General features: G+C 73.4%; 51 protein-coding genes and 1 pseudogene (1 of these 52 running past the window's edge). 27 read left to right on the top strand and 25 right to left on the bottom strand.

Annotated features, from left to right (window positions below; translation table 11 throughout):
• From ACIQ87_RS25210 to ACIQ87_RS25190, 5 genes are all read left to right on the top strand, one after another.
• A protein-coding gene (locus tag ACIQ87_RS25210; RefSeq protein WP_402410354.1) for an ABC transporter ATP-binding protein crosses the window boundary here: on the top strand, positions 1–67 show its final stretch. The gene continues 1,460 nt to the left of window position 1, outside the view; the window shows 67 of its 1,527 coding nt (coding positions 1,461–1,527); its start codon lies off the left edge, out of view; it ends in the stop codon at positions 65–67.
• Positions 68–70: 3 nt separating this feature from the next.
• Entirely contained in the window at positions 71–1,231 is a 1,161-nt protein-coding gene (locus tag ACIQ87_RS25205) for an ABC transporter permease (RefSeq protein ID WP_402410309.1), read from the top strand.
• The gene (locus ACIQ87_RS25200; RefSeq protein ID WP_402410308.1) at positions 1,228–2,493 is read left to right on the top strand and encodes an ABC transporter permease; all 1,266 of its coding nucleotides are present in this window, start codon (positions 1,228–1,230) and stop codon (positions 2,491–2,493) included. The genes ACIQ87_RS25205 and ACIQ87_RS25200 overlap by 4 nt, the downstream gene beginning before the upstream one ends.
• Positions 2,490–2,900, top strand: a complete 411-nt coding sequence (locus tag ACIQ87_RS25195; RefSeq protein WP_402410307.1) for a cytidine deaminase — start codon at positions 2,490–2,492, stop codon at positions 2,898–2,900. Before ACIQ87_RS25200 ends, ACIQ87_RS25195 begins: the two co-directional genes overlap by 4 nt.
• Before the next feature lie 96 nt (positions 2,901–2,996).
• Positions 2,997–4,274 carry a thymidine phosphorylase gene (locus tag ACIQ87_RS25190; RefSeq protein ID WP_402410305.1) on the top strand — a complete coding sequence of 426 codons (1,278 nt, stop codon included), beginning with the start codon at positions 2,997–2,999 and terminating at the stop codon, positions 4,272–4,274.
• 30 nt (positions 4,275–4,304) lie between these two features.
• On the opposite strand, the gene ACIQ87_RS25185 is transcribed toward ACIQ87_RS25190, so the two are convergent.
• On the bottom strand, positions 4,305–4,859 hold the full coding sequence (locus tag ACIQ87_RS25185) for a Uma2 family endonuclease (protein WP_402410303.1): 555 nt from the start codon (positions 4,857–4,859) through the stop codon (positions 4,305–4,307).
• A gap of 26 nt (positions 4,860–4,885) precedes the next feature.
• A complete protein-coding gene (locus ACIQ87_RS25180) occupies positions 4,886–6,172 on the bottom strand; it encodes an MFS transporter (RefSeq protein ID WP_402410301.1) in 1,287 nt (428 codons plus the stop codon).
• A 92-nt stretch (positions 6,173–6,264) separates the two neighbouring features.
• Here ACIQ87_RS25180 and ACIQ87_RS25175 point away from each other — a divergent pair, with 92 nt between their 5' ends.
• The 3 genes from ACIQ87_RS25175 (at position 6,265) to ACIQ87_RS25165 (ending at position 9,124) form a co-directional block, all read left to right on the top strand.
• A complete protein-coding gene (locus ACIQ87_RS25175; RefSeq protein WP_402410299.1) occupies positions 6,265–7,233 on the top strand; it encodes a LysR family transcriptional regulator in 969 nt (322 codons plus the stop codon).
• 131 nt (positions 7,234–7,364) lie between these two features.
• Positions 7,365–8,522, top strand: coding sequence for an adenosine deaminase (locus ACIQ87_RS25170; protein WP_402410297.1), 1,158 nt, complete (start codon positions 7,365–7,367; stop codon positions 8,520–8,522).
• A 230-nt stretch (positions 8,523–8,752) separates the two neighbouring features.
• Positions 8,753–9,124 (top strand): ATP-binding protein, encoded by a 372-nt coding sequence (locus ACIQ87_RS25165; protein WP_402410295.1) that lies wholly within the window; start codon positions 8,753–8,755, stop codon positions 9,122–9,124.
• A 64-nt stretch (positions 9,125–9,188) separates the two neighbouring features.
• Here the strand turns inward: ACIQ87_RS25165 and ACIQ87_RS25160 are convergent, their stop codons facing one another.
• On the bottom strand, positions 9,189–9,374 hold the full coding sequence (locus tag ACIQ87_RS25160; protein ID WP_402410293.1) for a PspC domain-containing protein: 186 nt from the start codon (positions 9,372–9,374) through the stop codon (positions 9,189–9,191).
• A gap of 353 nt (positions 9,375–9,727) precedes the next feature.
• On the opposite strand from ACIQ87_RS25160, the gene ACIQ87_RS25155 reads away from it, so the two are divergent.
• Positions 9,728–11,104, top strand: coding sequence for a hypothetical protein (locus ACIQ87_RS25155; RefSeq protein WP_402410291.1), 1,377 nt, complete (start codon positions 9,728–9,730; stop codon positions 11,102–11,104).
• Between the two features lie 84 nt (positions 11,105–11,188).
• Here ACIQ87_RS25155 and ACIQ87_RS25150 read toward each other — a convergent pair whose 3' ends face one another.
• Entirely contained in the window at positions 11,189–11,785 is a 597-nt protein-coding gene (locus ACIQ87_RS25150; protein ID WP_402410289.1) for a hypothetical protein, read from the bottom strand.
• A 148-nt stretch (positions 11,786–11,933) separates the two neighbouring features.
• On the opposite strand from ACIQ87_RS25150, the gene ACIQ87_RS25145 reads away from it, so the two are divergent.
• Positions 11,934–12,614, top strand: coding sequence for a PhzF family phenazine biosynthesis protein (locus tag ACIQ87_RS25145; protein WP_402410287.1), 681 nt, complete (start codon positions 11,934–11,936; stop codon positions 12,612–12,614).
• Here ACIQ87_RS25145 and ACIQ87_RS25140 read toward each other — a convergent pair.
• From ACIQ87_RS25140 to ACIQ87_RS25125, 4 genes are all read right to left on the bottom strand, one after another.
• Positions 12,584–13,207 carry a VanZ family protein gene (locus ACIQ87_RS25140; RefSeq protein WP_402410285.1) on the bottom strand — a complete coding sequence of 208 codons (624 nt, stop codon included), beginning with the start codon at positions 13,205–13,207 and terminating at the stop codon, positions 12,584–12,586. The genes ACIQ87_RS25145 and ACIQ87_RS25140 overlap by 31 nt on opposite strands.
• 109 nt (positions 13,208–13,316) lie before the next feature.
• Positions 13,317–13,649 (bottom strand): hypothetical protein, encoded by a 333-nt coding sequence (locus ACIQ87_RS25135; RefSeq protein WP_402410283.1) that lies wholly within the window; start codon positions 13,647–13,649, stop codon positions 13,317–13,319.
• The gene (locus ACIQ87_RS25130; RefSeq protein ID WP_402410281.1) at positions 13,646–15,190 is read right to left on the bottom strand and encodes an ATP-binding protein; all 1,545 of its coding nucleotides are present in this window, start codon (positions 15,188–15,190) and stop codon (positions 13,646–13,648) included. The genes ACIQ87_RS25135 and ACIQ87_RS25130 overlap by 4 nt, the downstream gene beginning before the upstream one ends.
• Positions 15,191–15,253: 63 nt before the next feature.
• A complete protein-coding gene (locus ACIQ87_RS25125; RefSeq protein ID WP_030257458.1) occupies positions 15,254–15,931 on the bottom strand; it encodes a response regulator transcription factor in 678 nt (225 codons plus the stop codon).
• A gap of 381 nt (positions 15,932–16,312) precedes the next feature.
• Between ACIQ87_RS25125 and ACIQ87_RS25120 the strand changes: the two genes are divergently transcribed.
• A complete protein-coding gene (locus ACIQ87_RS25120) occupies positions 16,313–17,185 on the top strand; it encodes a SigE family RNA polymerase sigma factor (RefSeq protein ID WP_402410353.1) in 873 nt (290 codons plus the stop codon).
• Between the two features lie 167 nt (positions 17,186–17,352).
• On the opposite strand, the gene ACIQ87_RS25115 is transcribed toward ACIQ87_RS25120, so the two are convergent.
• The 4 genes from ACIQ87_RS25115 to deoC all read right to left on the bottom strand — a co-directional run bounded on the left by ACIQ87_RS25115 (position 17,353) and on the right by deoC (position 21,558).
• Positions 17,353–17,991 carry an ATP-binding protein gene (locus ACIQ87_RS25115; RefSeq protein ID WP_402410279.1) on the bottom strand — a complete coding sequence of 213 codons (639 nt, stop codon included), beginning with the start codon at positions 17,989–17,991 and terminating at the stop codon, positions 17,353–17,355.
• A gap of 198 nt (positions 17,992–18,189) precedes the next feature.
• On the bottom strand, positions 18,190–19,092 hold the full coding sequence (locus ACIQ87_RS25110; protein ID WP_402410277.1) for an aldehyde dehydrogenase family protein: 903 nt from the start codon (positions 19,090–19,092) through the stop codon (positions 18,190–18,192).
• Positions 19,085–20,566, bottom strand: a complete 1,482-nt coding sequence (locus ACIQ87_RS25105) for an aldehyde dehydrogenase family protein (protein ID WP_402410275.1) — start codon at positions 20,564–20,566, stop codon at positions 19,085–19,087. Before ACIQ87_RS25105 ends, ACIQ87_RS25110 begins: the two co-directional genes overlap by 8 nt.
• 5 nt (positions 20,567–20,571) lie before the next feature.
• Positions 20,572–21,558, bottom strand: a complete 987-nt coding sequence (gene deoC, locus ACIQ87_RS25100) for a deoxyribose-phosphate aldolase (RefSeq protein ID WP_392867078.1) — start codon at positions 21,556–21,558, stop codon at positions 20,572–20,574.
• 106 nt (positions 21,559–21,664) lie between these two features.
• Here deoC and ACIQ87_RS25095 point away from each other — a divergent pair, with 106 nt between their 5' ends.
• Positions 21,665–22,345: a PH domain-containing protein gene (locus tag ACIQ87_RS25095; RefSeq protein WP_402410273.1), complete on the top strand. Its 681-nt coding sequence runs from the start codon at positions 21,665–21,667 to the stop codon at positions 22,343–22,345.
• A 64-nt stretch (positions 22,346–22,409) separates the two neighbouring features.
• On the opposite strand, the gene ACIQ87_RS25090 is transcribed toward ACIQ87_RS25095, so the two are convergent.
• From ACIQ87_RS25090 to ACIQ87_RS25080, 3 genes are all read right to left on the bottom strand, one after another.
• Positions 22,410–24,134, bottom strand: a complete 1,725-nt coding sequence (locus ACIQ87_RS25090; protein WP_402410272.1) for a phospho-sugar mutase — start codon at positions 24,132–24,134, stop codon at positions 22,410–22,412.
• A gap of 146 nt (positions 24,135–24,280) precedes the next feature.
• Positions 24,281–25,102, bottom strand: a complete 822-nt coding sequence (locus tag ACIQ87_RS25085; RefSeq protein ID WP_402410270.1) for a purine-nucleoside phosphorylase — start codon at positions 25,100–25,102, stop codon at positions 24,281–24,283.
• 166 nt (positions 25,103–25,268) lie between these two features.
• Entirely contained in the window at positions 25,269–25,706 is a 438-nt protein-coding gene (locus ACIQ87_RS25080) for a gamma-glutamylcyclotransferase (RefSeq protein ID WP_224284955.1), read from the bottom strand.
• A 99-nt stretch (positions 25,707–25,805) separates the two neighbouring features.
• Here ACIQ87_RS25080 and ACIQ87_RS25075 point away from each other — a divergent pair, with 99 nt between their 5' ends.
• Entirely contained in the window at positions 25,806–27,260 is a 1,455-nt protein-coding gene (locus ACIQ87_RS25075; RefSeq protein WP_402410268.1) for an NAD(P)H-quinone dehydrogenase, read from the top strand.
• 237 nt (positions 27,261–27,497) lie between these two features.
• Positions 27,498–28,454 (top strand): DeoR/GlpR family DNA-binding transcription regulator, encoded by a 957-nt coding sequence (locus ACIQ87_RS25070; RefSeq protein ID WP_392868737.1) that lies wholly within the window; start codon positions 27,498–27,500, stop codon positions 28,452–28,454.
• Positions 28,455–28,551: 97 nt separating this feature from the next.
• Here the strand turns inward: ACIQ87_RS25070 and ACIQ87_RS25065 are convergent, their stop codons facing one another.
• From ACIQ87_RS25065 to ACIQ87_RS25040, 6 genes are all read right to left on the bottom strand, one after another.
• A complete protein-coding gene (locus ACIQ87_RS25065) occupies positions 28,552–30,327 on the bottom strand; it encodes an acetyl/propionyl/methylcrotonyl-CoA carboxylase subunit alpha (RefSeq protein WP_402410266.1) in 1,776 nt (591 codons plus the stop codon).
• A gap of 235 nt (positions 30,328–30,562) precedes the next feature.
• Complete coding sequence (locus tag ACIQ87_RS25060; RefSeq protein WP_402410264.1) at positions 30,563–31,297, bottom strand: hypothetical protein; 735 nt, start codon at positions 31,295–31,297, stop codon at positions 30,563–30,565.
• Between the two features lie 116 nt (positions 31,298–31,413).
• Complete coding sequence (locus tag ACIQ87_RS25055; RefSeq protein ID WP_402410262.1) at positions 31,414–32,025, bottom strand: nucleoside triphosphate pyrophosphatase; 612 nt, start codon at positions 32,023–32,025, stop codon at positions 31,414–31,416.
• Between the two features lie 73 nt (positions 32,026–32,098).
• A complete protein-coding gene (gene mmpB, locus ACIQ87_RS25050; protein ID WP_402410260.1) occupies positions 32,099–32,239 on the bottom strand; it encodes a morphogenic membrane protein MmpB in 141 nt (46 codons plus the stop codon).
• Positions 32,240–32,365: 126 nt separating this feature from the next.
• On the bottom strand, positions 32,366–32,587 hold the full coding sequence (locus tag ACIQ87_RS25045; protein WP_402410258.1) for an acyl-CoA carboxylase epsilon subunit: 222 nt from the start codon (positions 32,585–32,587) through the stop codon (positions 32,366–32,368).
• A gap of 29 nt (positions 32,588–32,616) precedes the next feature.
• On the bottom strand, positions 32,617–34,206 hold the full coding sequence (locus tag ACIQ87_RS25040) for an acyl-CoA carboxylase subunit beta (protein WP_402410256.1): 1,590 nt from the start codon (positions 34,204–34,206) through the stop codon (positions 32,617–32,619).
• A 231-nt stretch (positions 34,207–34,437) separates the two neighbouring features.
• Between ACIQ87_RS25040 and ACIQ87_RS25035 the strand changes: the two genes are divergently transcribed.
• The 3 genes and pseudogenes from ACIQ87_RS25035 to ACIQ87_RS25025 all read left to right on the top strand — a co-directional run.
• Positions 34,438–35,331, top strand: a complete 894-nt coding sequence (locus ACIQ87_RS25035; protein ID WP_402410254.1) for a biotin--[acetyl-CoA-carboxylase] ligase — start codon at positions 34,438–34,440, stop codon at positions 35,329–35,331.
• 173 nt (positions 35,332–35,504) lie between these two features.
• Entirely contained in the window at positions 35,505–36,629 is a 1,125-nt protein-coding gene (locus ACIQ87_RS25030; protein WP_402410253.1) for an adenylate/guanylate cyclase domain-containing protein, read from the top strand.
• A gap of 383 nt (positions 36,630–37,012) precedes the next feature.
• Positions 37,013–38,170 (top strand): annotated as a pseudogene (locus tag ACIQ87_RS25025) (diguanylate cyclase domain-containing protein); the annotation flags it as partial.
• Between the two features lie 1,051 nt (positions 38,171–39,221).
• Here the strand turns inward: ACIQ87_RS25025 and ACIQ87_RS25020 are convergent.
• On the bottom strand, positions 39,222–39,842 hold the full coding sequence (locus ACIQ87_RS25020; RefSeq protein ID WP_402410251.1) for a TetR/AcrR family transcriptional regulator: 621 nt from the start codon (positions 39,840–39,842) through the stop codon (positions 39,222–39,224).
• A gap of 124 nt (positions 39,843–39,966) precedes the next feature.
• Between ACIQ87_RS25020 and ACIQ87_RS25015 the strand changes: the two genes are divergently transcribed.
• Entirely contained in the window at positions 39,967–41,133 is a 1,167-nt protein-coding gene (locus ACIQ87_RS25015; RefSeq protein WP_402410351.1) for a macrolide family glycosyltransferase, read from the top strand.
• Between the two features lie 109 nt (positions 41,134–41,242).
• A complete protein-coding gene (hutH, locus tag ACIQ87_RS25010) occupies positions 41,243–42,820 on the top strand; it encodes a histidine ammonia-lyase (RefSeq protein ID WP_402410249.1) in 1,578 nt (525 codons plus the stop codon).
• Between the two features lie 31 nt (positions 42,821–42,851).
• Here the strand turns inward: hutH and ACIQ87_RS25005 are convergent, their stop codons facing one another.
• Complete coding sequence (locus ACIQ87_RS25005; protein WP_402410248.1) at positions 42,852–43,286, bottom strand: hypothetical protein; 435 nt, start codon at positions 43,284–43,286, stop codon at positions 42,852–42,854.
• A gap of 251 nt (positions 43,287–43,537) precedes the next feature.
• Between ACIQ87_RS25005 and ACIQ87_RS25000 the strand changes: the two genes are divergently transcribed.
• From ACIQ87_RS25000 to hutI, 6 genes are all read left to right on the top strand, one after another.
• Complete coding sequence (locus ACIQ87_RS25000; RefSeq protein WP_402410246.1) at positions 43,538–44,407, top strand: MurR/RpiR family transcriptional regulator; 870 nt, start codon at positions 43,538–43,540, stop codon at positions 44,405–44,407.
• Between the two features lie 62 nt (positions 44,408–44,469).
• On the top strand, positions 44,470–44,784 hold the full coding sequence (locus tag ACIQ87_RS24995) for a hypothetical protein (RefSeq protein ID WP_402410244.1): 315 nt from the start codon (positions 44,470–44,472) through the stop codon (positions 44,782–44,784).
• A 186-nt stretch (positions 44,785–44,970) separates the two neighbouring features.
• Complete coding sequence (hutU, locus tag ACIQ87_RS24990) at positions 44,971–46,644, top strand: urocanate hydratase (RefSeq protein WP_402410349.1); 1,674 nt, start codon at positions 44,971–44,973, stop codon at positions 46,642–46,644.
• 17 nt (positions 46,645–46,661) lie between these two features.
• Positions 46,662–47,843 carry an allantoate amidohydrolase gene (locus tag ACIQ87_RS24985; RefSeq protein ID WP_402410347.1) on the top strand — a complete coding sequence of 394 codons (1,182 nt, stop codon included), beginning with the start codon at positions 46,662–46,664 and terminating at the stop codon, positions 47,841–47,843.
• Entirely contained in the window at positions 47,840–49,192 is a 1,353-nt protein-coding gene (locus tag ACIQ87_RS24980; RefSeq protein WP_402410345.1) for a formimidoylglutamate deiminase, read from the top strand. The genes ACIQ87_RS24985 and ACIQ87_RS24980 overlap by 4 nt, the downstream gene beginning before the upstream one ends.
• A 37-nt stretch (positions 49,193–49,229) precedes the next feature.
• Positions 49,230–50,414: an imidazolonepropionase gene (hutI, locus tag ACIQ87_RS24975; protein WP_402410242.1), complete on the top strand. Its 1,185-nt coding sequence runs from the start codon at positions 49,230–49,232 to the stop codon at positions 50,412–50,414.
• A gap of 47 nt (positions 50,415–50,461) precedes the next feature.
• Here the strand turns inward: hutI and ACIQ87_RS24970 are convergent, their stop codons facing one another.
• Both ACIQ87_RS24970 and ACIQ87_RS24965 read right to left on the bottom strand, forming a co-directional pair.
• Positions 50,462–52,489 carry a prolyl oligopeptidase family serine peptidase gene (locus ACIQ87_RS24970; RefSeq protein ID WP_402410240.1) on the bottom strand — a complete coding sequence of 676 codons (2,028 nt, stop codon included), beginning with the start codon at positions 52,487–52,489 and terminating at the stop codon, positions 50,462–50,464.
• Positions 52,490–52,636: 147 nt separating this feature from the next.
• On the bottom strand, positions 52,637–54,160 hold the full coding sequence (locus tag ACIQ87_RS24965; RefSeq protein ID WP_402410239.1) for a peptide MFS transporter: 1,524 nt from the start codon (positions 54,158–54,160) through the stop codon (positions 52,637–52,639).
• A 329-nt stretch (positions 54,161–54,489) separates the two neighbouring features.
• Here ACIQ87_RS24965 and ACIQ87_RS24960 point away from each other — a divergent pair, with 329 nt between their 5' ends.
• On the top strand, positions 54,490–55,164 hold the full coding sequence (locus tag ACIQ87_RS24960; protein ID WP_392867016.1) for a response regulator transcription factor: 675 nt from the start codon (positions 54,490–54,492) through the stop codon (positions 55,162–55,164).
• 70 nt (positions 55,165–55,234) lie between these two features.
• Positions 55,235–56,479, top strand: a complete 1,245-nt coding sequence (locus tag ACIQ87_RS24955) for an ATP-binding protein (protein ID WP_402410236.1) — start codon at positions 55,235–55,237, stop codon at positions 56,477–56,479.
• Positions 56,480–56,520 lie beyond the last annotated feature (41 nt).

The following is a 56,520-nucleotide window of genomic DNA, read 5'->3' as shown; positions in this document are numbered from 1 at the left end:
GGGCACCGAGGCCGAGTCCGGGCACCAGCCCACCGACACCGCCGACGACCCGCAGGCGGGGGAGTAACCCATGACCAGTCCCAACCCCGCCGCGGCCAAGCCCGGCCTGGCGCAGCGGTTCAGCGGTGAGCGGATCGTGCTCGCGCTGGCGGCGCCGGTGCTCGCCGTCCTGCTGTCCGTCGTGATCTGTTCCGTCCTGTTGGCGACCTCGGGCAAGAACCCGTTCGACGCCTGGGACGTGATGGTCACGTACGCCACCAAGGCGGACGGCCAGGTGAACATCCTCAACCGCTCCACCACGTACTACCTGGCCGCCGCGGCCGCCGCGTTCGGGTTCCGGATGAACCTGTTCAACATCGGCGTCGAGGGCCAGTACAAGGTCGCGGCGCTGTTCGCGGCCTTCGTCGGCGCCCAGCTCGACCTGCCGGCCTTCCTGCAGATCCCGCTGCTGCTGATCACCGCCATGCTGGTCGGTGGCCTGTACGCGAGCATCGCCGGTCTGCTGAAGGTCTACCGCGGCGTCAGCGAGGTCATCTCGACCATCATGCTGAACTCGATCGCGGTCGCGATCATCGGTCTGCTGCTCGTCCCCGGCATCTTCGCGCCGAAGGTCAGCGGCACCAGCAACTCGATCCAGACCGAGCCGATCTCCCAGTCCAGCCACTTCTTCGCGTTCGAGACGAACGGTGGCACCCTCTGGGGCTTCATCTTCATCGCCGCCCTGGTCGGCGTGGTCTTCCAGGTCGTGCTGACCCGCACCCGCTTCGGCTTCGACCTGCGCGCCACCGGCCGCTCGGAGTCCGCCGCGACCGCCTCCGGCGTCAACGTCAAGAAGATGGTCATCATCTCGATGGCGGTCTCCGGTGCGATCGCCGGTCTGATCGGCCTGCCCGAGCTGATGCAGAACTCGTACTACTTCGGCCAGAGCTTCCAGCCCGGCCTGGGCTTCCTGGGCATCTCGATCGCCCTGCTCGGCCGCAACAGCCCGATCGGCATGGCCTTCGCGGCGCTGCTGTTCGCCTTCCTGGACGCCGCCGGCTCCCAGCTGCCGCTCAAGGGCGGCTTCCCCTTCGAGATCGTCGACGTCATGAAGGGCACCATCGTCATCTGCGTCGTCGTCGCGTACGAGCTGGTGCGCCGCTACGGCCTGAAGCGCCAGCAGCAGAAGGTCGGCGCCCAGCTCGCCGCCCAGGCTGCCGCGGCCACCGAGAAGAAGGAGGTGTCCGCATGAGCACGGCAACGGCTGCCCGTCCGAAGGCGTCGGGCGCACCCGCGAAGAAGCGCAAGCTGTCCTGGCCGGTGGTGCTCCTGCTGATCGCGGGCGCCCTGGTGCTGTTCTCCGCCGTGGGCATGGCCACCGGCAACCACTCGCTGACCTCCTCCGGGCAGGTCACCGCCGCGCTCAGCGCCGCCGTGCCGATCGGCATGGCCGGTCTGGGCGGTCTCTGGTCCGAGCGGGCCGGTGTGGTCAACATCGGCCTCGAGGGCATGATGGTCGCCGGCACCTTCTGCGGCGCATGGGCGGGCTACCTCGTCAACCCGTGGGTCGGCCTGCTGGCCGGCATGCTGGGCGGGGCGCTCGGCGGCCTGCTGCACGCGGTCGTCACCGTCACCTTCGGCGTCGACCACATCGTCTCCGGCGTCGGCATCAACCTGCTGATCCCCGGCATCTGCGCGTACGTCAACCGGATCTACTACAAGGACTACATCTCGGTCGGTGCCGGCCAGAACCAGTCCCCGCCGGCGGACCCGCTGCCGTACATCACCATCCCGGGCCTGTCCTCCGGGCTGAAGAGCATCGAGAGCCACCACTGGTTCTTCGTCTCGGACGTCGCGGGCGTGCTCGGCGGCCTGGTCACCAACATCTCGGTGGTCGTGCTGCTGGCCGGCGCGCTGATCGTGGTCAGCTACTTCGCGCTCTGGCGCACGGTGTTCGGCCTGCGGTTGCGCTCCTGCGGCGAGAACCCGACCGCCGCCGAGTCGCTGGGCGTCAACGTCTACAAGTACAAGTACCTCGCGGTCGTCGCCTCCGGCGCCTTCGCCGGCCTGGGCGGGGCGTACCTCTCGCTGGTCGCGGCGCACTTCTACAAGGACGGCCAGACCCTCGGCCGCGGCTTCATCGGCCTCGCGGCGATGATCTTCGGCAACTGGATGCCGGGCGGCCTCGCCATGGGCGCCGGCCTGTTCGGCTTCACCGACAGCCTCCAGCTGCGCGACCCGGAGTCGGTGCACGTGCTGATCCTGACCGTGGGCATCGCGATGATCCTGCTCGCGCTGTGGCAGCTGTACCGCCGCAAGTACACCGCGACGGCGATCTCCTTCGTGGTGGCCGGCGGCCTGATCGCCTGGTACTCGCTCACCGACGAGGTGCAGCGCCCGCTGATCGTCGCCACGCCGTACGTGATCACCCTGGTGGTGCTCTCGCTGGCCTCGCAGCGACTGCGGATGCCGAAGGCGGACGGCCAGATCTACCGCAAGGGCCAGGGCAAGTGACCGCCTCCGCTGCCGCGGCGCCGTCCGCGATCGACTGGGAACTGCTGCGCTCGGCGGCGCGCGAGGCCATGGGCCACGCGTACGCGCCGTACAGCAGGTTCCCGGTCGGCGCGGCCGCGCTGGTGGACGACGGCCGGGTGGTCACCGGCTGCAACGTGGAGAACGCCTCGTACGGGCTCGCGCTGTGCGCCGAGTGCGGGCTGGTGTCCGCGCTGCACTCCTCCGGCGGCGGCCGGCTGGTCGCCTTCACCTGCGTGGACGGCGCCGGCGAGCTGCTGATGCCGTGCGGGCGCTGCCGCCAGCTGTTGTACGAGCACGGTGGTCCCGGGCTGCTGATCGAACTGCCCTCGGGCATCAAGCCGATGAGCGAGGTCCTGCCCGACGCGTTCGGGCCGGAGCGGCTCTAGCCTCCCTTTCTGTTACGCGCGTAGAGTGTCGCGAGTGGGCCGGAACCCGGTCATCTCGCGACACTCTTCGCTTTTGAAACCCCTCTTGGAGCACGCATGGACGCCATCTCCGTCATCAGGACCAAGCGCGATCGCGGAGAGCTGAGCGACGCTCAGATCGACTGGGTCATCGACGCCTACACCCGCGGTGAGGTCGCCGACGAGCAGATGTCCGCGCTGGCCATGGCGATCCTGCTGAACGGGATGCAGCCGCGCGAGATCAGCCGCTGGACCGACGCCATGATCCGCTCCGGCGTCCGGATGGACTTCTCCTCGCTGCCGCTGCCCACCAGCGACAAGCACTCCACCGGCGGCGTCGGCGACAAGATCACCCTGCCGCTCGCCCCGCTGGTCGCCGCCTGCGGCGCCGCCGTCCCGCAGCTCTCCGGCCGCGGCCTCGGCCACACCGGCGGCACCCTGGACAAGCTGGAGTCCATCCCCGGCTGGCGCGCCCTGCTCTCCAACGACGAGATGATGGACGTGCTGCGCGACGCCGGCGCGGTGATCTGCGCGGCGGGCGACGGCCTCGCGCCGGCCGACAAGAAGCTGTACGCGCTGCGCGACGTCACCGGCACCGTCGAGGCCATCCCGCTGATCGCCTCCTCGATCATGTCGAAGAAGATCGCCGAGGGCACCGGCGCGCTGGTCCTGGACGTCAAGGTCGGCTCCGGCGCGTTCATGAAGAACCTGGACGACGCCCGCGAACTCGCCCGCACCATGGTCGGCCTGGGCACCACCGCCGGGGTCAACACCGTCGCCCTGCTCACCGACATGTCCACCCCGCTCGGCCTCACCGCGGGCAACGCGCTGGAGGTCCGGGAGTCCCTGGAGGTGCTCGCCGGCGGCGGCCCGGCCGACGTCGTCGAGCTGACCCTCGCGCTCGCCCGCGAGATGCTCGCCGCGGCCGGCGTGCGGGGCAAGGACCCGGCGGACGCCCTGCGGGACGGCTCCGCGATGGACCACTGGCGCCGCATGATCGCCGCCCAGGGCGGCGACGTCGACGCCCCGCTCCCGGTCGCCCGCGAGCAGCACGTCATCCCGGCGCCCGCCTCCGGCGTGCTCACCACGCTGGACGCCTACGCCGTCGGCGTCTGCGCCTGGCGCCTGGGCGCCGGCCGGGCCCGCAAGGAGGACCCGGTCCAGGCCGGCGCCGGCGTCGAGATGCACGCCAAGCCCGGCGACACCGTGGTGGCCGGCCAGCCCCTGCTGACCCTGCACACCGACACCCCGGAGCGCTTCGACTACGCCGTCGAGGCCCTGGCCGGCGCCGTCGTGGTCGCCCCGGCGGGCACGGCGTTCACGCCGAACCCGATCGTCCTCGACCGCATCGCCTGAGGGTCCTGAGGTCTGCTCACGTGCGCCGGATCAGGCGTACGTGAGCAGACCGCTGGTGTCGATCGTCCAGGGACCGACGGCGATCCGGTCGCCGAAGGCGAACTTCTCCCGGGCCTCGTAACCGGGTTCCGAGTGCACGATGCCCGTGCCCGTACGGGGATCGACGAGCAGGTAGAACGGAATCCCCATGGCCGCGTAGTCGCGGACCTTGTCGTGGTAGTCGTTCTCCGGGTTGGACTTGGAGACGATTTCCACGACCAGCAGAACCTCGTGGGGGAGGACGGCCCGCTGCTCGCCCTCCAAGGTCGCCTCGGGGAACACCATCAGGTCCGGGTTGCGCAGTTGGCCGAGACCCGGATCCTGGAGGTCCGCACCGTGGTAGGCGATGTGGCCGGGGTGAGTGACGGGCAGCTGGGCGTTGAGCTGTCGGGAGAGGCGCAGTACGGCGAGTTCGTGGCGCTTCACCGGCGACATCATCATGACGATCTGGCCGTCGGCGATCTCGATCTTCCCTATCCCCGGCACCTTCGGCAGCTGATCCGCGATCTCGAGCAGCCGGGCGTACACAGCAGGATCGATGCTCATGTTCCGGAGTGTATCCGCGGCGGCTGTCAAGCGTTCGCGACCGTCCGACGGGCCGTGTGGGCCCGGCGGGTGGCGTGGAGGGTGACGGCGGTGGCGAGGGCCATGGCGACGAGGCCGACGGTGGCGGCGCCGGGCCAGCCGGTGGCGTGGTAGGCGTCGGCGCCGAGGGTGCCGCCGAGGCTGTTGCCGAGGTAGTAGGCGATCAGGTAGAGGGCGGAGGCCTGGGCGCGGCCCTCGGTGGCGGTGCGGCCGACCGCGGAGGAGGCGGTGGCGTGGCCGGCGAAGAAGCCGGCGGTGATCAGGACCAGGCCGAGCAGCGCGCAGAGCAGGGACCCGGCGAGGGAGAGCAGCAGGCCGGCGGCGGTGACGCCGATGGAGACGTAGAGGGCGCCGCGTCGGCCGAGCCGGCCGGAGAGCCGTCCGGCCGCGGCGGAGGTGCCGGTGCCGACCAGGTAGACCACGAAGATCGAGGCGGCGATCGACTCCGGCAGGTGGAACGGCGCGGCGATCAGCCGGTAGCCGACGGTGTTGTAGACCGCGCCGAACACCGCCATGAACAGCATCCCGAGCGCGTACAGCCGCACCAGCAGCGGGTTGCGCAGGTGCCGTCCGACGGTCCGGGCGAGTGCGCGGGCGTCCACCGGGGCCGGGGTGAAGTGCCGGGCGGCGGGGATCAGCAGCCGGAAGGCGAGGGTGGCGAGCAGGGCGAGGACGGCGGAGGCGGCGAGGCCCCAGCGCCAGCCGAGCCCGGCGGCGGTCCAGCCGGAGAGCAGCCGGCCGCCCATCCCGCCGATGCTGTTGCCGGCCACGTACAGGCCCATCGCGGAGGGCAGCGCGCTGGGGTGGACCTCCTCGGCGAGGTAGGCCATGGCGGTGGCCGGGAGTCCGGCGAGGACGACGCCCTGGAGGACCCGCAGGGTGACGAGGGTGGTGAGGTCCGGCGCGAAGGGCAGCGCGAGGGCGAGCGCGGAGGCGGCGAGGGTGGAGGCCGTCATCACCGCGGTGCGGCCGTGGCGGTCGGAGAGCGCGCTGGCCGGGAGCAGCCCGAGGGCGAGGCCGAGGGTGGCCGCGGAGGCGGTCCAGCTGGCCTGGCCGGGGGTGAGGTCGAGATCGGCCGAGAGGACCGGCAGCAGGCCCTGGGTGGAGTAGAGCAGGACGAAGGTCGCGACCCCGGCGGCGAACAGGGCGAGGTTGGCGCGGCGGAAGGCGCGCTGGCCGGGGCGGTGGCGGTCGTCCGCGGTGGCGGTGGGGGAGGGGGCGGTGGCGGGGGCGTCCGGGGAGGTCACGGACGCCCTGGTATCGGAGGGCTGCATGACATCGACCGTAGGCCTGCCGTCGTTGATGCGTCCAATGCATGAACCGTGGATGATCGATGCACTGACGCATGAGTCGAGGTGGTGGCGGGATGTCCGGTCCGGAAGCGGTGGACGGTGGCGAGCAGCGGTACCGGGTGGCCGAGTTGGGGCCTCAGGAGCCGGCCGCGCTGCTGGCGCCCCGGCTGGCGCAGTTCGCGGCGGTGGCCCGGTTGGAGCACGTGACCCAGGCGGCCGCGCTGCTCGGGGTGCCGCAGCCGACGCTGTCGCGCGCGGTGGCCCGGCTGGAGGAGGAGCTGGGGGTCGGCCTGCTGGCCCGTCAGGGCCGTACCGTCCGGCTGACCAGGGCGGGCCGGCTGCTGCTGGCCTCGGTGGAGCGGGCGCTGGCCGAGGTCGAGCGGGGTGCGGCGGCGGCCCGGGCGGAGGCGGATCCGGAGGTGGGCCTGGTGGCCTTCGGCTTCCTGCACACGATGGGGCCGGACGCGGTGCCGGCGCTGCTGCGCGGCTTCCGCGCGGCGCACCCGAGGGTGCGGTTCCAGCTGGTGCAGGACTACGGCGCGGCGATGCTGGAGCGGCTGCGGGCCGGGGAGTTGGACCTCTGCCTGGTGGCGCCGCTGCCGGACGACCCGGCGTTCGCGGCCCGCCCGCTGGACGAGCAGCTGCTGCACCTGGTCGTCCCGGCGGACCACCGGCTGGCCGGGCGGCGGCGGATCCGGCTGGCGGAGGTGGCCGAGGAGCCGTTCGTCGGGCTGGAGCCGGGGTACGGGCTGCGCGTGCTCACGGACGGCTTCTGCGCGCAGGCCGGGTTCGTCCCCCGGCTGGCGTTCGAGGGGGAGGAGGCGGAGACGCTGCGCGGGCTGGTGGCGGCCGGGCTGGGGGTGGCGCTGCTGCCGCCGGCCCTGGTGCCGCGGCCGGGGGTGGTGGAGCTGGAGGTGACGGCGCCGCGCCCCCGGCGGGCGGTCGGGCTGGCCTGGGCGGCGGGGCGGCCGCTGACCCCGCCGGCCCGGGCGTTCCGGGACTTCGTGCTGTCCCGGCGCGGGCGGTTGTTGCAGCACGACTGACGCCGTCCCCGGCGGTGGTGTGGCGCTTTGGTGGATCGTATGGACCGGTCGGTGGAATTCCGGATGGAGTTTGGACCATCCGGTGGTATTCGCGGTGGTCGGTCTACGCGCGTAGGGGCTATATTTCCGCAATGGAACAGCAGATCCCCGTCACCACCGCGGGCACCGGCCCGCGCATCCCCACCGCCGACCAGATCCGCCGCGCGCCGAAGGTCCTCCTGCACGACCACCTGGACGGCGGGCTGCGCCCGGAGACCGTGGTCGAACTGGCCACCGCCTGCGGCTACCAGGGCCTGCCCACCACCGACCCCAAGGAGCTCGGCGAGTGGTTCCGTGAGGCCGCCGACTCCGGCTCGCTGGTCCGCTACCTGGAGACCTTCGCGCACACCTGCGCCGTGATGCAGACCCGTGAGGCGCTGGTCAAGGTCGCCGCGGACTGCGCCGAGGACCTGGCCGCCGACGGCGTCGTGTACGCCGAGGTCCGCTACGCCCCCGAGCAGCACCTGGAGGCCGGGCTGAGCCTGGACGAGGTCGTCGAGGCCGTCCAGGAGGGCTTCCGCCTCGGCGAGGCCAACGCCCGCGAGGTCGGCCACCGGATCCGCGTCGGCACCCTGCTGACCGCGATGCGGCACGCCGCGCGCTCCACCGAGATCGCCGAACTGGCCAACCGTCACCGGGACGGGGGCGTGGTCGGCTTCGACATCGCCGGTGCCGAGGCCGGTTACCCGCCCACCCGCCACCAGGCCGCCTTCGACTACCTCAAGGGCGAGAACAACCACTTCACCATCCACGCGGGCGAGGCCTTCGGCCTGCCGTCGATCTGGGAGGCCCTGCAGTGCTGCGGCGCCGACCGGCTCGGCCACGGCGTGCGGATCGTCGACGACATCACGGTGGGCGAGGACGGCACGGTCGAGCTCGGCCGGCTGGCCGCGTACGTGCGCGACAAGCGCATCCCGCTGGAGATGTGCCCGACCTCCAACATCCAGACCGGTGCCGCCACTTCGTACGCCGAGCACCCGATCGGGCTGCTCAGCCGGCTGAAGTTCCGGGTCACCGTGAACACCGACAACCGGCTGATGAGCGGTACCAGCATGAGCCGGGAGTTCGGCCACGTGGTGGACGCCTTCGGCTACACCCTGGGTGACCTGGAGTGGTTCACGGTGAACGCGATGAAGTCCGCCTTCCTGCCCTTCGACGAGCGGCTGGCGATGATCAACGACGTGATCAAGCCGGGCTACGCCGAGCTGAAGGCGGAGTGGCTGTTCAGTGCGGGCACCGGCGGCAACTGAGCCGTCGGGGCGACGGGCCCGGCCCGGACGGTCGGATGAACGGCCCACTCCCTCAAGGGAGTTGGCGTTCATCTGACTACTCACTCGGGTGAGTGAACGCCCTTTGGTTCCCACGCGACCTGCTCACTACGGTGTGCCCGTCATTGCCGACACGTCGCGGCGGCGGTCCGCCCGTCCGCCGGTTCCGAGCGTGCAGTCGGCCACCGACGAGGACCCAAAGGGGACCAACCATGAAGCAGGCTCTCAAGGCCGCCGGCACCGCGGCGCTCGGCATCGCCATCGCGGCGGTCGGCGCCGGTACCGCCTCCGCGGCCGACGGCCAGGCGGCCGGCGGCCTCGGGCTGCCCACCGGGGTGTTGACGAACCCGGCCGTGAGCAGCGCGGTCGCCGACACCGCCGCCAAGCTGCCGGCCACCGGCAAGGTGACCGAGACGCTCGGCACCCTCGCTCCGAGCGTCGGCCAGGCCGTCCCGGCCGGCGACACCCCGCTGGCCGGCGTCACCCAGCAGCGCGGCGCCCTCCCGACCGTCCCGGGGCTGGACAAGACCCCGCTCGGCGGGCTGGCCGGCACCCTCCCGGCTCTCCCCGGCCTGACCGGCTGAGGCACCGCACGGCGACGGGCCGCCCGCCCCGGAGATCCCGGGGCGGGCGGCCCGTCGCCGTGCGTCACGGCTCCTGGGGGAGCAGCACCCAGAGGGCCAGGTAGAGCAGGAACTGGGGGCCGGGCAGCAGGCAGGAGAGCAGGAAGATCAGCCGGACGGTCCACGGGGTCAGGCCGAAGCGTTCGGCGATCCCGGCGCAGACGCCGGCGATGACACGGTTGCGGCGGGGACGGGCGAGGCGGGCGCTCATGGTTTTCTCCCTACGGCGGTGGCGGCCCGGTCCGGCCGGTCCGGTGGGCTGTTTCCATACTCCGCCGCCGACGGCTCCCGATCCTCCGCCCGGCAGGTGATTCTCCACCCCGAAGGGTCACCGGGGAGGCGTAGCCGGAAGTCGGGGTCGTCCTCAGGGTCACCCCGAGGGGCGGGCCGAATATCCGGCCGGGCCCGTCCGGACCCCCGGACGGGGCTCGGTAGGATGCTGCCGATCGCGGTCGGCCGGGGGGCGGACGAAAAGCCCGACTTTGTTGTGGAAAAACCTCTCCTGCAAGCGATTTCACGTCCTGTTGGGTTCTGTCCGAATTCTCTCGTGAGGTTGGATTTCGCATGCGGCATCGCAGATTCCTGGCCGCGGCCGCCGCCGTCTCGCTGGCCTCCGGCCTGGCCGTCGTCGAGGCCCCGACCGTCTTCGCCGCCTCGGAGGCCGTCGCGCTCGTGCGGGGCACCCAGATCCAGCCCTCGCCGGTCACGGTCGTGCTCGGCGGCGCGCCCGCCACCGTCAAGGCGGGTGGCGGGCCGGTGGAGTTCACCGCGAGGCTCAGGAACACCGCCGACCACCAGGTGGACGTGCTGTCCTCCGCCTTCGTCGTCGGCGACACCGGTGCCGGCACCAGGCAGAGCCACTTCAGGCTGGAGTACCGGTCGCCCGGCGGTGCGCCGTGGCAGGACGCCACGGTGAACGCCGCGAGCGTCGGCGCCTTCTGGGAGATCGACCGGTCGGCCACACTGCACCTGGCGGCGGGCGCCGAGGCGGTCTACCGGCTGCGGCTCACCGTCGCCGCCGAGGCCCCGGCCGGCCGGGTGAGCCTGGGCTTCAACGCCGATGTCGAGGACCCCACCCTGCCGCGGGAGCAGCGGAGCAGCTTCGCCCAGAGCGAGCGGACGAACACGGTGATCGCTCCGTCGGTCACGCCGACCACGCCGGCGCCCACGCCCGCCGCCGCGGCCGACGTCAGGCTCGTCGGGGTGCCCACCACCTTCACGGCGGGCGGCGAGGCGAAGCCGTTCAAACTGGTCTTCACCAACACCAGCGGCAAGGACCTCCGGGTCATGCCCACGGTCGTGTTCCAGGGGGTGACCGAACTCCCCTTCGAGACGGTCCGGTTCGAGTACCAGGGGCCGGACGGGGCCTGGCTGCCCGGCGGTCCCGGGGGCAACTCGGAGCACCCGACCTGGCTCTCCATGAACCTCCGGCCCGGCGACGTGGGCTCGGACGAGTTCGCCCTGCCGAAGGGCGGGGCTCACACGATCAACGTCCGGCTGTCCTTCACCGGGGACGCGTCGGCCCGCCTCGAGTCGCTGGTGGCCATGGCGGGCAGCCTGCCCGGTGCCGGCGAGAGCGCGACCGTGGTGTCCAGCCAGAAGGCCGACTTCATGATCGTGACCGCGGCTCCCAGCGCCACCCGGACGCCGGGGCCCACCTCCGCGGCCCCGGTCGCCCCGGTGTCGACCGAGTCCGAGACCGCCGGCGCCCCGGTCGTCCCGGTCGCCCAGGCCACCGCCGCGGCGCCGAGCCCGGCGGCGGTCGGCTCACCGGTGGTCGCCGCAGCGGCCCCGGCCGCTGACCCCCGGCTGGCCTCCACCGGCGGCGGCTCGTCGACGGAGCCGATGGCGATCACCGGTGCGACCGCGATCGCCCTCGGCCTCGGCATCCTGGTGGTGGCGTGGCGCCGCAACCGCGTGCGGAGCGGCACCGGGAACTGACCCGAAGACGGAAGGCCCGTCCGTCACCGCTCGGCAGCGGGTGACGGACGGGCCTTCCGGCGTCCGCGCGGAGGGCGCGGCGCGTCAGCCGGCCGGGTTCCGCGGCGGCTGCGGCTGTGCGTACGGGTTGTCCGCCACCGGCTGCGGCGGGACGCCCGGCTGGTACGGCGAGGCGCCCTGCGGCGCGGGCGGGGCGGCCTGCGGTGCGACCGGCGGGACGGGCGCACCCGGCTGCTGGGCGTACGGGGCCTGCTGGGCGGCCGGGTTGAACGGGGCCTGCGGGGCGTTGGGGTTGAACGGGGCCTGCGGGGCGTTGGGGTTGAACGGCGCGCCCGGGTTGAACGCCCCCTGCGGCGCGTTGGGGTCGAACGGGGCCGCCGCCTGGGCGGGCTGCTGCTTGGCGTTGCTGCGCTCGACGATCGCCTTCACCGAGGCGACGATCATGCCGATCGGCAGGATGAACACCTTGAAGAAGATGGTGTACGTGCCGCCCTCGAAGACGAACAGCAGGTAGTAGGCGTACCCCAGGAGCCCGAGGCCGACGACCACGTTGAGGACGCGCAGGCCGGCCTTCAGCCCGCCGGAGACGGCCCCGAGGACCACCATGATGACGCCGCTGAGCGCCAGCAGCACGACGTACCAGGAGAAGAGTGGCTGGCCGCTGAAGTCGAGATTGTTCAAGGGGGTTTCCTGGGGAGGGGAAGACGGAAAACGGTGGGCACCGTTCGGGGACGAGAGCGCACAGTACTGGAGGCGGCGGACATTCGCCTCCGCCTTTGCGTCACGGTGTCATTGCGCTGTGCCGGAACGGGAGTGGACGAGGTGGGAAATGACGGAGTTTGAGGTGCTGCGGGTCTTTTGCGGGCCCGACGGGAGTCACGGGAACGCGCTCGGAGTGGTGCGCGACGGCGCCGCCGTGCCGGAGCGCGCGGACCGGCAGCGGATCGCACACGAACTCGGCTTCAGCGAGACGGTGTTCGTCGACGACCCGGAACGCGGGGAGATCGACATCTACGCCCCGTCGGTGCGCCTGCCGTTCGCCGGCCACCCGTGCGTGGGCGCCGCCTGGCTGCTCGGGGTGGACCGGCTGGTCACGGCGGCCGGCGAGGTGACGGTGCGGCGCGAGGGCGGGCTGACCCGGATCGGGGCCCGCCCGGAGTGGGCCCCGCCGCGCACGCTGCGGCAGTACGGCTCGGCGGCCGAGGTGGAGGCCCTGGAGGTGCCGCCGCCGGGGGAGTGGGTCTACGCCTGGGCCTGGCAGGACGAGACGGCCGGCACCGTGCGGGCCCGGGCCTTCCCCGGGCGCGGGGACGGGATCGACGAGGACGAGGCGACGGGTGCGGCCGCCCTGCTGCTGGCCGCGCGCCTCGGCCGGGCGCTGACCGTCACCCAGGGGCGGGGCTCGCAACTGCTGGCCGGACCGCGTCCGGGCGGGCTGGTCGAGGTCGGCGGCCGGGTGGTCCGCGCCCCGCGCCCGGCTCAGCCGACCGGCGGGGTCGGCTCCGCGTAGGCGCGCCGGCGGGCGGCGGGCGCGACGGCCGCGAGCGGGGCCACGGCCACGGCCGACGCGGCGGCCACCGGCGGAACGGAGAGCACCGTCAGCCGGGGCGCCCGCGGCCGCCGGTCCCGCAGCAGGTGCCGCAGCCCGGGGACGAGCGCGAGGTGGACGACGGCCACGCCGACCACGGCGAGCAGGATGTGGTCCACGTTGAGGACGTGCCCGGGCGCCCAGGAGGAGAGGAACTCCAGCGCGGTCGCCAGCAGCGCGGAGACGCCGGTGGTGCGCAGGAAGGACGGCAGCCAGGGGGCCCGGAGCCGGCCGCCGGCCAGCGGCAGCAGGACCCCGAGCGGGGCCAGCAGCAGGAGCTCGCCGACCACCTGCCAGCCGCTGGAGGAGCGGAGCGAGGCGAGTGGCGTCAGGTTGGCGTCGTACACCCAGGCCACCGGCAGCGGTCTCAGCACCAGCCAGAGGACCAGCGCCAGATGGCCGGTGAGGCCCGCCAGTCCGGCCCGTCGGAGGGGACGGTGGACGGCCGCCGCCGGGCTCTTCTCGTTCCCCGCGCCGGAACGCTCGTCGCGTGTCCTGGTGCCATCTCGCTGCACGGGGGGAAGGACGTGGTCCGACGTCACGTCGGTTCCACACCCGGCGTGAACATTCCCAAACACGCCCCCGAACCCGCTCCCCGCCCCTCTCCGCGCCCTTCCCGGCGGTCTACTTGCAGGGCGAGGCCGTCGGCACCGCGCCGAACACGTTGTCCGGCGGCGGGCTGCCCGGCGTCACCGGGGTGGGCGACGGGCTCGGGCTCGCGGACGCCTTGGCACCGCGGGCCGGGGTCATGGTCGGGGCCGGTCCCGGCGGGGTGGCCAGCGCCGCCGGTATGTGCGGGGAGGTCGGGCAGGCCGTCCGGCTGGCGGGCGCGCCGGCGTCGACCGGTACGGCGGTCGGCCGGATGCCGCAGCCGGAGGCCAGCGCGATCAGCAGCAGCACGCCGGCGCCGCGGCGCAGGACGGTGCGGGGGGCGGCGGTGTCGGTGGGGGTGGTCACGTGGCGTCCTTGTCCTGGGCGGCGTCGCCGGCGGGGCCGCCCTCGGCCTCGTCCGCGGAGGGCGGAGGCGGCGGGGCCGACGGCAGGGTCAGGGTGAACACCGCGCCGACCTCCCCGTTCGCCGCCGTGATCGTTCCCCCGTGTATCTGCGCGTTGGCCATCGCGATCGACAGCCCGAGGCCGCTGCCCTCCGAGCGCGCCCGCCCCCGGTCCGCCTTGTAGAAGCGGTCGAAGACGTGCGGCAGCACGTCCTCCGGGATGCCCGGGCCGCTGTCGGAGACCTCGACCACGACCGACTCCCCGTCCTGGCGGACCTTCACCCGCACCGGCGAGCCGCCGTGCTTCAGCGCGTTGCCGATCAGGTTGGCGAAGACCACGTCGAGCCGGCGCGGGTCGACCACGGCCAGGATGCCGCGCGGGGCGTCCACCTCGACCGCGTCGTACCAGGCCCGCCCGTCGATGCAGGACATGATCAGGTCGGCGATGTCCACCTCGTCGGCGACCAGTCTGGCGGTGCCGGCGTCGAAGCGGGTCACCTCCATCAGGTTCTCCACCAGGTCGGACAGCCGGCGGGTCTCGCTGACCACGAGCCGGACGGCCGGCTCGATCATCGGGTCCAGCGACTCGGCCTCGTCCTCCAGGATGTCCGTCACGGCGGTCATCGCGGTCAGCGGGGTGCGCAGCTCGTGCGACATGTCGGCGACGAACCGCCGGCTCTGCGCCTCGCGCGCGCTCAGCTCCTCGACCTGCTCGTGCAGCGACTCCGCGGCCCGGTTGAAGGTCCGCGCCAGGTCGGCGAGTTCGTCCGAGCCCTCGACCTCCAGCCGGGTGTCCAGGTGCCCCTCCCCGAGCCGCCGGGCGGCATCCCCGAGCCGCTTGACCGGCCGCAGCACCGTCGCCGAGGCGGCCTGGGCGAGCAGCGCCGAGCCGATCAGCGCGAGCAGCGTCGCGATGGCCAGCGACCAGCCCAGGGTGTTGAGGTCGGCCCGCTCGTTCTCCAGCGACTTGAACATGTACGCCGTCGGGCCGTTCGGCACCACCTTGGTGCCGCCGATCACGAACGGCCGGCCGTTCAGGTTCTGCCGCTGCCAGTACAGGTGGTACGGGTACGGGTTGTTCTCGGTGACCTCGCGCGGCTTGGCGACGGTGGACTGCAGCGCGGTCGGGACCTCCGCCAGCGTGAAGTTCGCCGGGTCGGAGGAGGCCGGGCACTCCGGGTGCGCCGGGTCGACGACCACCACGTCGTACGTCAGCCCCGAGCTGGCCACGTTGGACGCCAGCGTCGCCAGCTCCGGGCAGCTGGCGTTCAGCGGCAGCTCGGAGACGTTGCGGGTGAGCGAGACCCTGAAGTCGTTCAGCGCGGTGTCCTGGGCGCGCTTGAGCACCGCGTCGCGGTTCAGCCAGTACGCGATGCCGGAGGCCGAGACGGCGGCGAGCAGCGCGACGGCCGCGAACACCGCGATCAGCCGCACCCGCAGGGAGCGCAGCCGACGCCACCGGCCCGTCGAGAACCGCCGGGCAGTCGTCTGATGGTCAGTCACAAGAGCCTGTCGTGGTACGGGAGTTCAGAGGTCGGGGGAGGGGTGGGGGCGGGGCGCCCCCGGTCAGGCCGGCGGGTCCAGCCGGTAGCCCACCCCGCGGACGGTGCGGATCAGCGTCGGAGCGGACGGCACGTCCTCGACCTTGGCCCGCAGCCGCTGCACGCACGCGTCGACCAGGCGGGAGTCGCCGAGGTAGTCGTGCTCCCAGACCAGCCGCAGCAGCTGCTGGCGGGAGAGCGCCTGGCCGGGGCGGCGGCTGAGCTCCAGCAGCAGCCGCAGCTCGGTCGGGGTGAGCTGGAGGTCCTGTCCGTCCTTGGTGACGGTCATCGCCGCGCGGTCGATCACCACGCTGCCGTAGGCCGAGGAGTCCGAGCTCTCCCGCTCGCCGCGCCGCAGCACGGCCCGGATCCGCGCGTCCAGCACGCGTGGCTGCACCGGCTTCACCACGTAGTCGTCCGCGCCGGACTCCAGGCCCACCACCACGTCGATGTCGTCCGAGCGGGCGGTCAGCAGGATGATCGGCAGCTGGTCGGTGCGGCGGATCCGGCGGCACACCTCGAAGCCGTCGATCCCGGGCAGCATGACGTCCAGCACGATCAGGTCGGGCCGCTGCTCCTTGAAGAGCCTCAGGCCGTCCTCGCCGGAGGCGGCGGTGGCCACGCGGTGGCCCTGGCGGGTGAGGGCGAGTTCGAGGCCGGTGCGGATGGCGTCGTCGTCCTCGATCAGTAGGAGGAAAGGCACGGCCCCATTTTGGCCCACCGGCAGCCCCGAATCACCCCCCGGAGGGCTCGCCGTCCCCTCGGGAACCGGAACCTGTGCCACCGGCGTCCGCTACGGAGGGAGGCGGACCCGGGATGTTCGGCCCGCTCCTGTGACACCCCTGTGACAGTCGGCGGACAGCGCCATCACAACCGGCGGGCAGGATTTTCCGTGTCGCCGCAGGACAGCGGGCCGCAAGGCCGGCTGAAGGGCGGCTACCGGAACCGCTCGTACCGACCCAGGGGGCGCACGATGAACGCCATGCTTCAGACCCGGACCAACCCGGCTGTCCGCACCGCGCGTTCGTCAGCCACGTCCCACCGGACCCGGTACGAGGTCAGGACCGACGAGAACTCCGGTGCCGTGACCGTGCGGGGGTGCGCGCACAGCACCGGTGGAAACCCTGGCGCCCGTCGGGTGAGCGGCGGCGGCAGGACGGGGGAGCTGTACGGGATCGGCCGTCTGGGGAGTTCGGCCGACTCCTCCAACACCCTCACGCTGCGGGGCATCCTCCCCGTCCGCGTCGAGGGCAAGGACGTCCCGGGGAACAACCGGGGTACCGGGGGGAACGGTCTGCGGACGGTCGGTTCGGGGGAGCCGACCGGTCGCGAGGCCGCCGGTGCGACGCTGCTGCGGCTGAACCCCGCGCCGGCCCGCACCACCGAGGCCGGGCAGGGAGGCGCGCAGGGGGAGCACCCGGCCGTCGCGGAGGACCACATCAAGGAGTTCACCGCGTACGTGCGCGAGCGCCGCGCCTCCCTGTACGCCACGGCGTACCACCTGACCGGTGACCGCTACGAGGCCGAGGACCTGCTGCAGAGCGCGCTCTTCAGCACCTACCGGGCCTGGGGCCGGATCACCGACAAGGCCGCGGTCGGCGGGTACCTCCGCCGCACCATGACCAACCTGCACATCTCCGCCTGGCGGCGCCGCAAGGTCAACGAGTACCCGACCGAGGAGCTGCCGGAGACGGCCGGCGACACCGACGCGATGGGCGGCACCGAGCTGCGCACCGTGCTCTGGCAGGCGCTGGCGAAGCTGCCGGAGAACCAGCGCACCATGCTGGTGCTGCGGTACTACGAGGGCAAGACCGACCCGGAGATCGCCGACGTGCTGGGGATCAGCGTCGGTACGGTCAAGAGCAGCATCTGGCGCGCCCTGCGCCGGCTGCGCGAGGACGAGCACCTGAACAAGTCGGGCGACACCGTCCGGGCGTTCGGCGAGCTGGTCGCGTAACGAGGACTCCCGTCGGGGGACGGGAAACGGACGGTCACGGTCCGGGGGCAGCAGCTCGGGGGAGCACGCCCGTGGGGGAGCCGAGGATCGTTCGGGGAAGGCGCGGGCCCGGTGCGGGGGAGACGCACCGGGCCCCGCGTCGTGTCCGGGTCCGGGTCGTACCGGGGTCAGGCGGCGGAGAGTTCCGTCGTCCTGGCCGCGGCGCGGATCCGTCGTTCGGCCTCGGGGCCGGCGCACGCGTACGAGCCGAGGGCGACCTGCCGGCCGACGATGGAGCGCTCGGCCCGCATCAGCCGCAGGCCCCGGCGCAGCAGCACCGGCAGCGACTTGCGGCCCTCCCGGACGTCCCGGCGCAGTCGGCGCCAGGCCGTGGTGAGCGCGCCGTTGCGCAGGCACAGGGCGTCGCCGAGCAGGCCCTGGTCGGCGCAGGCGGCGGTGATCTCGGCGGCGAATATGCCCTCCGCGATGAACGCGGCCGCCCCGCCCAGCTCCAGGCCGCGGGTGCCGGTACGGCCGTTGTCCGGGATCGAGTACACCGGGACGTCCGCGCGGCCCCGCTCGTGCAGGGCGCGGATCGCGGCGAGCGCCTGGTCGCGGTGCCAGGCCAGCGGGGAGTCCCAGTCGACGGCGCCGTCCGGCAGCCGCGGCAGGGTCGGGTCGTCCCCGTCCTTGTAGAAGTCGTCGAGCTGGAGCACCGGCAGGCCGCTGCGCTCGGCGAGCGAGGACTTCCCCGACCCGGAGGGCCCGGAGAGCAGGATCACCCGGGCATGCCCGGTCGGTGCGGGGTTCATGGGGGAGTCACTCACGGGACACCAGTCTGACGCATCCCGGCCGGTTGCCGAAACCGGTCGGCCCGCAACTCCCGCGGCGGGAACCGCCGGAACGCCGACGGACCCGCGCCAGGGGGGGAGAGGCGCGGGTCCGTCCTGTGACCGTCCGGGCCCTGGGGGGGTGAGGGCACTGGGGACGGCCAGTCTGTGGAGTTGTTACTCGGAGCGGGGAGGTCAGATCCCCATCGGGTGCCAGACCGTCTTCGTCTCCAGGAACGAGAGTAGCCGGTCGGTACCGGGTGCATTGGTCCAGTCCTGGGCGAACGGGTCCAGTACCGGACGGACCACCCGCTTCAGGGTATCCGCGGCGGCGGCTTCCAGCGCCTGCGCCGCGCCGGGACCGTCGACGGCGATGGCACCGGTGAGGTCCACCGCGTTGACGTCCTGGTGCGAGGCCAGGGTGGGGGCGATGTCCGCGGTCCGGCCCGAGATGATGTTGACCACGCCGCCCGGGACGTCCGAGGTGGCCAGCACCTCGCCCAGCGACAGCGCGGGCAGCGGGGCGTCCGCGGCGGCCGCGACCACGACCGTGTTCCCGGTGGCGATCGCCGGGGCGATCACCGAGACCAGGCCGAGCAGCGAGTGCCCGTAGCCGGCCTGCGGGGCGACGATCCCGACCACGCCGGTCGGCTCCGGGGTGGAGAGGTTGAAGTACGGCCCGGCGACCGGGTTGGCGCCGCCCGCGATCTGGGCGACCTTGTCGGTCCAGCCCGCGTACCAGACCCAGCGGTCGATCGCGGCGTCCACCAGCGCGGCGGCCTTCTTCGGGCCGATGCCCTCGGAGACGGCCACCTCGGCGGCGAACTGCTCGCGCCGGCCCTGGAGCATCTCGGCCACCCGGTACAGCACCTGGCCGCGGTTGTACGCGGTGGTGCCGGCCCAGCCCTTGACCGCCTTGCGGGCGGCCACGACGGCGTCGCGGGCGTCCTTGCGGGTGCCCAGCGGGACGTTGGCGAGCCACTCGCCCTTTGCGTCGGTCACCTCGTACACCCGCCCGCTCTCGGAGCGCGGGAACTTCCCGCCGACGTACAGCTTGTAGGTCTTGAGGACGTCAAGACGCGTTGCGACATCAGACATCGAGGTAGGCCTCCAGACCGTGACGGCCACCCTCGCGGCCGTAGCCCGACTCCTTGTAGCCGCCGAACGGCGAGGTCGGGTCGAACTTGTTGAAGGTGTTGGCCCAGACCACGCCGGCCCGGAGCCGGTTCGCCATCCACAGGATGCGCGAGCCCTTCTCCGTCCAGATGCCGGCGGAGAGGCCGTACGGGGTGTTGTTGGCCTTCTCGACCGCCTCGGCGGGAGTGCGGAAGGTCAGCACCGACAGGACCGGGCCGAAGATCTCCTCCTGGGCGATCCGGTGGGCCTGGCTCACGCCGGTGAACAGGGTCGGCTTGAACCAGAAGCCGGTGCCCGGGAGTTCGCAGGCCGGCGACCAGCGCTCGGCGCCCTCGGCCTCGCCGGCCTCGGTCAGCGCGGTGATCCGGGCCAGCTGCTCGGCCGAGTTGATGGCGCCGATGTCGGTGTTCTTGTCCAGCGGGTCGCCGACCCGCAGGGTGGCCATCCGGCGCTTGAGGGCGTCCAGCAGCTCGTCCTGGACCGACTCCTGGACCAGCAGGCGCGAGCCCGCGCAGCAGACGTGGCCCTGGTTGAAGAAGATGCCGTTGACGATGCCCTCGACCGCCTGGTCGATCGGCGCGTCGTCGAAGACGATGTTCGCGGCCTTGCCGCCCAGCTCCAGCGAGAGCTTCTTGCGGGTGCCGGCCAGCTGCTTGGCGATGGCGCGGCCGACCGGGGTGGAGCCGGTGAACGCGACCTTGTTGACGTCCGGGTGGGAGGTCAGCGCGGCGCCGGTGCGGCCGTCACCGGTGACGATGTTGACGACGCCCTTCGGCAGACCGGCCTGGCGGCAGATCTCGGCGAAGCGCAGCGCGGTCAGCGGGGTGGTCTCGGCCGGCTTCAGCACGACCGTGTTGCCGGTCGCCAGCGCGGGCGCGATCTTCCACGCCAGCATCAGCAGCGGGAAGTTCCACGGGATGACCTGGCCGGCCACGCCCAGCGGCCTCGGGTTGGCGCCGAAGCCGGCGTAGTCCAGCTTGTCGGCCCAGCCCGCGTAGTAGAAGAAGTGCGCGGCGACCAGCGGCAGGTCGACGTCGCGGGTCTCGCGGATCGGCTTGCCGTTGTCGATCGACTCCAGCACGGCCAGCTCGCGGCTGCGCTCCTGGATGATCCGGGCGATCCGGAACAGGTACTTGGCGCGCTCGCTGCCGGGCAGCGCCGACCAGTCGGCGAAGGCCTTGCGGGCGGCGGCGACCGCGCGGTCCACGTCCTCCTCGGTGCCCTGGGCGAACTCGGCGAGCACCTGCTCGGTGGCCGGGTTGACCGTCTTCAGCGCCTCGTTGCCGGAGGAGTCGACGAACTCGCCGCCGATGAAGTGGCCGTAGGAGGTGGCGATGTCGCCGGCGGCGGCCGGGGACTCCGGGGCCGGGGCGTAGGCGAAGAGGCCGCCGGCGGGCTTGGCCGCGGGCTCCTCGGTGTTCTTCTTCTTGGCCATGGTGATCAGTCCACCGTCACGTAGTCGGGGCCGGAGTAGCGGCCGGTGGCCAGCTTCTGGCGCTGCATCAGCAGGTCGTTGAGCAGGCTGGAGGCGCCGAAGCGGAACCAGTGCGGGGTCAGCCAGTCGTCCCCGAGGGTCTCGTTGACCATCACCAGGTACTTCATGGCGTCCTTGGTGGTGCGGATGCCGCCGGCGGGCTTGACGCCGACCTGGACGCCGGTGGCGGCGCGGAAGTCGCGGACCGCCTCCAGCATCAGCAGGGTGACCGGCGGGGTCGCGTTGACGGCGACCTTGCCGGTGGAGGTCTTGATGAAGTCGGCGCCGGCCAGCATCGCCAGCCAGGAGACCCGGCGGACGTTGTCGTAGGTCTGCAGCTCGCCGGTCTCGAAGATCACCTTGAGGTGGGCGGAGGTGCCGTCCGGGCGCTTGCACGCCTCCTTGACGGCCACGATCTCGTTGTGGACGTCGAGGTAGCGGCCGGAGAGGAAGGCGCCGCGGTCGATCACCATGTCGATCTCGTCGGCACCCGCGGCCACCGCGTCGGCGGTGTCGGCCAGCTTGACCGGGAGGGCGGCGCGGCCCGCCGGGAAGGCGGTGGCCACCGAGGCGACCTGGATGTCGGTGCCCTTCAGGGCGGCCTTCGCGGTGGCGACCATGTCCGGGTAGACGCAGATGGCGGCGACACGGGGGGTGGTCGGGTCGGTCGGGTCGGGGGTCCTGCCCTTGGCGCACAGTGCGCGCACCTTGCCGACCGTGTCCGCGCCCTCCAGCGTGGTCAGGTCGATCATCGAGATCGCCAGGTCGATGGCGTACGCCTTCGCCGTGGTCTTGATCGAGCGGGTACCGAGAGCGGCGGCACGCGCCTCCAGGCCGACCTGGTCGACGCCGGGCAGGCCGTGCAGGAACCGGCGGAGCGAGGCCTCGGACGCCGCAACGTCCTGAAGGCCGCTGCCCGCAACGCCGAGGGCATTGGCTGCAACAGTGGACATAGTCACCAGACCAGCATATCTACGCGCGTAGTGGGCCGCCAGAGCGCGTGCCATTCGTGGCCGGACCGAGACCTCGGCGCGAGGGGCATGGGGCAGAATCGACGCCATGACCGATTCCGACGGCAAGCCCCACCAGGGCCCGGCCGCCCCCGACGGGGAGCCCGCGTACACGGACCGCGTGTACCGCTCTGTCCCCGGTGTGATCTCCGGAGTGCTGCTCCTGCTCGTCGCGGCCTGGCTGATCGGTGACGCGGTGCTGAGCGGGACGGGGAAGACCCCGTACGTCGCGCTCGCGGCGGTGCCGGTGTTCGCCTTCCCGGTGATCGCGTACACGCTGCGCCCGGTCGTGACGGCCGGCCGCGACAGGCTGGTCGTGCGCAACCCGTGGCGGACCGTCGTGGCGCCGTGGGCCTCGGTGGACGCGCTGCGCGCCGGGTACTCGGTCGAACTGCTCGCCGGCGGGAAGAAGTACCAGGTCTGGGCCGTGCCGGTGTCGCTGCGCCAGCGCAAGCGGGCCACCCGGGCGCAGCGCTCGGGTGCCGCCGAGCACGCCGCCAGGACCGGCCTGGGGCTGGGCATGGCCAAGCGGACCAACCCGGTCGTCCAGGGTTCGCCCGACCCCACCCGCGCCTGGTCCGACCAGGTCACCGCCGTGCTCCAGGAGACGGCCGAGCGCAACGCCGGCCGTCCCACGGCGGCCGGCCCGGTCGAGGTCCGCTGGTGCTGGTGGGTCATCGCCCCCACCCTGCTCGGCCTGGTCGCGCTGGTCACCGTCATCGTGGTCTGACGCCGCGGCCGTACCCGAAGGGCCCCGCCGGTCGCGACCGGCGGGGCCCTTCGGGTACGCGGACTCAGACGGCGATGCCGGCGGCCTCGGCGAGGTCCCGCTTGACGGTGGCGAGGAGCTCGGCGGCGCGCTCGCGGGTGGCGGCGAGGTCGGCGGCCGAGGCGACCGGGAGGACGACCTCCAGGTAGCACTTGAGCTTGGGCTCGGTGCCGGAGGGGCGGACCACGATGCGGGCGGAGCGGACGCCCTCGCCGGCCAGGTGGTAGCGCAGGCCGTCGGTGGGCGGCAGGTCGGCGGAGCCGGCCGACAGGTCGTCGGCGCGGGTGACCTGCAGGCCGGCCAGGACGGTCGGCGGCTGCTCGCGCAGGCGGCGCATGGCGTCGGCGATCAGCGAGAGGTCCTGGACCCGCACGGAGAGCTGGTCGGTGGCGTGCAGGCCGTGCTCCAGCGCCAGGTCGTCCAGCAGGTCGGACAGGGTGCGGCCGGACTTCTTGAGGGTGGCGGCGAGCTCGGCGACCAGCAGGGCGGCGGTGATGCCGTCCTTGTCCCGGACGCCCTGCGGGTCGACGCAGTAGCCGAGTGCCTCCTCGTAGCCGTAGCGCAGGCCCTCGGCGCGGGAGATCCACTTGAAGCCGGTCAGCGTCTCGGCGTAGTCCAGGCCCGCGGCCTCGGCGATCCGGCCGAGCAGGGTGGCGGAGACGATGGTGGTGGCGAAGGTGCCCTCGGCCTTCTTCGCGACCAGGGCCGAGCCGAGCAGCGCGCCGACCTCGTCGCCGCGCAGCATCCGCCAGCCGGCCGCGCCCTGGCCGCCGCCGGCCGCGTTGCCGTTGGTGGGGACGGCCACCGCGCAGCGGTCGGCGTCCGGGTCGTTGGCGATCACGATGTCCGGGCCGACGGTGGCGGCGGTGCGGAAGGCGAGGTCCATCGCCCCCGGCTCCTCCGGGTTGGGGAAGGCCACGGTCGGGAAGTCCGGGTCGGGCTCGGCCTGCTCGGCGACCACGGTGGGCGCGGGGAAGCCGGCCCGGCGGAAGGCGGCGACCAGGGTGTCGCGACCGACGCCGTGCAGCGGGGTGTAGACGACGTCCAGGTCGCGCGGGCTGTGCGCGTCCACGATGGAGACGGCCCGGGTCAGGTACGCCTCGACGACGTCCTCGCCGAGCACCTCCCAGCCCTCCTCGGCGCGCGGGACCTCGTCCAGCGAGGCGATCGCGTCGATCTCGGCGGCGATCCCGGCGTCGGCCGGCGGGACGATCTGCGAGCCGTCGCCCAGGTAGACCTTGTAGCCGTTGTCCTGCGGCGGGTTGTGGCTGGCGGTCACGGTGACGCCGGCGGCCGCGCCCAGGTGGCGGACGGCGAAGGCGAGCACCGGGGTCGGCAGCGGGCGCGGCAGCAGCGCGGCGCGCAGGCCGGCGCCGACCACCACGGCGGCGGTGTCGCGGGCGAAGTCGTACGACTTGTGGCGGGCGTCGTAGCCGATGACGACCAGGTCGCCCGGGCCCTGCTGCTTGACGTACGCGACCAGGCCGGCGGCGGCCCGGATCACCACGGCGCGGTTCATCCGCATCGGGCCGGCGCCGAGTTCACCGCGCAGGCCGGCGGTGCCGAACTGGAGGCGGTCGGAGAAGCGCTCGGCGATCTCCGCCCAGGCGAGCTTGCTGTCGGTCTCGGCCTCCGGGCCCTCGGCCCGGGCCAGCAGGGCGGTGAGCTCCTCGCGGGTCTGCGGGTCGGGGTCCTCGGCCAGCCAGGTCCGGGCCCGGGCGAGGAGGTCGGGGTTGATTGCCTGCGTCATGCCAGCTCCATCGGGGTTTCAGCGGTGACCGGAGGGTTCCGTACGGAAGAGGGGGCACACATGCGGACGGGGCCCACGGGAGGGCGTGATCAGCGGATCACGCCGCCCGTGGGCCCCGTCAGCCATGATTCTGCGCCTCGCGGGCGTCAGATCCGCTCAAGGACCTTCGCCAGCAGCTCGCCCATGCGCTCGGCGGAGGCCTTGCCGGCCTCCAGCACCTCGGCGTGGTTGAGCGGCTCGCCGGTCATGCCGGCGGCCAGGTTGGTGACCAGGGAGATGCCGAGCACCTCGGAGCCGGCCTCGCGGGCGGCGATGGCCTCCAGGGTGGTGGACATGCCGACCAGCTCGCCGCCGAGCACCCGGGCCATGTTGACCTCGGCCGGGGTCTCGTAGTGCGGGCCGCGGAACTGGACGTAGACGGCCTCGTCCAGCGACGGGTCGACCTCGCGGCACAGCGCGCGCAGGCGCTTGGAGTACAGGTCGGTGAGGTCGACGAAGTTGGCGCCGACGATCGGGGAGTCGGCGGTCAGGTTGATGTGGTCGCTGATCAGGACCGGCTGACCCGGGGTCCAGCCGTGACGCAGGCCGCCGCAGCCGTTGGTCAGCACGATGATGCCGCAGCCGGCCGCGGCGGCGGTGCGCACGCCGTGGACGACGGTGGCGACGCCGTGGCCCTCGTAGTAGTGGTTGCGGCCGAGGAAGATCAGGGCGCGCTTGTCGCCGATCTTCACCGAGCGGATCTTGCCGGCGTGGCCGGCGACGGCGGGGGCGGGGAAGCCCGGGAGCTCGGTGACCGGGAACTCGGCCACGGTCTCGCCCAGGGCGTCGGCGGCCGGCACCCAGCCGGAGCCCATCACCAGGGCGACGTCGTGCCGCTCGGCACCGGTCAGCTCGCGCAGGCGCTCGGCGGCGGCCTGGGCGGCGGCGTAGGGGTCGGCGGAGACGACCGACTGAGGAGAAGCGTTCACGGGTCCGAGGATAGACGGGAATCGGCTACGCGCGTAGAAATTCGGCCGCGGCATGCCGGATCGTTACCCGGTTGGCCCGAAAACACAGCTCGGCGGTGGTTCCGGGCCACGCGGTCCTTCGGTTTCCCCACGGACGGTGTCGCGCACCCTCCGTACCCGTACTCCCTCAGCAGGGGCGGCGGCGCAGGTCCATCACGTAGTCGTGCGGGGCGCCGGCGCTCTCCGCGGCATCGGCGATCAGGCCGAGGTAGCGGGCCGCGGGCAGGCCGCCCTCGTAGTCGTTGAGCACGTACGTCCAGACCGGGATGTCCCCGTCCAGGGTCTGCGCGCGCAGCTTGATCTTGCGGTAGATGCCGAGCTGGACGCCCTCCCAGCGGTCCAGGCCCTCCTCGTCCATCGGCGCGACGTCGTACAGCGAGACGAAGACCTGGTCCTTCTCGTCCTCGACGACGGTGGCCAGCGAGCCCTCCCAACCGAGCTGCTCGCCGCCGAAGGTGAGCCGCCAGCCGGCTAGCCACCCCGTGCCGCGCAGCGGGGAGTGCGGGGCTCGGCGGGTCATCTGCCGGGCATCGAGGTTGGTGGCATACGCGGCGTATAGGGGCATGGGGGCCAGCGTAGCCCGGGCGGCGGGCGGGCCGCGGCTACTGGACGAAGGTGCGGAAGCCCGGACCCCGGCGTGGCGGCGGTCCCGGCGTGCGGGACAATGGGGAACGTGACTCGGATCGTGATCATCGGTGGCGGACCCGGCGGCTACGAGGCGGCCCTGGTCGCCGCACAGCTCGGCGCGGAGGTGACCGTCGTCGACACCGACGGTCTGGGTGGATCGGCGGTGCTCACGGACTGCGTTCCGTCGAAGACGCTGATCGCGACCGCGGAGGTGATGACCACCTTCGACAGCTCGTACGAGGAGCTGGGCATCCTGGTCGCGGACGACACCCCGCCCGTCGAGCAGGCCGCCCGGGTGATCGGCGTGGACCTGGGCAAGGTCAACCGACGGGTGAAGCGGCTGGCCATCGCCCAGTCCCACGACATCACCCAGTCCGTCACCCGGGCCGGCGTCACCGTGCTGCGCGGCCGCGGCCGGCTCGGCACCGGCGGGCAGGCCGTGGACGGCTCCCGCGAGGTGCTGGTGGACGCCCCCGACGGCACCGTGCAGTCGCTGCGCGCCGACGCGGTGCTGATCGCCACCGGCGCCCACCCGCGCGAGCTGCCGGACGCCCAGCCGGACGGCGAGCGGATCCTCACCTGGACCCAGGTGTACGACCTGGAGGAGCTGCCCCGCGAGCTGATCGTGGTCGGCTCCGGTGTGACCGGCGCCGAGTTCGCCGGCGCGTACCAGGCGCTCGGCTCCAAGGTGACCCTGGTGTCCAGCCGCGACCGGGTGCTGCCGGGCGAGGACCCGGACGCCGCCGAGGTGCTGGAGGACGTCTTCCGCCGCCGCGGCATGAACGTGATGGGCCGCTCGCGCGCCGAGAGCGTCAAGCGGATCGGCGACCGGGTCGAGGTCATGCTGGCCGACGGCAAGGTGATCGAGGGCACCCACTGCCTGATGGCGGTCGGCTCGATCCCCAACACCTCCGACATGGGTCTGGAGGAGGCCGGGGTCAAGCTCAACGACTGGGGCCAGATCCAGGTCGACCGGGTCTCCCGCACCACCGCCCCCGGCGTGTACGCGGCGGGCGACTGCACCGGCGTCTTCATGCTCGCCTCGGTGGCGGCCATGCAGGGCCGGATCGCGATGTACCACGCGCTCGGCGACGCGGTGCAGCCGCTGAACCTCAAGACCGTGGCCTCCAACGTCTTCACCGACCCGGAGATCGCCACCGTCGGCTACACGGCGGCCGACGTGGAGTGCGGCAAGATGGACGCCGTCGTGGTCAAGCTCCCGCTGCGCGGCAACCCGCGGGCGAAGATGCAGGGCATCCGGGACGGCTTCGTGAAGCTGTTCTGCCGCCCGGGCACCGGCATCGTGGTCGGCGGCGTGGTCGTCGCCCCGCGGGCCAGCGAGCTGATCCACCCGATCGCGCTCGCGGTGGACGCCAATCTGACGGTCGAACAGGTGGCCAGCGCCTTCACCGTCTATCCGTCCGTCTCCGGCTCGACCGCCGAGGCCGCCCGGCAGCTGCACGTCCGCAAGCGGGCCGACGGCGAATCCTGAGCGTTAGGCGCACAGTTGAGGGCGGCTGCCGATCGGCGGCCGCCCTTCGCGTGGGCATGGCCGTCACCCGGACGGCGGGCGCAGTTCCGGGGGCGTCGACGGCGCGCATTGTACGGTCACGCGCCGCTCGTGCGTGAGCAATTCCCGCTACCAGCTGCAAACGCCTGAAAGCAGACGGTCACGCAGGTTACCGTCGGTTCTGTGTTTGCTGCAGAACGTCGCCAGTTGATCCTCGAAATGGTGCGCGCCAACGGAGCCGTCTCGCTCCGGGAGTTGGCCCGCGTCGTCCAGACCTCCGAAGTGACCGTGCGCCGTGACGTGCGGGCGCTGGAGGCAGAAGGGCTCCTCGACCGCCGGCACGGCGGCGCGGTGCTCCCCGGCGGCTTCAGCCGCGAACCCGGATACCCGCAGAAGACCCATCTGTCCGCGGCGGAGAAGAGCGCCATCGCGGACTTCGCCGCCGGCCTGGTGGAGGAGGGCGACGCCGTGGTGGTGGGCGCCGGCACCACCACCCAGGAGCTGGCCCGCCGACTGGCCCGCGTGCCCGGGCTGACGGTGGTCACCAACTCGCTGCTGGTCGCCCAGGCGCTGGCGCACGCCAACCGGGTCGAGGTGGTGATGACCGGAGGCACCCTGCGCGGCTCCAACTACGCGTTGGTGGGCAGCGGCGCGGAGCAGTCGCTGCAGGGGCTGAGGGTCACCAAGGCCTTCATCTCCGGCAGCGGACTGACGGCCGAGCGCGGGCTTTCGACGGCGAACATGCTGTCCGCGAGCGTGGACCGGGCAATGGTGCTGGCGGCCGCCGAGGTGATCGTCCTCGCCGACCACACCAAGCTCGGCGCGGCCGGCATGTTCCAGACCGTCGCCACCGAGACCATCACCCGGCTGGTCACCGACGAGCAGGCCACCGCGGACGACGGCACCGTCCGCGAACTGGACGCGCTCGCCGACTGCGGGGTGCAGGTCGACCTGGCCCCGCTGGGCGCGGGCCCGAGCGGCGACGCCCCGGTGCACGGCACCGGCAGCGGCCCGGTGCACCAGACCCAGCCCGGCCCGATGGCCCGCCGCGGCGGCCCGCCCCCCGGCGGCGCCCCGCTGCCCGGCCAGCGCCGCCCCGGCGCGCACGGCGGTCCGGCGGGCCCGGGCGGCATGCCGGCCCGGCTGGCCGAGATGGGCCTGCCGCGCGGGCGCTGAGCCCGTACGGCCCCCGCAGGACGGCCTCGGAAACGCGGACCGGTCCGCACACCCCCGAAGGGGGGCGTACGGACCGGTCCGAGGGGCAGGGCTGGTGTCAGTCCTTGATCTCGCAGAGCGCGGCGCCGCTGCTGACGCTCGCGCCGACCTCGGCCTTGAGGCCGGAGACGGTGCCGGCCTTGTGGGCGTTCAGCGGCTGCTCCATCTTCATCGCCTCCAGGACCACGATCAGCTCGCCCTCGGCGACGACCTGGCCCTCCTCCACGGCGACCTTGACGATGGTGCCCTGCATCGGCGAGGCCAGCGTGTCACCGCTGACGGCCGAGCCGGCCTTCTTGGCGCCGACCCGGCGCTTGGCCTTGGCGGCACCCGCCGCACCGGCGGCCGGGGCGGCCGCGACGCCGAGCGAGGACGGCAGGGAGACCTCGATGCGCTTGCCGCCGACCTCGACGACCACGGTCTCCCGGGTCTCCGCCTCCTCGCCGTCACCGGCCGTGCCGGCGAAGGGCGGGATGGTGTTGTCGAACTCGGTCTCGATCCACCGGGTGTAGACCGAGAACGGCTCGTCGCTGCCGTGGACCTCGGGCGCGAACGCCGGGTCGGTGACGACGGCCTGGTGGAACGGGATGGCGGTGGCCATGCCCTCCACCTTGAACTCGCTCAGCGCGCGGCGGGCCCGCTCCAGGGCCTGCTTGCGGTCGCGGCCGGAGACGATCAGCTTGGCCAGCAGGGAGTCCCAGGCCGGGCCGATGACCGAGCCGGACTCCACACCGGAGTCCAGGCGCACGCCCGGGCCGGACGGCGGGGCGAACAGCGTCACGGTGCCGGGCGCGGGCAGGAAGTTGCGGCCCGGGTCCTCGCCGTTGATGCGGAACTCGAAGGAGTGGCCGCGCACCTCGGGGTCGTCGTAGCCGAGTTCCTCGCCGTCGGCGATGCGGAACATCTCGCGGACCAGGTCGAGGCCGGTGACCTCCTCGGTGACCGGGTGCTCCACCTGCAGACGGGTGTTGACCTCCAGGAAGGAGATCGTGCCGTCGACGGCGACCAGGAACTCGCAGGTCCCGGCGCCCTGGTAGCCGGCCTCCTTGAGGATGGCCTTGGACGCGCGGTACAGCTCGGCGTTCTGCTCGGCGGTCAGGAACGGCGCGGGCGCCTCCTCGACCAGCTTCTGGTGGCGGCGCTGCAGCGAGCAGTCACGGGTGGAGACGACGACCACGTTGCCGTGCTTGTCGGCCAGGCACTGGGTCTCCACGTGCCGCGGGTTGTCGAGGTAGCGCTCGACGAAGCACTCGCCGCGACCGAACGCGGCGACGGCCTCGCGCACCGCGGACTCGTACAGCTCGGGGATCTCCTCGAGCGTGCGGGCGACCTTGAGGCCGCGGCCGCCGCCGCCGAAGGCCGCCTTGATGGCGACCGGCAGGCCGTGCTCCTGCGCGAAGACGACGACCTCGTCGGCGCCCGAGACCGGGTCCGGGGTGCCGGCGACCAGCGGGGCGCCGGCGCGCTGGGCGACGTGCCGGGCGGTCACCTTGTCGCCGAGGTCGCGGATGGCCTGCGGCGGCGGGCCGATCCAGATCAGGCCCGCGTCGATGACGGCCTGGGCGAAGTCGGCGTTCTCCGACAGGAACCCGTAGCCGGGGTGGACGGCGTCGGCACCGGAGTCGGCGGCCGCCTTCAGGACCTTGGCGATGTCCAGGTAGCTGGTAGCGGGGGTGTCACCGCCCAGCGCGTAAGCCTCGTCGGCCGCGCGGACGTGCAGCGCATCCCGGTCCGGCTCGGCGTAGACGGCGACGCTGGCGATACCGGCGTCCGAGCAGGCCCTGGCGACGCGGACGGCGATTTCCCCGCGGTTGGCGATGAGCACCTTGCGCACTGTGGCTCCCTTCTTGAACCTCGTTGAGTTTATGGATTCCTGGGCAGTACCGGCGAGTAGCCCCAGGTTGTGAACTATCCCACACGCTCGGTGATGGTTACCGAGGCCCGGCGGGCGGCCCCGCGGACGACGCCGCAGGTCGGCGCCGGTCCCGCCGGAGGGGCGGGGGCCACGGCGGGTGACCGGGCGGCGGCGTGGCGGGAAGTGGCATGGGACACAGTCTCGCGCGGACCGCTCAAGCGGCGCCGGAACGGGCGGCCGGCCGCCGCAGCGCCTCGGCCGTCACGTCCGCCGCCACCTCGACCATGTCCGGCCCGTACGCCTCCGGGTTGACCACCCGTAGGACGAGCGCGAAGGTGCCGTCCTGCCCGTACTTCCGGGCGAGCTCGCGGTGGTGGGCGACCAGGTGGCGCACCCCCGCCTGGTTGGCGGTGCCGGTCTGGCCGGAGATCAGGAACACCGGGCGGCCGCCGTCCGGAGTGGCGAGCCGGGCGAGCAGGGTGTGCGTCTGGTCGCGGTCTGCGGTGAACTCGCGTTCGCCGACCACGATCACGTTGCTGCCCCGCTCGGGACCGGAGGTGACCAGCACCCCCGGCAGACCCCAGGCCACGTGCGCGGCCATCCGCTCGTTGCTGACCGGACCGCCCAGGCACAGCTCGGTCTTGGCGCCCAGGCCGCGGTGCGCGGCGTCGTGGGCGACCAGTTCGGGCCGCGCCCCGCACTCCTCGACCAGCCCGGCCAGCCACATCAGCGCGTAGGCGTCGCGCCGGGTGACGGTGTGCTCGTGCGAGCCCGTCCCGATGCTGCGCGGCACCACGATCAGGCACTCGCTGCCGACCGGCAGTCCGAAGAACTCCCGGACCCGCTCGGTCCTGCGGCGCCGCCGCAGCACCTGGGCCAGCCAGCCGAGGCCGGCGCTGATCGCGCTGGCCACCAGGCCGAGCACCACGTTGAGCACGCTGTCGGTCACCGCCGTCCTCCCTCCCCGTCCGAGACCTCGGCCAGCTTATGGGGGAGGGATGCGGCTGTCGTCGGTCGGTTGACCCAGGTCTGCCGCGCGGATTTTGTCGGATCCGGACCGTCCGGTCAGCTCCCGGTACGGGTCCAGAGGTCCGTGATGCGGACGTCGAGGTCGGCCAGCAGCCGGCGCAGCAGCGGCAGGGAGAGGCCGATGACGTTGCCCGGGTCGCCGTCGATGCCGTCGACGAACGGCGCCGAGCGGCCGTCCAGGGTGAACGCCCCGGCCACGTACAGCGGTTCGCCGGAGGCCACGTACGCGGCGATCTCCGCGTCGTCCGGGGTGCCGAAACGGACGGTGGTGGAGGCGGTGGCCGAGGACTGCCGGCCGGTCGTGGTGTCGATCACGCAGTGCCCGGTGCGCAGCACCCCGGCGCGTCCGCGCATCGACTGCCAGCGGGCCAGCGCCTCGGCGGCGTCGGCGGGCTTGCCGAGGGCGAGGCCGTCCAGCTCCAGAACGGAGTCGCAGCCGATCACCAGCTCGCCGTCGGCGAGTTCGGCGGCGACGGCCTTCGCCTTGGCCTCGGCCAGGACGAGCGCGAGCTCGGCGGGGGTGGCGGCGGTGATCGCGTCCTCGTCGACGCCGCTGACCACCACGCGCGGGTCGAGGCCCGCCTGGCGCAGCAGCCCGAGGCGGGCGGGGGAGGCGGAGGCGAGGACGAGGGCGCGCTGGTCGGTCATGCCCACCAGGGTAGGGGGTGCCGCTATCCGCCGTTCGGGTGAACGGCTCAGATGAACGGTCCGGGTGAACGGCTCAGGTGAACGGGCGGGAGAGCATCATCAGCACGGCGCCGACGAGCACCAGCGCGGCGAGCACCTTGCCGGCCCGTTGCATCCGCTCCTGCATCCGACGGGCCTCGGGCGAGGGCTCGTCACGGGGATCTGACCAGAGCACCTGTCCAGGGTGCGTCGCACGGGGGCGCGGGCGCCTGAGTATCCGTACTCAGGTTCCGGGCAAAGCGGGCGCCGGACAGCGCGCGGGGCGGGAAGCAGACCGGCTTCCCGCCCCGCGCGGCGGACGTCAGTGCGCCCAGCCCGAGGTCCGCCAGGCGTTCACGCCCGGGCGGACGGCGGGGCGCAGCAGGCGGGCGCGGTCGTTCCAGGGGGAGGCCGGGCCGACACCGGCCAGGCGCGCCGCCTCGGCGGCGGCCCGCGCGGCGGCGGCCCGGGCCTGGACCACCGCCAGGACGGTGGCCAGCTCCTCGGGGGTCGGCTGCCCGTGCAGTACGTGGATCGGGGACATGGCTGGTTCTCTCCCGACAGGGACGGGGCCTACAGGGGGATGTTGCCGTGCTTCTTCGGCGGCAGCACCTCGCGCTTGCCGCGCAGCGCCCGCAGGCCGCGGACGATGTGCCGGCGGGTCTCGCTCGGCGCGATCACCGCGTCCACGTAGCCGCGTTCGGCCGCCAGGTACGGGTTCAGCAGGGTGTCCTCGTACGAGGCGATCAGCTCGGCCCGCTTCTCCTCGGCGGTGCCGGCCGCCTCGGCCTCGGCGATCTCCCGGCGGTGCAGGATGTTGACCGCGCCCTGGGCGCCCATCACGGCGATCTGCGCGGTCGGCCAGGCCAGGTTGAGGTCGGCGCCCAGGTGCTTGGAGCCCATGACGTCGTACGCGCCGCCGAAGGCCTTGCGGGTGATCACGGTGATCAGCGGGACGGTGGCCTCGGCGTAGGCGTAGATCAGCTTGGCGCCGCGCCGGATGATGCCGTCCCACTCCTGCTCGGTGCCGGGCAGGAAGCCGGGCACGTCCACGAAGGTCAGCACCGGGACGTTGAAGGAGTCGCAGGTGCGGATGAAGCGGGCGGCCTTCTCGCTGGCGTTGATGTCCAGGCAGCCGGCCAGGTCCATCGGCTGGCTGCCGACGATGCCGACGGACTGGCCCTCGACCCGGCCGAAGCCGGTGATGATGTTGCCCGCGTACAGCGGCTGGGTCTCCAGGAACTCGCCGTCGTCGACGATGTGCTCGATCACCTTGCGCATGTCGTACGGCTGGTTCGCCGAGTCCGGCACGATGGTGTCGAGTTCGAGGTCCTCCTCGGTGACCGTGAGGTCGGCCTGCTCGGGGTAGGACGGCGGGTCGCTGAGGTTGTTGGAGGGCAGGTACGAGAGCAGGCTCTTGACGTACTCGATCGCCTCCTTCTCGTCCGCGGCCAGGTAGTGGGCGTTGCCCGACTTGGTGTTGTGGGTGCGCGCGCCGCCCAGCTCCTCCATCGCGACGTCCTCGCCGGTGACGGTCTTGATCACGTCGGGGCCGGTGATGAACATGTGCGAGGTCCGGTCGGCCATCACCACGAAGTCGGTGATCGCGGGGGAGTACACCGCGCCGCCCGCGCAGGGGCCCATGATCAGCGAGATCTGCGGGATGACGCCGGAGGCGTGCACGTTGCGGCGGAAGATCTCGCCGTACAGGCCGAGCGAGACCACGCCCTCCTGGATCCGGGCGCCGCCGGAGTCGTTGATGCCGATGACCGGGCAACCGGTCTTCAGCGCGAAGTCCATCACCTTGACGATCTTCTCGCCGAAGACCTCGCCGAGGGAGCCGCCGAAGACGGTGAAGTCCTGGGCGAACACGGCGACCTGGCGGCCGTCCACGGTGCCGTAGCCGGTCACCACGCCGTCGCCGTACGGCCGGTTCTTCTCCTGGCCGAAGTTGGTCGAGCGGTGCCGGGCGAACTCGTCGAACTCCACGAAGGAGTCCTCGTCCAGCAGTTCCACGACCCGCTCACGGGCGGTCAGCTTGCCCTTGGCGTGCTGCTTCTCCACGGCCTTCGCGGAGCCGGAGTGCACCGCCTCGTCCAGCCTGCGCCGCAGGTCGGCGAGCTTGCCGGCGGTGGTGTGGGGGTCGTACGGCGCCTCGGTCATCCGGTGGCTCTCCCTGATCCATGGCCGCGACCTGTTCGAGTGCGCGCGGGGCCGGGTGGTGGGCCCGCGCATGAGGGCAGGGCGGCGCTACGAACTACCGCTGGGTAGCGTAGCCAGCGCGGAGGGCGATACGTCATGTCCTGGCGTTATGGCCATCAACACAGTGTGTCCCCGCCCGTTCTGCGGGACGATGGGGCGGCCTGCGTCCCGTACCCGATCTAGGGTTTCCCCATGACCGATCGCGAGACCCCCCGCCGTAGCGGGCTGCGCGGCTTCGGCCACGCCGGACCGTCGCCCTGGACCGACCTGGACCGTCCGCCGCTGGACGAGGAGGCGCTGCGCCACGACCTGCTCGTCCCGGGCGGCCTGTGGACCTCCCTGGACGTCGTCCCCGAGACCGGTTCCACCAACAGCGACCTCGCCGCCCGGGCCGCGGCCGGCGCCGGGCAGGGCGCGGTGCTGGTGGCCGAGGCGCAGAGCGCCGCCCGCGGCCGGCTGGACCGGCGGTGGACGGCCCCGCCCCGCTCCGGGCTGTTCCTGTCCGTGCTGCTGCGCCCCGAGGAGGTGCCGGTCGAGCGGTACGGCTGGCTGCCGATCCTGGTCGGGGTGGCCGCGGCCAGCACGCTGGGCCGGATCGCCGGGGTCGAGGTCGGGCTGAAGTGGCCCAACGACCTCCAGGTGGAGATCGACGGCGCGGAGCGCAAGCTCGGCGGCATCCTCACCGAGCTGGCCGGCGGCGCGGTGGTGGTCGGCATGGGCCTCAACGTCTCGCTGCGCGAGCCGGAGCTGCCCGTCCCCACCGCCGCCTCGCTCGCGCTGGCCGGCGCCTCGACCACCGACCGGGGCACCCTGCTGCGCGCCCTGCTGCGCGAGTTCGCCGAGCTCTACCGGGACTGGACGGCCGCCGCGGGCGACCCGCACGCCAGCGACCTGCTGCGCGCCTACGTGGACCGCTGCAGCACGCTCGGCCGCCAGGTGAAGGTGCACCTGCCGGGCGACCGCGAGCTGGTCGGCGAGGCGGTGGCGGTGGACGGCGACGGCCGGCTGGTGGTCCGTACGCCCGACGGCGTACGCCGGGCGGTCGGCGCGGGCGACGTGGTCCACGTGCGCCCCGAGCCCCGCTGAACGGCAGTCTTCACCTCCCCTTGACCCGGGCTGATGCCCCGGATCCGACGATTCCGTGCGAACATTCCACCTGGCAGCGGTGTGAGGCGCGCCACTGTCCGCCCGGGTGGCGGACGGCGCGCCCGGACACGTAGGACACGAGGCGAGTGCGGCGAGCGCACGGGGACGGACCGGTGGCAGAGGACGGCAGCAGCGGCGCGACGGCGGGCAGCAACGACCCCACGGTCGCGCTCGAACTGGAACGCCTGATCCTGGACGCGCCGCGCCGCTACACCCCGTACCAGGCGGCGCGTGCCGCCGACGTCCCGATGGAGCTGGCCACCCGGTTCTGGCGCGCCATGGGCTTCCCCGACATCGGCCAGTCCAGGGCGCTCACCGACGGCGACGTGATCGCGCTGCGGCGCCTGGCCGGCCTGGTGGAGTCCGGGCTGCTCAGCGAGTCGATGGCGATCCAGGTGGCCCGGTCCACCGGCCAGACCACGGCCCGGCTGGCCGGCTGGCAGATGGACACCTTCCTGGAGAACCTCACCCAGTCCGTCGAGCCCGGGCTGACCCGTGCCGACGTGGCGTACCCGCTGGTCGAGCTGCTGCTGCCGGAGCTGGAGCAGTTCCTGGTGTACGTCTGGCGGCGCCAGCTGGCGGCGGTCACCGGCCGGGTGGTGCAGGCCGCCGAGGACAACGAGATCACCAGCGGGCGGCTCGCCGTCGGCTTCGCCGACCTGGTCGGCTTCACCCGGCTGTCCCGGCGGCTGGAGGAGGAGGAGCTCGGCGAGCTGGTCGAGACCTTCGAGAACACCTGTTCGGACCTGATCGCGGGCCAGGGCGGCCGGGTGATCAAGACCCTCGGCGACGAGATCCTCTACGTCTCCGAGGACCCGACGACCGCCGCCGAGATCGCGCTGAGCCTGATCGAGGCGCTGGCCGGGAACGACATCATCCCGCCGCTGCGGGTCGGCATGGCCTTCGGCACGGTCACCTCGCGGATGGGCGACGTCTTCGGCACGACCGTCAACCTGGCCAGCCGGCTCACCTCGATCGCACCCAAGGACGCGGTGCTGATCGACGGCGAGTTCGCCGCCGCGCTGGAGCAGAACGGCAGCGTCGCCCCGGCCGACTCGGAGGGGCCCGGCCTGGCCGAGGCGCTGTCGGCCGCGGCCGGGATGCCCGCCTCCGGGCTGCCGATGCCGGCCCCGGACGCCGGGGCCCGCTTCCATCTGCAGCCGATGTGGCGGCGGCCGGTGCGGGGGCTCGGACTGGTTGAGCCGTGGCTGCTCACCCGGCGGCTGAAGGCCGAGTAGCGGCCCGTCGGTGGGGAAGGCGTGGGGGTGGAGGAAGCCGCCCGCGATGCGGTCGTTCGCGGGTGCGCCTCCCCGTGGTGGGTTCGGTCCTCGGGCTGCCGTACGGGTGGGGCCTGGGCGGCGGGCGGCCTGACAGCGCCGTGGTCCGTCCGGGCAAACAGGGCATAACCGAACGAAACCGCCATAGTCTTGGTGCAAGTGGCCGGTCGGGTGCGGCCGGCCGACGGGGGTCTGGCAGGACCGAGCACAGGGAGCGAGGCGAGCCGGTGAGCAGTGAGGCGACCATGACGGACCGCGACCGCGACTGCGATTGCGGCGGGCCGCGGCACCCCGAGCCGCTGCCCGACCTGAGGCTGCAGTCCGTGGTCGAGCTGGCCCAGGACATGGCCGCCGCGCTCACCCCGCTGGAGGCCGTCCGGGCCGCCGCCGCCCGTGCCACCGAGGCGCTCGGCGCCACCATGGCCGCCGTCTCGGTCTGGGACCGCGAGTCCGGCCGGCTGCGGGTCCTGGTCAACCACGGCGAGCTCGCCCCGGGCGAGGAGGAGCTGCCCGAGGACGAGTCGTACCCGGTCGCCGACTTCCCCGAGATCGTCACGTACCTGGAGGAGCGCTGGACCACCGGGCGGCTGCCGCGCGCCTGGCTGCAGAGCGCCGAGAACAGCGAGCCGCGCCCCGGGCACGCGCACCCGACCGCCGGCGCGTACTGCCAGGAGCGCGCGGCGGCGCTGCGCCGCCGCGGGCGGGCCTGCTGCGTGGTCGCGCCGATCGTGCTGCACGGCCAGGCCTGGGGTGAGCTGTACCTCGCCCGGTCCGCCGGGATGCCCGAGTTCACCGAGGCCGACGCCGACTACGCGACGCTGCTCGCCGCCCAGGTCTCGGCCGGGCTGGCACAGACCGAGCGCCTCGCCGACCTGCGCCGGCTCGCCTTCTCCGACCCGCTCACCGGCCTGGCCAACCGGCGGGCCGTCGACGCCCGGCTGGAGGGCGCGCTGGAGGCGCACAACCGGGACGGCACCGTGGTCTCGCTGGTGGTCTGCGACGTCAACGGGCTGAAGCGGGTCAACGACCAGCTCGGCCACGAGATGGGCGACCGGCTGCTGGAACGGTTCGCCCACCAGCTGTCGCTGGCCGCCGCCAAGCTCCCCGGCAGCCTCGCCGCGCGGCTCGGCGGCGACGAGTTCTGCCTGCTGGTGGAGGGTCAGAAGGCCGACGAGGTGGTCGCCGTCGCCGAGGAGCTGTGCGCCCGGGCGCTCGCGCTCGCCGAGGGCGAGGGCGTGGCCTGCGGCGTCGCCTCCACCGGGGACTCGATCGGGCCCGTCACCACCCCCGACCGGCTGTTCCGGCTCGCCGACGCCGCCCAGTACCGGGCCAAGGCCGCCCGGGCCGCCCACCCCGTGGTCGCCGGGCGCAGCCACGGCCCCGGCTTCTCGCCCGACCCCACGGTGCTGCTCGCCGACGCCGCCGATCCGCACCACCGGGCGGACGGGCGGCGCGCGCCGGGCGGCCGGGCCGGCGCGGGCGACCGGCGGCGGTTCCGCGGCGCCGCCCGCAGCGCCGACCCGGGGCAGTTGCTCACCGCGGTGCTCGCCTCCCTCGACCAGGCCGCGCTGACCCGGGCCGTCCACCCGGCGGACACCCTCGGCAAGCTGGTCGTGGTCGCCGAGGCCTCCGCCCGGCTGCTGGACGCCGTCGGCTGGTGGGTCTCGTACGTCCCGCCCGGCTCCCACCTGATGCGCACCTCCCAGCACGCCGTCTACCGGATGACCAGCGGTCCCAGCAGCGTCCGCGCCGAGACCCAGCGGGCCCAGATCGAGGCCCCCGACGCGGTCTTCGACCTCCGGCACTACCCGATGACCCGCCGGGCCGTGCGCGGCGGCGCCTTCGCTCTGCGGGCGGGCGCGGCCGGCAACGATCCGGCGGAGGAGGCGATGCTGGTCGTCTCCGGTTACCGGGGCATGGTCGCGGCCGGCGGCCAGAACCCGGCGGGCGGCTGGCTGGTGGAGCTCTTCGCCGACGACGCCACCCTGCCGCTGGGACAGGCCGCCTGCGCCGTGCGCGCCCTGGTCTCGGTCGCCCTGTCGGGCCCGGCCTCGCCACCGGTGGTGTGAGGCGGGCGTTCCGCCCGGGCCCGTCGTGGTTGGTCGGCCGGTGGCCCCGGCCGGTGTCCGGCCGCGGCCGTGTGCGGATTCGGTGACGGGGGTGTCCCGCGCGGGTCGCGGTTGACGCCCGGGGGTGCCCGGGGGCGGGCGGGGTGGTGGAGGGTGGGGCGACGGTTTCCGGAGGACGGGGGTTCGGCCGTGGGCGGACGGTGGGCGGGTGCGGCGGTGGCCGGGGTGCTGGTGCTCGGGGGCGCGGCGGCGGGGGCCGGCCCGGCGTCGGCGGTGCCGGCGGTGCGGACGGTGCCCGAGCGGGCGCCTCAGCCGCGGGCCTCCGAGGGGGCGCACCGGATCACGGAGTCCACGCTGTCCGCGTCGAGGTCGAGGAAGCGCACGGCGCGGCACCGCTCCCACCGCGGGTTCGGCGGGCTGTACGCCTGGTTCGGCGTCGTCCTGCCGCTCTGTGTGCCGGCCGTGGTGTCGGTGGTGTTCTGGTTCAGGCGTCGGAACCGGCCCCGTTCGCAGGCGGGTTGAGGGCCCGTAGGGCGGCGTCGACCAGGCGGTCGGCGTGCTCGTGGGTGAGCGGGCCGAGCCGGTACTGCCAGCGGTAGTAGATCGGGCCGTAGACGAGTTCGACGGCCAGGTCGAGGTCGGCGTCGGCGGCGATCTGGCCGGCCTCGCGGGCGCTGCGCAGGCGGTCGCGGGTGACCTCCAGCAGGGGGTCCAGCAGGCGGGTGCGGTACTCGGTGTGCAGCGCCGGGTCGTTGAGGATCTCGGCGACGATCGCCCGGTAGGTGCGGTCGGTGCCCGGGTCGCGGAGCTCGTCGCTGGTGGGGCGCAGGACGGCGCGGAGGTCGGCGGCGAGGTCGCCGGTGTCGGGGAGGGCGAGGCCGCCGTCGTGCTCGCCGGCGGCGAGGAAGGCGTCGAAGACGACGGCGCCCTTCGAGGGCCACCACCGGTAGATGGTCTGCTTGCCGACGCCGGCCCGGGCGGCGATCGCCTCGATGGTCAGCTTGCCGTAGCCGACTTCGGCGACGAGTTCGGTGGCGGCGGTGAGGACGGCGGCGCGGGCGCGCTCGCTGCGGCGGGCGGGGTCGGGGGCGGTTCTGGAAGCCATGGGGAAAAGTCTATGCGGAATGACGAGACGAGACGTATTGTCTTCTCAAGACATAGCGAGACGGCACGTCTCGTCTCATTCGCTATCCCCGGAGGTGCCCGTGAACCGCCCCGCACACATCCTGATGGTCTCCGTACCGGCCCACGGGCACGTCAACCCGAGCCTCGCCGTGATCGCCGAGCTGGTCGCCCGGGGCCACCGGGTCAGCTACCTCAACGACCCCTCCTTCCGCGAGACCGTCGAGTCCACCGGAGCCACCCTCGTCCCGTACCCGACGAAGCTGCCGCTCACCGACGACCCCGGCGGCTGGCCGGCGGACCCGGTGGCGATCCAGGACGTCTTCCTGGACGACACGCTGGCGGCGTGGTCCGTCCTGCTGGAGGCCCTTGAGGACGACCGCCCCGACCTGGTGCTCTACGACATCGCGGGCTTCGCCGGCCGGGCGCTCGGCGAGCGGCTGGGGGTGCCGGTGGTGCAGCTGTCGTCCACCTTCGTCGGCTGGGAGGGCGCCGAGGAGGACATGGCCGAGGTCTTCGAGGCGATCCGCACCGGCCCCGGCGGCCCCGAGCACCACCGCAGGTTCGCCGACTGGCTGGCCGAGGCCGGCGCGGTGCAGCGCGACGTGGAGGCCTTCAAGGGCCGTCCGGAGCGGGCGATCGCGCTCGTCCCGCGCGCCCTGCAGCCCAACGCCGACCGGGTCGACGAACAGCGGATCAGCTTCGTCGGGCCCTGCTTCGGTGACCGGGCCCACCAGGGGCGGTGGCAGCGGCCGGCCGGCGCGGAGAAGGTGCTGCTGGTCTCGCTGGGCTCGGCGTTCACCCACCAGCCGGCGTTCTACCGCGCCTGCGTCCAGGCCTTCGGCGACCTGCCGGGCTGGCACACGGTGCTGCAGATCGGCGCGCACACCGACCCGGCCGAGCTCGGTGAGGTGCCGGATACCGTCGAGGTGCACCGGTGGGTGCCGCAGCTGTCCGTGCTCTCCCAGGCGGACGCCTTCGTCACCCACGCGGGCATGGGCGGATCCAGCGAGGGGCTGTTCCACGCGGTGCCGATGATCGCGGTGCCGCAGGCCGTCGACCAGTTCACCAACGCGGACGCGCTGGTGGGCCTCGGTGTCGCCCGCCGGCTGGACACCGGGCAGGCCACCCCGGAGGCGCTGCGCGCGGCGCTGCTGGAACTGGTCGGCGACCCGGCGGTGGCCGAGCGGCTGCGGGAGCTGTCCGCCGCCGGGCGGGCCGAGGGCGGCACTGCCCGGGCGGTCGACCTGATCGAGGCGGAACTCGTGAAGTGAGCGGTGGCGGGGGCCGTGGCGTGCGATGCCGGTCCGGAGGGCGGAGAATCCGGATGACGGGCACCTGTTGTCATATCTTCATTCACCTGATGTGATGGTGTATATGGATATGCACAGTGCTGTGGCCCCCGACGCTCCGCTGGTCCTGGTCGGCAAGGCCGACGTCAGCGCCGAGGACGTCCTGTCCGTCGCCCGGGGCAACGCCCGGGTCGAGATCGGTTCCGACGCGCAGGCCGAGATGGCGGCCGCCCGTGCGCGGATCGACGCCCTCGCGGCCGAGCCGCGTCCCGTCTACGGCGTGTCGACCGGCTTCGGCGCGCTCGCCGTGCGCCACATCAGCCCCGAGCTGCGCGCCCAGCTGCAGCGGTCGCTGGTGCGCTCGCACGCCGCCGGCATGGGGCCCGCGGTCGAGCGCGAGGTGGTCCGCGCGCTGATGTTCCTGCGGATGAAGACGCTGGCCTCCGGCCGCACCGGCGTCCGGCCGCTGGTCGCGCAGACCATGGCCGCCCTGCTCAACGCGGGCATCACCCCGGTGGTGCGGGAGTTCGGCTCGCTCGGCTGCTCCGGCGACCTCGCGCCGCTGTCGCACTGCGCACTGGTCCTGATGGGCGAAGGCACCGCCACCGGCCCGGACGGCGTGGAGAAGCCCGCCGCCGAACTGCTCGCCGCCGCCGGGATAGCGCCGGTCGAGCTGCTGGAGAAGGAGGGCCTCGCCCTCATCAACGGCACCGACGGCATGCTCGGCATGCTGGTGATGGCCATCGCCGACCTCCAGCGGCTGTTCACCACCGCCGACATCACCGCGGCGATGAGCCTGGAGGCGCTGCTCGGCACCGACAAGGTGCTCGCCCCCGAACTGCACGCCCCGATCCGCCCGCACCCGGGCCAGGCGCTCAGCGCCGCCAACATGCTCGCCGTCCTCAAGGGCTCCGGTCTCACCGGCCACCACCAGGACGACGCCCCGCGCGTCCAGGACGCCTACTCGATCCGCTGCGCCCCGCAGGTCGCCGGCGCCGGCCGGGACACCCTGGCGCACGCCCGGCTGGTCGCCGACCGCGAACTGGCCGCCTCGGTCGACAACCCGGTGGTGCTGCCGGACGGCCGGGTGGAGTCCAACGGCAACTTCCACGGCGCCCCGGTCGCGTACGTGCTGGACTTCCTCGCCATCGCCGCCGCCGACCTCGGCTCGATCTCCGAGCGGCGCACCGACCGGCTGCTCGACAAGGCCCGCTCGCACGGCCTGCCGGCCTTCCTGGCCGACGACCCGGGCGTGGACTCCGGCCTGATGATCGCCCAGTACACCCAGGCGGCGCTGGTCAGCGAGAACAAGCGGCTCGCCGTCCCGGCCTCGGTCGACTCGATCCCCTCCTCCGCGATGCAGGAGGACCACGTGTCGATGGGCTGGTCGGCCGCGCGCAAGCTGCGCCAGGCCGTGGCCAACCTCGGCCGCATCCTGGCCGTCGAACTCACCGCGTCCGCCCGCGCGCTGGAGATCCGCCGGCAGGCCGACGGGGTCGCCGAGCTCGCCCCGGCCACCGCGGCCGCGCTGGCCGCCGCCCGGGAGGCGGGGGTCGGCGGCGCCGGCCGCGACCGCTTCCTCTCGCCGGACCTGGAGGCGGCCGCCGAGCTGGTCGCCTCCGGCGGGCTGGTGCGGGCGGTCGAGCGGGTCACCGGCCCGCTGGCCTGAGTCGGTGCCGCCGCCGCGGGGTGACCGGGCTTCAGTCCCAGTCGCCCCGCGGGCGGCGGTCCCGCTCGTCCCGGTGGTCGCGGCGGTTGCCCAGCGCGGCCGCGAAGTTGACCCCGACGATGCCCGCCCAGCAGGCCAGCAGGCCGGCGAAGCCACCGGTCTCGGGGCTGCCGGCGATCGCGGTCAGCGGGATGCCGAGGGCGAGCGAGACCACCGCCAGCCGGGTGCCGGCCCGGCCGGAGGCCGACGGGCGGTCGCGGTCCCGGCGCCCGCCCCGGCCCCGGTGGGACGGCTCGTAGTCGTCCATCCGCTCGGCCACCGACCGGTCGACCCGGGCGTCCAGCCGGGCGTCGAGCCGCTTCACGAAGGAGTCGACGAGTGCGTCCTCGTACTCCTTGCCGAGCTCCTTGCGGGCCTGGAGGGTGGCGTCGAGGTCGCGCCGCAGTTCGTCCTGACGAGTGTCCATGGAGCAAGCGTGGGGCCGCCGGGACGTCCGGTCCATCCGTTCGCGGGAGGAATCCGGGCGGGCTCAGGGACAAATCAGGGTCGCCCCAAGGGTTTCCCCGAACCCGGCGGGGCCGCCGGACCGCCGCGGCCCCCGAACCGGCCGAACCGGGACGTCTCACCGGACGTCCCGCCGTACGAGACGTCTTTGCCAGCCGCGGCCCGCTCCTGCACAGTCGTCGTCCGAACCGCTCGCACCCGGAGGTACCGCTGATGACCGCCACCGACGAGACCGGCAGCGTCGGACCCTCCGCCCGGCTGCTCCAGCTGTTCGAAGGGCACCGGCTGACGCCGACCCAGCGCCGGATCGCCCACTCGCTGGTGCGGCACGCCACCGAGGCGCCGTTCCTGTCCAGCGTGGAGGTCGCCGAACTCGCGGGCGTCAGCCAGCCGTCCGTCACCCGCTTCGCGGTCGCGCTCGGGTACGACGGTTACCCCGCGCTGCGCAAGCGACTGCGCGAACTCGGCGGCGGCGACCAGGGCGCGCCGGAGAGCCCGGACGACGTGGTGCGCAACGAGCACCAGCAGGCCGTGCTCGCCGAGATCGCCCACCTGCGCCACCTCGCCGAACTCCTCGCCGATCCGGAGCCGATCACCCGGGCCGCCCGGCTGCTCGCCGCCTCCCGCCCGCTGCCGGTGCTCGGGCTGCGGGCCGCCTCGGCGCAGGCGCGCGGCTTCGCCTACTTCGCGGCCAAGGTGCACCCGGACATCCGGCTGCTCGACGAGGGCGGCAGCATGCTCGCCGACCGGCTGGAACAGGCCCGGGCGGCCGGGGCCAGCGCGCTGCTCTGCTTCGCGCTGCCGCGCTACCCGCGGGAGCTGATGGACGCGCTGACGGTCGCCCGCGAGTGCGGGCTGACGGTGCTCACCGTGGCCGACAGCGCCTTCGCGCCGGTCGCCAAGCTGTCGGACCTGATGCTGCCGGCCGCCGTCGGCACCGGGCTGGTCTTCGACACCGCGTGCGCGCCGATGATGCTCGGCCGGGTGCTGCTGCAGTCCATGTGCGACGAACTCCCGGGCGCCGAAGCCAGGTTGGAGGCGATCGAGCAGTCAGCGGCGGCGCGCGGGCTGTTCCTGGAGTAGTGGCGGGGCGGGGGAGTAGCCGTCACGAACCCGGGCATCCCCTCCTGCAGGGGGTGTCACCCATGCGCGTGATCCACGAGATGAAGTTCGTCGCCCGCCTGTCCTCCGGCGCCGACGAGTGGTCCTGCCCCACCTGCGGCCGCCGCGTCACCCTGCGGCGCCTGCCCGACCCCGAACTGACCGTCCTCGACCCGGGCGACGAGTCGGCCGTCCACGTCGGCGTCATCGAACCCGACGCCCGCGCCGCCGCCGAGAAGTACGGCCTCGGCCCCGTCCAGAACATCCCCCGCCCGCCGACCCCGCCCGCCCCGGACGCCGACGACCGCCGCTGGCTCGCCGAGATCGGCATCGACTGGGACGGCGGCGCGGCGGCCTGAGGGGTGTCCGTCCCGGCCCGCTCCGGCCGTCGGGCGGGCGCTCCGGCGTGCCTGGGGGCCGGTTCCGGCCATGGCTGTTCCGATGGATTCCAGGTCTGGCCGAGGGCTGAATGTTTGGATATATTCAGCCGAACCAAGCTTGAATGAATTCATCCGCAGAGAGGCCGGGACATGGTGCAGCAGCAGGTGAGCGGGCCGCGTGAGGTGCGCGCGGCGCGAGGGACGGGGCTGACGGCGCAGGGGTGGCAGCAGGAGGCGGCCCTGCGGATGCTGATGAACAACCTCGATCCGGAGGTGGCCGAGCACCCGTCCAAGCTGGTGGTGTACGGCGGCACGGGCAAGGCGGCGCGGGACTGGCGGTCCTTCGACGCCATGGTGAAGACGCTGCAGGGGCTGAAGCAGGACGAGACCATGCTGGTCCAGTCCGGCCGCCCGGTCGGCGTGATGCAGACCCACGAGTGGGCGCCCCGGGTGCTGATCGCCAACTCCAACCTGGTCGGCGACTGGGCCAACTGGGAGGAGTTCCGCCGGCTGGAGAGCCTCGGGCTCACCATGTACGGGCAGATGACCGCCGGCTCGTGGATCTACATCGGCACCCAGGGCATCCTCCAGGGCACCTACGAGACCTTCGCCGCCGTCGCCAACAAGCGGTACAACGGCTCGCTGGAGGGCACCATCACCCTCACCGCCGGCCTCGGCGGGATGGGCGGCGCCCAGCCGCTGGCCGTCACCATGAACGGCGGCGTGGCGATCTGCATCGACTGCGACCCGTCCCGGATCTCCCGCCGGATCGAGCACCGCTACCTGGACGTCGAGGCCAAGGACCTCTCCCACGCGCTGGAGCTCGCCACCGCGGCCCGCGACAGGAAGCAGCCGCTCTCCATCGGCGTGCTGGGCAACGCCGCCGAGCTGGTCCCGCAGCTGCTCGCGATGGACGCGCCGATCGACATCGTCACCGACCAGACCAGCGCCCACGACCCGCTCGCCTACCTGCCGGTCGGCGTGGCCTTCGAGGACATGGCGGACTACGCCGCCGCCAAGCCCGCCGAGTTCACCCAGCGGGCGCGCGAGTCGATGGCCCGGCACGTCGAGGCGATGGTCGGCTTCCTGGACCGCGGCGCCGAGGTCTTCGACTACGGCAACTCGATCCGCGGCGAGGCCCAACTGGCCGGCTACGACCGCGCCTTCGCCTTCCCCGGCTTCGTCCCGGCGTACATCCGCCCGCTGTTCTGCGAGGGCAAGGGCCCGTTCCGCTGGGCGGCGCTGTCCGGCGACCCGCAGGACATCCACAAGACCGACAAGGCCGTCCTCGACCTCTTCCCGGAGAACGAGTCGCTGGCCCGCTGGATCAAGATGGCCCAGGAGAAGGTGCACTTCCAGGGCCTGCCGGCGCGCATCTGCTGGCTCGGCTACGGCGAGCGCGACAAGGCCGGCGAGCGCTTCAACGACATGGTCGCGGCCGGCGAGCTGTCCGCCCCGATCGTCATCGGACGCGACCACCTGGACTGCGGCTCGGTCGCCTCCCCGTACCGGGAGACCGAGGCGATGCTGGACGGCTCCGACGCGATTGCCGACTGGCCGCTGCTCAACGCCATGGTCAACGTGGCCTCCGGCGCCTCCTGGGTCTCCATCCACCACGGCGGCGGCGTCGGCATCGGCCGCTCGATCCACGCCGGTCAGGTCACCGTCGCCGACGGCACGGCCCTCGCCGGGGAGAAGATCCGCCGGGTGCTCACCAACGACCCGGGCATGGGCGTCATCCGGCACGTGGACGCCGGCTACGACCGGGCCGCCGAGGTCGCCGCCGAGCGCGGTGTCCACATCCCCATGAACCAGCACAGCCCCATGGGCGAGCTGTGACATCCGGGTTCGAGGAGATGTGGGCGGAGCTGCTCCCCGTGGGCCGCTCCGCCTCCTCCGGCGGCTACCGCCGCTTCGCCTGGAACTCCGCCGACGCCGAGTGCCGCGCCTGGTTCGAGGAGCAGGCCCGCGGTCGCGGCCTCGCGTACGAGCTGGACCGCAACGGCAACCAGTGGGCCTGGCTGGGCGACCCGAACGGGCAGGGGGCGGTCGTCACCGGCTCGCACCTGGACTCCGTCCCGGACGGCGGCGCCTTCGACGGCCCGCTCGGCGTGGTCTCCTCCTTCGCCGCCCTGGACGAACTGCGTTCCCGCGGCGCCGAGTTCACCAAGCCCCTGGCGATCGTCAACTTCGGCGACGAGGAGGGCGCCCGGTTCGGCGTGGCCTGCATCGGCTCCCGGCTGACCGCCGGCGTCCTCAGCCGCGAGCAGGCGTACGGGCTGCGCGACGCCGACGGCGTCCGGCTGCCCGACGCGATGGAGAAGGCCGGCTACGACCCGACCGCGATCGGCGCGGACGACGACCGGCTGGCCCGGATCGGCGCCTTCGTCGAACTCCACGTCGAGCAGGGCCGCTTCCTCGCCGAGGGGCAGCCGGTCGGCGTGGCCGGCGCGATCTGGCCGCACGGCCGCTGGCGGTTCGACTTCCACGGCGAGGCCAACCACGCCGGCACCACCCGGATCGAGGACCGCCACGACCCGATGCTGACCTACGCCAACACGGTGCTCGCCGCCCGCAAGAAGGCCCGGCTGGCGGGCGCGCTGGCCACCTTCGGCAAGGTCGCCGTCGAGCCCAACGGCACCAACGCGATCGCCTCGCTGGTGCGCGGCTGGCTGGACTCCAGGGCGGCCGACGAGCGCACCCTCACGGCGCTGGTCGCCGAGATCGAGCAGGCCGCCGCCGAGCGCGGCGAGCGCGACGGCGTCCGGGTCGAGCTGACCCGCGAGTCCTACACCCCGGTGGTGGACTTCGACGGGCCGCTGCGCGACCGGCTGGCCGAGCTGCTGGACGCCCCGGTGCTGCCCACCGGCGCGGGGCACGACGCCGGCATCCTGGCCTCCGCCGTCCCGACCGCCATGCTGTTCGTGCGCAACCCCACCGGCGTCTCGCACTCCCCGGCCGAGGACGCCGAGCGGGACGACTGCCTGGCCGGGGTCGCCGCGCTCGCCGACGTACTGGAGGACCTGGCGTGTCAGTGACCACGACGACGTACTGGGCGCAGTACGCCTGGCTGCCACACGACAACGGGCCGGTGGTCGAGCAGGACGTGCTGATCACCACCGGCCCCGGCGGGACGATCGCCGCCGTCACCCCGGGCAGCGGCCCCTGCCCGCCCGGCGCCGTCCGGCTCGACGGGCTGCTGCTGCCCGGCCAGGCCAACGCCCACTCGCACGCCTTCCACCGGGCGCTGCGCGGGCACGTCCAGGTCGGCTCCGGCACCTTCTGGACCTGGCGCGACACCATGTACCGGTTCGCCGACGCGCTGGACCCGGACCGCTACCTGGAACTCGCCACCGCCGTCTACGCCGAGATGGCGCTGGCCGGCATCACCGCCGTCGGCGAGTTCCACTACCTGCACCACGCGCCCGGCGGCGTCCGGTACTCCGATCCGAACGCGATGGGCGAGGCGCTGATCGAGGCCGCCGCCCGGGCCGGCATCCGGATCACCCTGCTGGACACCTGCTACCTCTCCTCCGGCTTCGGCGCCGAGCCGACCGAGCCGCAGCAGCGGTTCAGCGACGGCGACGCGCAGGCCTGGGCGGCCCGGGCGGACGCGCTCAAGCCGCGCGAGCACGCCCGGATCGGCGCCGCCATCCACTCGGTGCGGGCCGTCCCGGCCGAGCAGCTGGGCACCGTCGCGCACTGGGCGGCGACGCGCGGGGCGCCGCTGCACGTCCACCTGTCCGAGCAGACCGCCGAGAACGACGCCTGCCTGGCCGCGCACGGCGTCACCCCGACCCGGCTGCTCGCCGACCACGGCGCGCTCGGCCCGCGCACCTCGGCCGTGCACGCCACCCACCTGACCGACGAGGACGTCCGGCTGCTCACCGAGTCCTCCACCACGGTCTGCATGTGCCCCACCACCGAGCGGGACCTCGCGGACGGCATCGGCCCGGCCCGCCGGCTCGCCTCGGCGGGATCCCCGATCACCCTGGGCAGCGACAGCCACGCGGTGATCGACCCGTTCGAGGAGGCCCGCGCGCTGGAGCTGGACGAGCGGCTGCGCACCCGTACCCGCGGCCACTGGACGGCGAACGCGCTGCTGCGGGCCGGCACCGCGGACGGGCACGCCTCGCTCGGCTGGCCGGAGGCCGGACGGATCGAGGCCGGGGCGCTCGCCGACTTCACGGTGATCGCGCTGGACACCGTCCGGACGGCCGGACCGCCGCCCCGGCTCGGCGCCGAGATCGCGGTCTTCGCGGCCTCGGCGGCGGACGTGCGGCACGTGGTGGTCGGCGGCCGGCACGTCGTCCGGGACGGCGAGCACCTGCTGGTGGCCGACGTGCCGGGCGTGCTGCGCTCCGCGATCGGCGTGCTGGACCGCTGACCCAGAGATTCCCCCACTCCCCTCGGAAGGCCTCCCCTTGAACGCCAGGACCACCAGGACCACCTTGATCACGGGCATCGGCAGCCTGGTCACCAACGACCCCGGTCAGGGCACCGGGCCGCTCGGCCTGCTGACCGACGCGGCCGTGGTGGTCGACGGCGGCACCGTCGCCTGGGTCGGCCCGGCCGCCGACGCCCCGGCGGCGGACGAGCGCTTCGACGCCGGGGGCCGGGCCCTGCTGCCCGGCTTCGTCGACTCGCACGCCCACCTGGTGTTCGCCGGCGACCGCACCGCCGAGTTCAACGCCCGGATGTCCGGGCAGTCGTACACGGCGGGCGGCATCCGGACCACGGTGGCGGCCACCCGGGCGGCGAGCGACGCCGAACTGGACGCCAACCTGGCCCGGTTCGTCCGGGAGGCGGTGCGCCAGGGCACCACCACCATCGAGTGCAAGTCCGGCTACGGGCTGACGGTCGAGGACGAGGCGCGCGCCCTGCGGATCGCCGCCGCGCACACCCCGGAGACCACCTACCTGGGCGCCCACGTGGTCGCCCCCGAGTACGCCGAGGACCCGGCCGGGTACGTGGACCTGGTCACCGGCGAGATGCTGGACGCCTGTGCCCCGCACGCCCGTTGGGTGGACGTGTTCTGCGAGCAGGGCGCCTTCGACGGGGAGCAGGCCCGGGCGATCCTGACCGCCGGCGTCGAGCGCGGCCTCACCCCCCGGGTGCACGCCAACCAGCTCTCGTACGGGCCCGGCGTGCGGCTGGCCGTCGAGCTGGGGGCCGCCTCGGCGGACCACTGCACCCATCTGACGGACGAGGACGTGGCGGCGCTGGCCGGCTCGCGGACGGTGGCCACCCTGCTGCCGGGGGCGGAGTTCTCCACCCGGGCCGAGTACCCGAGCGGGCGCCGGCTGCTGGACGCGGGCGCGGTGGTGGCGCTGTCCACCGACTGCAACCCGGGCTCCAGCTTCACGAGTTCGATGGCGTTCTGCATCGCGGTCGCGGTCCGGGAGATGGGGATGACCCCGGACGAGGCGGTCTGGGCGGCCACCGCGGGCGGCGCCCGGGCGCTGCGGCGCACGGACGTCGGTGTGGTCGCGCCCGGCGCGCGGGCCGACCTGCTGCTGCTGGACGCGCCCTCGCACGTCCACCTGGCGTACCGGCCGGGCGTGCCGCTGACGGCGGCGGTCTGGCGGGCGGGCGTCCGCGAGGTCTGACGCCCCCGGCCGCGAAGGCCCGCCCCCGGCCGGGGGCGGGCCTTCGTTCATGCCAGGCCCAAGGAGCGCCGCAGGAAGTGCAGTTCGTGGGTCAGCAGGTGCTCCACCACCGCCTCGTCGGTGGGCCGGTGGCCGGTGGCGCGCAGCGGGAGGACCTCGTGCGGGCGGCCGGCGGCGAGCAGGGCGGCGGACAGCCGCAGGGTGTGGGCCGGGTGGACGTTGTCGTCGGCGAGCCCCTGGACCAGCAGCAGCGGGCGGCTGAGCTTCGGCGCCTCGGCGATCAGCGAGCCGCCGTCGTAGTGCTCGGGGTGCTCGTCGGGGTGGCCGAGGAAGCGCTCCTGCCAGTGGGTGTCGTAGAACCGCCAGTCGGTGGGGGCGGCCCCGGCGCTGGCGGCGTGGAAGACGTCCGGGCGACGCAGCACGGCGAGGGCGGCGAGGTAGCCGCCGTAGGACCAGCCGCGGATGCCGACCCGGTCGAGGTCGAGCAGCCCGGGCCGCAGCCGGTCGGCCGCCCGCAGGCCCTCGACCTGGTCGCCGAGGGCGGGCTCCGCCTTGTCGCCGTAGATCGTCTTGTCCCAGCGCGGCCCGCGTCCGGGGGTGCCGCGGCCGTCCACGACCAGCACCGCGAAGCCCTGGTCGGCGAACCACTGGGAGACCTGGTCCCACCAGAGGCCGCCGGTGGTGGCCTTCTGCAGGGCGGGCCCGCCGTACGGGTCGAGCAGCACGGGCAGCGGGCCGTCGCCGGGGCGGTGGCCGGCGGGCAGGAAGAGCGCGGCGCGCAGCTCGCGCGGGCCGAGCCGGAGCAGTTCGGGTGCCGCGGTACGGACCGGCGGCTCGGCGCGGGAGGCGAGCGGGAGCGCCGGGCGGCCCTCGCGCAGGACGGTGGAGCGGCCGCCGGGGTGGCCGGGGGAGCGGGTGGTGAGCACCAGCGTGCCGCCGCGCCGCACCCCGGTGTGCAGGCCGGGGCCGCTGCTCAGCCGCCGGGGGCCGGTGTCGGGACGGTACGTCCACAGGTGGGTCTCGGTGGGCTCGTCGGAGGCGGTGAACAGCACCTGCTCGCCGTCCGTGCCGAGTACGGCGCGCAGCTGGAGCCCGGGCGGGGTGACCGGCTCGCCGTCGACGGTCAGGTGCCGGGTGTCGCCCAGGTCGGCGGTGTCCACCAGGGCGCCGCCCGCGGTGCGGGCCGGCAGGCCGGGGAGCAGTTCGATCCAGTGCGCGTCCCGCCGTTCGGCGAGCACCCGGGTGGCGCCGTCCGCTCCGATCGCCAGGGTGCGGACGGTGCGCTGGTCGCGGCTCTGTACGGCGGCGTACGGGCCGTGGGCGTCCCAGCCGGCGGCGGTGAGGTACTCGAAGGCGGCGCGGTCCCAGCGGACCTCGGTGTCCGTGCCGTCGAGGCCGAGCAGCCGCAGCGAGACCTCGGCGTTGGCGGCGCCGGCCAGCGGGTAGCGGACGGCGCGCGGGGGGTGGTGCGGGTCGGAGGGGTCGGCGAGGAAGAGGCGGGTGAGCGGGCGGTCGTCGACCCGGGTGGCCAGCAGCGCGGTGCCGTCGGGGGACCACCAGTGGCCGCGGTCGCGGTACATCTCCGCGGCGGCGACGTACTCGGCGAGCCCGTAGGCGACGTCCTCGGCCTCCGGTTCGGCGAGCGGGCGGTCGTCCGTGCCGTCGACGCCGACCACCCGCAGGGCACCGCCGAGGACGTAGGCGATCCGGCGGCCGGTCGGGTCGAGCCGCGGGTCCCGCGGCGGGCCGGGGACGGGGACGGCGCGGACGGTGCCGACGGCGGTGTCGGCCAGCCACAGTGCGCCGGCCAGGGCGAAGGCGGCGAGCGTCCCGGTGGCGTCGGTGCCGTACGCGGCGATGCCCTCGTCGGCGCCGAGGGCGGCCGGGTCGGCGACCAGCCGTTCCGCGCCGGTGGCGGTGTCCAGGGCCCAGAGGCAGGCGAGCGGGTCGGTGCCGGTCCGGCCGCGCAGGAAGAGCACGGTGGTGCCGTCCGGCGAGGGCTCCGGCTGGACGGGGACGCCCAGGGTGAACCGCCGGGTGCGGGCCAGCTGACGGGGTAAGGAGGGGGTCGTCATGCCGGGCACCATAGCCACGGCCGCCGGGGCCCTGTCGAGCGTCCGACGTCCGAGCACCCGATGCCCGGGCCGGAAAAGACGACCGGGGCCGCCGTGGATCTCAGGAATCCACGGCGGCCCCGGAGTCGTGAGCCGGAGGCGGGTCGGTCAGTGCACGTCGCCCATGAGGGCCTGGACCCGCTTGCGGTACCCGAAGATGGCGATTCCGGCGAGGACCGCGAGCGACGCCTGCATCGCGATGATGCCGGTGCCGTCGAGGCTGATGCCGGCCAGCGAGAGCAGGCTGGTGGTGCAGTCACCGGCGGTGACGGCGAGGAACCAGACGCCCATCATCTGGGAGGCGTACTTCCGCGGCGCCATCTTGGTGGTGACCGAGAGGCCGACCGGGGAGAGGCACAGCTCGCCGATGGTCTGGATCAGGTAGATCGAGACCAGCCACATCGGGGAGACCATGGTGCCGTTGTCCGCCATGGTCATCGGGACGATGAAGATGAAGAACGAGGCGCCGACCAGGACCAGGCCGATCGAGAACTTCACGATCGTGTTCGGCTCCTTGTCGCGGCGGGAGAGCCACAGCCACAGCCAGGCGAACACCGGGGCGAGCGCCATCACGAACAGCGGGTTCAGCGACTGGTACCAGGTGGCCGAGAAGCCGAGGCCGAACAGGCTGTCCGCGGTCTTCTTGTCCGCGAACAGGGAGAGGGTCGAACCGCCCTGGTCGTAGATCATCCAGAAGATGGCGGCCGCGGCGAAGAACCAGATGTACGCGGACATCTTGGACTGCTCGCCGGCGGTCAGGTCCTTGTCGCGCTTGATCCGGGCCAGCACGGTGATCGGGATCAGCAGGCCGGCGACGGTGAGCGGGACGAGGGCCCAGTTCAGCGTGTAGACGCCCATCGCGACGATGGCGCCGTAGAACACGGCCGCGCCGACGACCGTGAGGCCGACCTTCTTCAGCAGGCTGTTGCGCTCCGCGGGCTTGAGCGGGTTGGGGACCTCGCTGCTGCGGGGAGACAGGTGGCGGCTGCCCAGCAGGAACTGCACCAGGCCGACGGCCATGCCGACGGCGGCCAGCCCGAAGCCCAGGTGCCAGTTGTACTCCTTGCCGATCGTTCCGATGATGAACGGGGCGACGAAGGCACCGAGGTTGATGCTCATGTAGAAGACGGTGAAGCCACCGTCGCGGCGCGGGTCCTCGGGGCCGTTGTAGAGCTGGCCGACCATCGTGGAGATGTTGGCCTTCAGGAGCCCGGAGCCGAGCGCGACCAGGAGCAGGCCGAAGAAGAACGCGGCCTGGCCGGGGATCGCCAGCGCGATGTGGCCGGACATGATCACGAACCCGGCGATGGCGACGGTCTTGCGGGCACCCCAGACCCGGTCACCGAACCAACCGCCGGGGTAGGCCATGAGGTAGACCATCGAGACGTAGACGGAGTAGACCGCCGTCGCCAGCGCCGCCGACTTGGCGAGGCCGCCGCCCTGGCTGCCCACGGCGGCGTCGGCGCCACCGGAGACCAGGTAGTAGATCAGCAGGGCGCGCATGCCGTAGTAGGAGAAGCGCTCCCACATCTCGGTCATGAACAGGGTGGCGAGACCTCGGGGGTGACCGAGGAAGGTCTTGCCGCTGGGAGATGCCGACGTCTTGTCGGCGTCCAGGGTCTTCGACGCCATGAGTAGTTGTTCCTTGCCTGACAGCGTCCGCCTAGGGGGGTGGCGGCGGACGTGGACGAAACCACTCTACGTGGCGACATTTGGCTTTATCAGATGACAAAAGCCTTGAATCAGGTGTGGGAATGGCCATGTTGGCAACAGATCTTCCCGATCTATCGATGGTAGATCGGCGCGTCTTCCTTCGGATTCAAGATGCAAGCGGGGATTCTTCGCTGAACGGCCGGTCTGCCCTGGCGTGTTGGGCGTGATCAAGGACTTGTATAACGATCACGCTCTGTGAACTACCTCACAGGGCGTACGGCCATACCCGGGCGGACTACCATCACCACATGACCTGTGTGCTGCTTGCCGAGGACGATCCGGCGATCTCCGAACCGCTCGCCCGGGCCCTGCGACGCGAGGGCTATGAGGTGCTCGTCCGCGAGGACGGTCCGACCGCACTGTCCGCCGGCCTCACCGAGGAGGTCGACCTCGTCGTCCTGGACCTCGGCCTGCCCGAGATGGACGGCCTGGAGGTCTGCCGCCGCCTGCGCGCCGACGGCAAGAGCTGCCCCGTCCTGGTGCTCACCGCCCGCGCCGACGAGGTGGACACCGTGGTCGGCCTGGACGCCGGCGCCGACGACTACGTCACCAAGCCCTTCCGTCTGGCCGAACTGCTCGCCCGCGTCCGGGCCCTGCTCCGGCGCGGCAACGTCGACCAGCTCACCACCGGCGCGCACGGGGTGAAGATCGACATCGAGTCCCACCGCGCCTGGCTCGGCGACGAGGAACTCACCCTCTCCGCCAAGGAGTTCGAGCTCCTGCGGGTCCTGGTCCGGGACGCCGGCCGGGTGGTCACCCGCGAGGAGATCATGCGGCAGGTCTGGGACACCACCTGGTGGACCTCCACCAAGACCCTGGACATGCACATCTCCTGGCTCCGCAAGAAGCTCGGCGACGACGCGGCCAACCCGCGCTACATCGCCACCGTGCGCGGAGTCGGGTTCCGGTTCGAGAAGAATTAGCGCCTGACGGACATCGGGCCCCAGGCGGGCCCTCGGCCCGCGGCAGCGGAACACCTCGGGGAGCGGCAGCGTGAAACGCCGGATGATCAACTCGCTGCTGGGCGTCGTCCTGGTGGTGGTCGTGGTGTTCTGCGTACCGCTCGCCCTGGTCGAGAAGCGGACCATCGTCAACTCGGCGCAGGACCGGGTGGACGCGGCCGCCGTCCGGGTGCTCGCCCTGGTCGAGAGCCGGCTCGCCGCGGGGGAGCCGGTCACCGGACGGGCCTTCGAGAGCCAGATCACCGAGGGCAGCTACGTCGAGGTGCAGGTGCCCGGCCAGCCGGTGGTCTCCGCGGGCGAGCGCCCGGCCGGGAACCACCTGCTGAAGGCCGTCGAGCGCGGCAACAGCGGCGAGACCGTCACCGTCGAGCAGTCCCGGGAGGACGTCGACCACGAGATCGCCAACAACCTGCTGCTGCTCGGCGTGGTCGCCCTGCTGGCCGTCCAGGCCGCGGTGGCGCTCGCCGTCTGGCAGGCCAAGCGGCTGGCCCGGCCGCTCACCGACCTCGCCGAGACCGCCGAGCGGCTCGGCTCCGGCGACCCGCGCCCGCGCGACCGCCGCTACGGGGTGCCCGAACTCGACCGGGTCGCCGAGGTGCTGGACACCAGCGCCGAGCGGATCGCCCGGATGCTCACCGCCGAGCGCCGGCTCGCCGCCGACGCCTCGCACCAGCTGCGCACCCCGCTCACCGCGCTCTCCATGCGGCTGGAGGAGATCACCGCCCTCGCCGAGGAGCCGGAGACGGTCAAGGAGGAGGCGACCATCGCCCTCCAGCAGGTCGAGCGGCTCACCGACGTGGTCCAGCGGCTGCTCACCACCCAGCGCGACCCGCGCAGCCCCACCGCCGTCGCCTTCGACCTGGACGAGGTGATCAAGCAGCAGGTGGAGGAGTGGGGCCCGACACTGCGGGAACAGGGCCGGGTGCTCTCCCTGGAGGGGCTGCACGGGGTCACCGCGGTCGGCACCCCGGGGACGGTGGCCCAGGTGCTGGCCACCCTGATCGAGAACTCGCTGATGCACGGCGCCGGGACGATCACCCTGCGGGTACGGCCGTCCGGGACCTCGGTGGTGGTCGAGGTCCAGGACCAGGGCGCGGGAGTGCCGCCGGACCTCGGCAACCGGGTGTTCGAGCGCGCGGTCAGCGGGCGCAACTCCACCGGCATCGGGCTGGCCGTCGCCCGCGACCTCGCGGAGGCGGACGGCGGGCGGCTCGAACTGCTCTCGCTGAAGCCGCCGGTGTTCGCGCTCTTCCTCGGGCGCAGCCACGAGGGCTAGCCACGAGGGGGCCGGCCGCGAGGGGGCCGGCCACGAGGGCC

It is taken from the genome of Kitasatospora sp. NPDC096204 (genome assembly GCF_044763205.1).
GTDB lineage: Bacteria > Actinomycetota > Actinomycetes > Streptomycetales > Streptomycetaceae > Kitasatospora.
The sequence above is the reverse complement of the archived record's forward strand: the minus strand, read 5'-3'. Positions and strand labels throughout refer to the sequence as shown.

Coding starts and splice junctions, on each gene's coding strand:
- ACIQ87_RS25205 (WP_402410309.1), top strand. CDS start 71: ATGACCAGTCCCAACCCCGCCGCGGCCAAGCCCGGCCTGGCGCAGCGG.
- ACIQ87_RS25200 (WP_402410308.1), top strand. CDS start 1,228: ATGAGCACGGCAACGGCTGCCCGTCCGAAGGCGTCGGGCGCACCCGCG.
- ACIQ87_RS25190 (WP_402410305.1), top strand. CDS start 2,997: ATGGACGCCATCTCCGTCATCAGGACCAAGCGCGATCGCGGAGAGCTG.
- ACIQ87_RS25185 (WP_402410303.1), bottom strand. CDS start 4,859: ATGAGCATCGATCCTGCTGTGTACGCCCGGCTGCTCGAGATCGCGGAT.
- ACIQ87_RS25180 (WP_402410301.1), bottom strand. CDS start 6,172: ATGCAGCCCTCCGATACCAGGGCGTCCGTGACCTCCCCGGACGCCCCC.
- ACIQ87_RS25175 (WP_402410299.1), top strand. CDS start 6,265: ATGTCCGGTCCGGAAGCGGTGGACGGTGGCGAGCAGCGGTACCGGGTG.
- ACIQ87_RS25170 (WP_402410297.1), top strand. CDS start 7,365: ATGGAACAGCAGATCCCCGTCACCACCGCGGGCACCGGCCCGCGCATC.
- ACIQ87_RS25165 (WP_402410295.1), top strand. CDS start 8,753: ATGAAGCAGGCTCTCAAGGCCGCCGGCACCGCGGCGCTCGGCATCGCC.
- ACIQ87_RS25160 (WP_402410293.1), bottom strand. CDS start 9,374: ATGAGCGCCCGCCTCGCCCGTCCCCGCCGCAACCGTGTCATCGCCGGC.
- ACIQ87_RS25155 (WP_402410291.1), top strand. CDS start 9,728: ATGCGGCATCGCAGATTCCTGGCCGCGGCCGCCGCCGTCTCGCTGGCC.
- ACIQ87_RS25145 (WP_402410287.1), top strand. CDS start 11,934: ATGACGGAGTTTGAGGTGCTGCGGGTCTTTTGCGGGCCCGACGGGAGT.
- ACIQ87_RS25110 (WP_402410277.1), bottom strand. CDS start 19,092: ATGTCTGATGTCGCAACGCGTCTTGACGTCCTCAAGACCTACAAGCTG.
- ACIQ87_RS25105 (WP_402410275.1), bottom strand. CDS start 20,566: ATGGCCAAGAAGAAGAACACCGAGGAGCCCGCGGCCAAGCCCGCCGGC.
- deoC (WP_392867078.1), bottom strand. CDS start 21,558: ATGTCCACTGTTGCAGCCAATGCCCTCGGCGTTGCGGGCAGCGGCCTT.
- ACIQ87_RS25095 (WP_402410273.1), top strand. CDS start 21,665: ATGACCGATTCCGACGGCAAGCCCCACCAGGGCCCGGCCGCCCCCGAC.
- ACIQ87_RS25090 (WP_402410272.1), bottom strand. CDS start 24,134: ATGACGCAGGCAATCAACCCCGACCTCCTCGCCCGGGCCCGGACCTGG.
- ACIQ87_RS25080 (WP_224284955.1), bottom strand. CDS start 25,706: ATGCCCCTATACGCCGCGTATGCCACCAACCTCGATGCCCGGCAGATG.
- ACIQ87_RS25075 (WP_402410268.1), top strand. CDS start 25,806: ATGGGGAACGTGACTCGGATCGTGATCATCGGTGGCGGACCCGGCGGC.
- ACIQ87_RS25070 (WP_392868737.1), top strand. CDS start 27,498: ATGGTGCGCGCCAACGGAGCCGTCTCGCTCCGGGAGTTGGCCCGCGTC.
- ACIQ87_RS25055 (WP_402410262.1), bottom strand. CDS start 32,025: ATGACCGACCAGCGCGCCCTCGTCCTCGCCTCCGCCTCCCCCGCCCGC.
- ACIQ87_RS25045 (WP_402410258.1), bottom strand. CDS start 32,587: ATGTCCCCGATCCACGTACTGCACGGGCAGCCGACCCCCGAGGAGCTG.
- ACIQ87_RS25040 (WP_402410256.1), bottom strand. CDS start 34,206: ATGACCGAGGCGCCGTACGACCCCCACACCACCGCCGGCAAGCTCGCC.
- ACIQ87_RS25035 (WP_402410254.1), top strand. CDS start 34,438: ATGACCGATCGCGAGACCCCCCGCCGTAGCGGGCTGCGCGGCTTCGGC.
- ACIQ87_RS25020 (WP_402410251.1), bottom strand. CDS start 39,842: ATGGCTTCCAGAACCGCCCCCGACCCCGCCCGCCGCAGCGAGCGCGCC.
- ACIQ87_RS25015 (WP_402410351.1), top strand. CDS start 39,967: ATGGTCTCCGTACCGGCCCACGGGCACGTCAACCCGAGCCTCGCCGTG.
- hutH (WP_402410249.1), top strand. CDS start 41,243: ATGCACAGTGCTGTGGCCCCCGACGCTCCGCTGGTCCTGGTCGGCAAG.
- ACIQ87_RS25005 (WP_402410248.1), bottom strand. CDS start 43,286: ATGGACACTCGTCAGGACGAACTGCGGCGCGACCTCGACGCCACCCTC.
- ACIQ87_RS25000 (WP_402410246.1), top strand. CDS start 43,538: ATGACCGCCACCGACGAGACCGGCAGCGTCGGACCCTCCGCCCGGCTG.
- ACIQ87_RS24995 (WP_402410244.1), top strand. CDS start 44,470: ATGCGCGTGATCCACGAGATGAAGTTCGTCGCCCGCCTGTCCTCCGGC.
- ACIQ87_RS24985 (WP_402410347.1), top strand. CDS start 46,662: ATGTGGGCGGAGCTGCTCCCCGTGGGCCGCTCCGCCTCCTCCGGCGGC.
- ACIQ87_RS24970 (WP_402410240.1), bottom strand. CDS start 52,489: ATGACGACCCCCTCCTTACCCCGTCAGCTGGCCCGCACCCGGCGGTTC.
- ACIQ87_RS24965 (WP_402410239.1), bottom strand. CDS start 54,160: ATGGCGTCGAAGACCCTGGACGCCGACAAGACGTCGGCATCTCCCAGC.
- ACIQ87_RS24960 (WP_392867016.1), top strand. CDS start 54,490: ATGACCTGTGTGCTGCTTGCCGAGGACGATCCGGCGATCTCCGAACCG.